Here is a 57,671-nt window from a genome sequence, read left to right on the forward strand (position 1 = left end):
CTTTGATGGCCATAGGATTCTGAATCCCTGCGTCTTGTAACAGTAAGGCAGAAGCACCTACATGTGGGGCAGCAGAACTGGTTCCTCCCATAAGGCGATAACCATCTTTGTAGTTCATTGCATTGGAATAGATAAAGCCATACACTTTGGGATCAGGTGCACAAGTCATAGTATCGTGGCCAGGTGCAGTTAAATCCGGTTTACGTCTACCAAAAGGTGTAGGGCCTCGGCTGCTGGTGTTCTTAATATGATGTTTACTTCTATCTGCAGTTTTTACAACTGTTTCATTTTCAGAAACAAGCGTATTCATGTTTGCAACAGTGATACCATTATAATTATCGCCAGGGACAGTTAGGGTGGAGGCAAAGGTAAATTGATGTGCGGGTTCTATATAACCTGCATTCCCAGCTGATTTTACCCAGAGAATTTTTTGAGTATTCACCACATAGTCTATAACTTTTGCAAGCCCGCTCCATTCAGGACAAGCAGGACAATTTAAATCCAATCTACCATTTCCCATACTGTAATTAATAATCGTAGGTTTAAGTTCAGAACGGTGCAACATCCAATCCAAAGTTTCCATAGTTCGCATGATACTTGAAGGATCTGCTGTTTCCTCTCCTGCTAATCCAGAAATAATTGTAGAAGCACCATAAGCCATGCCTTTGTATTTTTCATGATTGCTGGCATAAATACAGGCTACACCGGTTGCATGGGGCTCTTTTACGCCGTTAATGAGATTAGAATAGCCAGACCCTGGCTCTTGATGAACTATTAATCGTTTATTGGATAAAGAGGGGTGCAAAGGATCTACACCGGTATCAATTATGCCGATAATTCCTTTTTGACCGGTATAGCCATGATTCCACCAATTATTTACATTAGGGTAAAAAGATGATGGTGCAAGTTTCAAAACCTGAGCGGTGACATCCAACTCTGATTGAGCAGCAAAATGCGAAGAAATTTGTGCAGCGGCATCAAAATCTGCAATTTGATAAAGCAAATTACGGCGTCTGGGAACTTGGATTGCTACTGCGGGCATGAAACCTAAATCTTGAACGGTCACATTCTGAATTTTTTTTATTTCTTCAATAAATGATTCTTTTTCTGAAATATTATGCAAAAAGACCAGAATCGATAAAGGGGTATTATCAGAGGCTCTAGAGTGCCTTAAAGTATGGAGAACATCAGCATCAATAATAGCTCTGGCCGAAAGAATAGGGCTTACCGTGAGTAAAATTATCGCAAGATAAAATCTTTTGAGTTTACGCCACATAGAGTGCCTCACTTATGGAGTCAATTATAATGAACAATATTCATCTGCATAATGGTAAAATATTGTTTGTCAGGATAATTTTAAAGCAAGGAATCAAAAGAAGAAAGCTGTTCGTGTAAAAAAATTGCTGTTAATACAATAATGTAGACATCTTTGCGAGCGGAATCTTTGAAGAACACTCCAAATGAGACTTCAGTTTCTTAAAAAAGATTCATGATCTATACTCCCCTATTTGTCTAGCCGTTTTTCGAACAAGAAGTTTGCTTTAAAATTAAAAGACGAGTGAGTAAGAAGCCAATAATAATTCCTGCAAAATTTATCCAATAAAGCGGCCAGGAAAAAATTCCAAGGCCCACTACGTTCGGTCCTGGACAAATTCCGGTAATTCCCCAGCCCACACCAAAGGCTGTCGCACCAAGAATGAGCTGCCAATCAGTTTTATCTTTTGTGGGTAACTCATAACAAGGGTTTAGTAAGGGCTTAGTCAACCACTTACGCAATTGGAACAAAAGAAAGGTAACCAATAAGGCCATAAAAAAAGTAATATACAAATTAATTTTAAATGTATCAGCCCCAATTTTTAGACCCGCAATAATAATATCTGGACTATACATGCCTGTTAAAATTAAACCTAAACCAAATATTAACCCAGCAATTAATGAGATCAGAGATTTCATATTTTATATCCTTAGTGTGTTAGCCAAGAAGTAATTATTGCCACAGGGAAAAAGATACTCACGGCAATTATTGAACGTTTACGTAAGAGTGATATTCCGCATAAGCCATGTCCACTGGTACACCCATTACCAAGATAGGTGCCTCCGCCAGTCAATATTCCGCCAAAAATCAATAGTCCATAATTCGTTTTAAAAACAGCAGCAGGATTGGGGACTGTCTGAAAAAAATTAAAAAGAACTCCACTTAAAAATAATCCCACAATAAATAAAATATTGTCGATATTTGGACGATAAGTTGTAAAATCCCATGACCGGAAAAGGATACCACTACAACCAAGAATTTTACCTCGAATCAACAGCATTATTCCGGCAGCACTTCCAAGAAGAATTCCTCCCAGAACAACGTGTATTTCAATTATCATTATGACGGTCTCCTATATAAGATAATTTTCTGATAACACACATAAAATATTTTATCGACTTTAGTATAACTATTATTGTGGCTGGAAATAAATGCAATACAATAAAGTATGTGCAGCACAAGCATCGTATTCAAAAACGTTATGATTTCTGCTGTCCTGCAAAATTAGAGGCAATCCTCAACATATTGAACTTCGTCGTGATTGCCACTATAGATTAAGGTAATTACTTCACCATTCGATTCAAATCGAATGCCGCGATTATTGTGCTTTTCAAAAAGGGTTAGATAATGACCCTTTGGATCATAATGATGCGCTTCTATCGTTAATTTACCTTTATATAGTGCTTGAACCCGAGATTCAGTATCACCGATTTTCGCTCCCATCGATGTTTGATAATTAGGGGAGTTAATATTGATACGCACAATTTTATTACCTGAAACCATAAAAGATACATTATCAATACCCTTTAATGTCACAAGAAAGCAACTTTCATTTTCAGCTTGATGGGGATCAGGTGTCGCAGAATTAAATTTTTTCCCAGTGACATGTTCAACCTGCTTTAAGGTCATATCCATTTTAATAGGACCAAAACCATTGGGCGAGAGGCTCCATTTTGTATGGTCTAGTGCAACCGCATTATTCAATGAAGTCATCAGAATGAAGAATAAAAACAGTATGATTCGTTTCATAAGTGTTTTGTCCTACAATGATTCATCCATATTATAGGCTAATTTTCAACTTCCCCTTGACCGAAAACTCTAAAACAATCAAGCGATAATTTACACATTAAAAGAATTAAATTGACACAATGGAGTTTCATTTGATATGTTATCGTCAGTAGAAAATTTTAATCAAAAAAATATCACTATGAATCATCGCAATACGGACAAAAGCCCTAACTTTTCTGCAGAGTTCACTGCAAAGTTATCGCTATGCTATGATTTTATACCTACAGCAATCGCTTCAGCAGACATTATTATTATTTTGCCCTCTTTACCCTAGAGCGGTCAGTTATTTTTTATTCCCGAACCTCTCTAGGGGGAACATCGGGTGTTTGGAATAACTGAATATTAAAGCTGGAGGGTATCGTGACTCAAACTAATTCTTTTAACCTAAAAAACAATTGCTTGCCCTTTGTTATGTGGTTTTTTCCACTATCGTTTTTTGCACTTCAATTTATATTACGTTTATGGCCAGGATTGATGATGCAAGAAATAATGACTCGGTTTTCAATCGATGCAGCCAGTTTTGGCCTCTTAGCTGCATTTTATTATTATGGATATGCTGGAATGCAAATTCCTATGGCATTATTGCTCGAAAAATTTGGCGCCAAAAAAGTAGTTTTTATCTTTGCTCTGCTCTGTGGTTTAAGCGCCCTGCTCTTTACCTCGACTCATAACTTTTACTTGGCCTTATTAAGCAGATTTTTAATCGGTGCCAGTTCAGCTGTCGGTTTTTTAGGGGTATCCAAAGTGATTTCTGAATGGTTTAGTAGTACACGATATTCTCAAATGGTTGGATTTTCTTTTAGTGTTGGGCTTTTAGGGGCAGTCTATGGCGGCAAACCATTGACTCAATTGCTGTCAACCTACGGCAGTCAACGGATAGGATTAGTACTGGCGTTGTGCTCCATAAGTGTAGGTATATTCGCTTACTTGGTATTGCATACTCCCATGAGTTTTAAAGCAAAAGCTAATGAGTTTAAACTATCTCATTTATCTGTTTTGTTCACTTCAAGAGTATTATGGATTCTTGCCCTGGCTAATTTGTTAATGGTCGGCGCACTTGAAGGGTTTGCCGATGTTTGGGGCGTATCTTTTTTAACTACTGCCTATGGTTTTGCTAAATCTGATGCAGCTCTACTCGCCTCATTGATTTTTGTAGGGATGCTGTTTGGAGGACCATTACTTGCGCTTCTTACTAAAAAAATAGGAAATTATACAGCTATAGGCGTTTGTGGAATTGGATTAACCTTAGCTTTTCTAGTCATTCTCTCAGGAAATGTAAGTAATTGGTGGCTGCTTAGCACCCTATTCTTCACTATTGGGCTTATGTGTTGCTATCAGGTAATTGTATTTGCAGCAGGCTCCACTCTTGTTTCCAACGAGCATTTAGGAATAACCATAGCCTTTTTAAATTGTATCAATATGCTTGGCGGATCATTTTTTCATACTGTAATAGGTAAAATCATGGATTATTACTGGGAAGGAAGTCTCACTGCAAATGGGCTAAAACAGTACAGCCTTTCCTCCTACCACCACGCGTTGATGGTGATACCGGCCTGTGCCCTTTTAGGAACGATACTCATTTATTTGCTTCACAAACATATTAAGAGTCAGGTAAATCTAAAGTCGTCTAAACCTACTGTGGTTTCTGCATCTTCTTTTTGAAAATATTTTGGCCGGCTAAATGGGGCTTGTTTTCATTTCGCTAGTTTGAGCCGAAGCTTTGGCCAATATTGTAGAAATGAAACACGTCCTGAAGAGCGAGAATAAATGGGTGTTAATTAGGTCTATTGTAATGAGACCCTAATTGATTTGAGTTGCATAATAAAATCTTCTTCGATTTTATAATGAAGGCAATTGTTTTTTATTTTTTCAATATAACCCAATTCTTCCAATCTATTTAGAGCAGGGAGAATATCAGTAGACAATTCATAGCGAAACCGAGGCACAAATGAATTCAATATTGCCTCTTTTTCAACCACAAGAAACTCTCTTATGTTCTTATTATTAGGGTGAGTTACATCATTTTTAATGAGATTCATAAAATGAGAATAATCATTAAAAAGTTTATCCAAATCCAATATTTTTTTATTCTTTATATTTTTAGTATTTTTTCTATCATTCATGAATTTTTGTACGTACCATCCACCTAGAGCGGTAGTAAGACAACCCGTTAAAAAGCCAAATAAAAATGAGGTATCCATAGACAATTTAATTAAAATTTTGATGGTGCAAAAGCATAATCATCGATGTGAGCATAATTTGGCTAATTATATACCAAAAAATTATTAAAAGTAACAACGCTTTTTTTTTAAGATCTCAAATATCTAAAGCTTTGCACAAACACTCAACTTGATTTTTCAAATGGGCATGAATAAAATAAACCTAACTTGTTCCATTTGACACTCGTCTGCATGCATCATGACCACCATGCTAGAACTATTGCTTCACATAATTCATCAAAAGAGGATAATATGCTAAAAAAGCTCTTCATTTTTTCCATTATGGTACTAGTTGGCATGTTGACTGCCTGTGGTCCTATTTATAATACCGAATACAGTTTTATTCCGCCAAAATCAGATATCGCAAAAATGTGCACAGCTCAATGTATTCAAGGTAAAAATGATTGCGAACAAAGTTGTCGCGTGGACAATGATAATTGCCGTATGAGGGCACAACAAAATGCAATGTTTGAATACAAGCAATATAAAGAAGACCGAAAAAAAATGGGGTTACCCATTAATAAATCAGTGAATGATTTTGATCGAAGCAGCAGCTGTAGTAACTCATGTCGATGTGAATCCACCTATAGAGCATGTTATTCTGCTTGTGGCGGTGAAGTCCAAGAACATAAAGTATGCGTCGCTTTCTGTGATAAGCAGCAATAAAAAATAAGAAACTCCCAGGCTTTAGGATATCAGAAAGCAACCAGTAATTTTAAATTCGACAAAATTGCTGGTTTGCTTTCTGCTTAAACACGCTATAAATAGCTGGATATTCGAGATTAATACGAATAGCATTAAATGAATCATTGCTTGGTAGTCAAAAATGTTTGAAAAGCTACACCTACCGCACCAAATAATTATTGAACACCTAAAAACTGATTATCACATTGATACGCTTACCCTCACCTATCTCCCAGTCGGTGCGGATATAAATGCTTCAGTATACAAAGCAGACACCAAAAATCAGTCTTATTTTGTCAAGCTTAAAAAAGGTTTCCATCATGAGGTAGCGATTGATATTTTGGAGCTTTTACACGAGAACGGAATTCAGCCAATTATTAAACCCATCAACACAGCTGCAAATCAACCTATTTTGTATACCGATGGATTCAGCCTCATTGTTTATCCCTTTATTCACGGACAAAACGGTTTTAATCAGGCATTAACCAAAGAGCAATGGATCACACTTGGGAAAACTTTAAAGCAAATTCATGAAATCGAGGTACCGTCAGCCATTCAAGACCAACTTCGTCACGAGTTATATGAATTGAAATGGAGAGACTGTGTGCGAGCACTTTGGGATCATATTGATAAATCATCTGCTTTAGATGAATACGCGCTCAAACTAATCACCTTCATGAAAAAGAACCGTGAGGTGATTGTTAACTTAGTAGAGCGCGCAGAATGCCTCGCCCAAAAGATGCAAAACAATTCGCCTCAATTGGTATTATGTCATTCTGATATCCACGCAGGCAATCTATTAATAAGTCCTCACCACTCTATCTACATTGTAGATTGGGATGAGCCGATAATGGCGCCAAAAGAACGCGATTTGATGTTTATAGGCGGCGGGATTGCCAATGTTTGGAATGAACCTTATCAAGAAACTCTTTTCTACAAAGGCTATGGCAAAACTGAGATTGATAAGGCACTTTTAGCCTATTATCGATGTGAGCGAATTGTACAGGATATTGCTATTTATGCTGAAGAGATTCTATCTGTCTCTCCGGAGCGTGGAAATAAAGCTCAAGCTTATGAACTCTTCATCAGTATGTTTGTAATAAATGGAGTAGTAGATATTGCCTTAAACACCGCAGAAATATGACCTCAACAGTGAGCATATTTATTTTACAATTTAAAAAACCTTTGCCACACTTTATATAGCGTCATCCCCTAAGTTCCAGACAAGACGCAGGTAATAAGAGTACCTCAAATACATGAACGAGCTTGCAACGATATATAGAGCTTAGGGTGGCGCTACATGACCTATTCTTGTGAGAGCAAAATAATAATGAAGAAAATCATCCTTTATTTTTTAGCGTTCATTGGCACAATCGCTCTATTATTTCTTATCTCCGAATGGTTTGGAAGAAGTGGCCAAACAATGTATGCGGGAAGTCCCCTGCCAATGCAAGCGGCAGTTGGAAAACCTGATTACACCGTTGGTACGATGGCAATGCAAGTTAACAATCAGTCTAATGCAAGCCAGCCTTCACAAAATGTAATGCGCGGTATGATTATTCGTAATGCGGATATTTCCTTACAAGTTGATAACATTAATTCAGCAATGGAAAAAATCGCCCAATTAGCAGAAAACTCGGGGGGATATGTTGTCAGCTCTAATTTAATGCAAGATAACAACGTCGCAGGTAATACCACTGCAAATATCAGCATAAGAGTACCAGCCCAAGGTTTAAATAATGCATTAAGTGCATTGAAATCATTAGCAACACAAGTCACCCAAGAATCCATAACGGGCGAAGACATCACGCAACAATTTGTCGATTTACAAAGTCAGCTTAGCAACTTACAAACCGCTAAAGAGCAACTATCCAAGATTATGGCCAAAGCAAAAGAAACATCAGATGTCCTTAGTGTGTTCAAACAATTAAGTGATGTACAAGGACAAATTGATGTAATCCAAGGGCAGATTAAATATTACAAAGAATCGGTGGCTTACTCGTTAATCAATATTAACTTGAATATGAATCCAATAATTCAAACAGAGCAACAAAAGCAATGGAAAATAACAGAAGCATTTATTGACTCCTATCATGCCTTGGTGGATCAATTACGTAGTGTTACTTATGGCTTGATTGAATTTTTTGTGTATTTCTTACCGTTAATTTTGTTATGGATTTGTATCTGCCTTATTGTTTTTTGGATAGGAAAAAAAGTTTGGAATAATTTAAACAAAAAGTAAGCCTATTCATATAACATGTTGTTTCATATAAAAAAATAAAAATACCTGCATTAACTCACCATAGGTCAATGGACAAATTGTCCTACAAAAAGATCAAGAGAACAAAATACAGACTATTATTTTTTAATACAGTAGATAAAACTAAAAGAAGGATTGCTCTGTGTTCTATTATTTAAAATCAAAACAATTTATTGCTTTTTTAATAGCAGGAGTTATCGCAGTAACCGTAAATTTTTGTAGCAGAATTCTCTATAGCTATTCATTCAGTTTTTCCACATCTATTATTTTAGCCTATCTTACTGGAATGGTTGTATCGTTTTTTCTTGTCAAATTCTTTGTATTTAAGACAAGCCAGCAAACACTGAGCCGATCCATTATTTTTTTTATTCTGATTAATTTAATTGGAATGTTGCAAACTTTACTTGTTAGTTTATTGTTTGCCCATTATTTTTTGCCCGCTATGGATATTAAATCTTTAGAAATTGCGCACGCAATTGGACTCACCTCTCCTGCGTTTACAACTTATCTGGGGCATAAGTTTTTAACTTTCAGGGAAAAAATTTAGACCTTTCAGAACTAGAGGCCAACTTTTTTGATTAGCTTTGGTGTATTGAACCATTATTCAAAAAATACAGACAACTCTAATTTGCTTCGATCGTTGAACATTAAACCCGAAGATAGGTTCACCATAAGTACCTATACGATCAATTCAATCAAATATTTATGAGTATTCTGGTTAATTTGCAAAATTCTCTGGATAACTAGTGAACTATTGGTGCATTTTGACATTTATTTTTAAGTTATTAAAAACAAAAAAATAATACATCAAACTACGGGACTTGGGCTGAGACCTGATTTAATAGCCACATCTTTAAAAAAGCTCATACGCTTATGTAGCATACTTTTTGCCCTGTACACTAGATAAAGTGTATATCGAGGAGCTGTTTGTGGATGATGCAATTGAACGATCGAGTTATCTTCTAAATAGGGTAATAAGTAAGATTTTGGCAAACATGCTACTCCATAACCATTTCTTACCGACCGAATCAATCCCATTACATCAACAAATGTAAGAGCGGGTTCAATGGAATTAGGAGATATATCCAGTGCAAGCTCGGCATACCTTTTAATAAAAGGCATAGCATCCTCATAAACAAGCCATCTCATGGATTTAAGGCTTTTGTTAAAAGCGGTTTCACTCGTTTTATCTAAGTACTTCTCCCAGCGCTCGGTTCCTATAAACACAAGCTCATCATCAAATAGTTTAATAAACTCAAGATTAGGGTTGTCATATTTGACCGAGGTAATACCAAAATCAATGGTATTATTTTGTAGATCATCAATAATCGTTGCATCTTTAGGAATATAATTAACTTTTAATTTAATTCCATGCTCAAGGCATACGCCGATTGAGTTTATTAATAGATTTTCAGCGAATTCATTGATACAGCTTATATGTATCTCTCCACTCATTGAATTTGTATATTTTGAAAAATTATCTATCACCCCTCTGATTTTATCGAAAGGTTCTGAAACCAAAGTAAAAAGTTTTTTAGCAGCGTGAGTAGGTATAATACATTTGGCACTTCGCTCGAAGAGCGCTTCCCCCAGATAAACTTCTAAGTTCTTAATATGAAGCGAGACTGCAGCTTGTGTTATATTAAGCTTCTTGGCTGCTTTAGAAAAGGAGCCCAACTCATAGGCAAAAATAAAGGATTCCAGATTGTTATAAAAGTTCATTTTCTTACTGCCTTCCAATTTCGCTTTTAAGAGTAGACCTTAAAATAAAGTAACGATACACATGTATTATATCAGCGCAAAATTAACACATTATTAACAAAGTTAGTGTAATTTGCACAAACCCATTCATTGAATCTCTTCCTGTTACATGCAATTCATTTCATGACCTATACTTATTGAATAGTAACACTGAACCTTTGTGAGACTGAAAATGGAAAACTCATGGAAAGATCAGTTGGATCAAGAACTAATAAAGCAATTAGGTCGTAAAAAAGGAAAAAAATTTGCCGAGAAATACCTCCCATCATTATCAATGAGTTATTGCGAACAACATACTGTTGAGGAAGCAGTAACAGATCTCTTGCAAATTGATAAACTATCCCAGCAAGACCCATTAACGATTGTTTTTTTTGAATCATCACGTGGTGACTATCCGTTACATATTAAATTATATCGTTATGGCAGACCGATTCCTCTCTCAGATATCCTGCCTATGATTGAAAATATGGGGTTAAGGACTTACACGGAAAGACCGTATAAAATTGCCATTGCACCCGATCAGTTTGTTTGGATCAGTGATTTTAATGTTACCTACGCCCATACCAACCTGCTTACCCTCGAGCAGGTAAAAAACATTTTTAATGAAGCCCTGATCAAAATAAGTGTTGGAGTTTGTGAAAATGATGGCTTTAATAAACTGGTTTTAGGAGCTGGACTATCATGGCGGGAGATTGTTATTATTCGCACTTACGCCAAATACATGCAACAAATTGGATTCCGCTTTAGTCAGCAGTATATTGAAAAAACTATTGCCACATATGCTGCAATTACCAAAAAATTAATTCAACTTTTTTATTTGAAATTTGGTCTGAAACAAAATATCGCAAATAAAAATAAAAAGTCCGAACTGCAAAAAGAAATTCGGACAGATATTGATGCCATTACGAGTCTAGATGAAGACTACATTATCCGTTTTTTCTGGTCTTTAATCAAAGCGACACTTCGTACCAACTATTTTCAGTTAGGTCCTGATGGCCAGCCTAAAGACTATTTATCATTTAAACTCAACTCAGCCAAAGTACCCGATTTACCCCCCGGACAACCGATGTACGAAATTTTTGTTTATTCAACACGATTTGAAGGAATACATTTACGCAGTGCTAAAGTAGCGCGCGGGGGTCTTCGCTGGTCTGACCGTCCAGAGGATTTTCGTACTGAAGTTCTCGGTTTGATGAAAGCTCAAAAAGTAAAAAATTCAGTGATCGTGCCCTCTGGAGCTAAAGGAGGTTTTATTTTAAAAAAAGCAATCAATATGCTCGATCGCGAACAGATTAAACAAGAGGTCGTTCACTGTTATCAATCATTTATAAGAGGATTACTTGATCTAACCGATAATCTTGTCGATGACCAAGTTGTTTCCCCAAAAAATACAGTGTGTTATGACGAGGCAGATCCTTATCTTGTTGTAGCAGCAGACAAAGGAACAGCAACTTTTTCTGATATTGCAAATGGTATTGCTAAAGAATATAACTTCTGGCTTGGTGATGCTTTTGCTTCCGGCGGATCTGCAGGTTATGATCATAAAAAAATGGGAATTACTGCGCGTGGTGCATGGGAATCAGTGAAACGACATTTCCGCGAATTGGATATTAACATCGAGGAGCAGGACTTTACGGTTGTTGGAATTGGTGACATGAGCGGCGATGTGTTTGGTAACGGCTTAACCTATACTAGTCATTCTCTTTTGCTTGCAGCATTTGATCATCGCCATATATTTCTTGATCCCAACCCTAACGGCCCAAAAACCTTTGCAGAACGTCAACGCTTATTTAATTTACCTACTTCATCATGGGAAGACTTCAATCCTCGTTTAATTTCCAAAGGTGGAGGAATTTACTCACGTGCAAGCAAAGCAATTACCATCACCCCTGAAGTGAAAAAAGCACTTTCGATTAACGCTGATTCATTGACCCCCAATGAACTGATCCGGGAAATTTTAAAAGCACCTGTTGATTTGTTATTTAATGGCGGTATTGGCACTTATGTTAAAGCGTCAACTCAATCCCATGCTGATGTTGGTGACAAAACGAATGAATTTTGTCGGATTGATGGTAATGAATTACGTTGCAAAATTGTGGGTGAAGGCGGCAACCTCGGTTTTACCCAACTTGGAAGAGTAGAGTTTGCCCTGCAAGGCGGCTTGATTAATACTGATTCAATTGATAACTCAGCAGGGGTAAATTGCTCCGACCATGAAGTAAACATTAAAATTCTACTCAATAAGGAAATGCTCCAGGGAAAAATTACCGAGAAAAAGCGCAATCAGTTACTCACGAAAATGACGGAACAAGTTGCCGATCTCGTTCTGCAAGATAATTACAATCAAGCATTAGTTATGAGTTTCTCTGCCACAAATGCCTTAGCATATAGTGGATTATATCAGGCGTACATTAAAGAACTAGAAACAGTAGTACACCTAGACAGGAGTGTTGAGTTTCTTCCTGATGAGAAACATCTTTTGGATCGTAAAGCTGCAGGTCAAGGCCTGACTCGGCCCGAACTGTCCATTATTATGGCCTATACAAAAATTTATATTACGGGTGAATTACTAAAATCTGATTTACCTGATGATCCCTATTTTGCGACCATACTTGAGACAGGATTTCCTTCAATGCTGTTAAAATCTTATGCCAAAGCCATGCAAACACACCGTTTGCGACGTGAGATTATCGCAACGCAACTTAGCAATCAAATTGTTAATAGTATGGGCATTACGTTCATGTATCGTTTGCATGTTGAGACTGGGCAAACAATAGCAGATATTTCTCGTGCTTATATTATTGCTGCGAAAGCTTATCGGATAGACGACTTACACCAATTAATTGATTCGCTAAATTACAAGGTTAAGGTACAAACCCAATATGAGTTGCTTCACCACGTCAGACACCTAATGAATTTGGCAACTCGATGGTTTTTACACCATAAACGTCTTGCAGGAGAGATCGCGAATAATATTGCCCATTATAGTCAATCTATAGCAAAACTTGAAAAATCAATACCTGATTTAATGGCAGGTGTCACTAAAGAATATCTTGATAAAATTGTTATTCAGTTCGTAGATATTGGTTTACCTGAAGAAGCTGCGAAAAAAATCGCCTCCACTCGTGCTATGTATACTGTATTAAATGTAGTAGAAGTTGCAACACAAAATAAATTTGACTTGAGCAGAACAGCCGAAGTTTATTTTAAGGTAGGCAGTAGATTTAGTCTGGTCTGGTTCCGCGATCAAATTGGTAATGATTCTCGAGAAGGCCATTGGAATAGTCTTGCACGATTATCTTTACGTGATGAGCTCGATAACCTGCAACGTCGTCTGACCATCGTCATTCTAATGAATAATCAAAAAGCGCTTAACTCAGATGAGCTCATTGCCTTCTGGTTCGCAAAAAACCCTTTTATCCATCAACGATGGGAAAAATTGCTGGAAATGCTGCTTGGTAGTCCAAGTATTGATTACACAATTTTCTTTATTGCACTGCGCGAATTATCAACCCTAATTACTGTAGAGTAATAGAAATATCTCATACCAAATCATAACCGAGCCCACATAGGAGCTCGGTAATTCCTTTGACAGCAACCCAAATTCATTTACAAAACATCATTTTTAAATCCAAACATTGCTGATTGTTTTTTTATATCTGTTGATGATACTGTGATTGTGAAAGGCAATTGATGAAATTAATGGAGCGCTTAAATTATGGATCAGGAATATCGAAAGCATGCCAAATCAAAAATTACAAATGCTAAAAATTTAGAACGTGTACATGCGGAAAAAATAATAATAATCGATGAGTACATGCAAGGAATCAATTCATTTTTACGAATCGTCAATAAGACATCTGCTGACTTTCATGATCTCACTGATGCCTATTATGATTTGGCGACTTTTTATTTTAATAAAAAGGAATACGTAAAAGCAGGTCAATGTTATCTGGAAGCTACAAAACAACTCCTGAAAACTGAATTAAATGATGCAAGTTATAGAAAATTAACCGAACTGTATATTGATTTAGCCGATGCGTGTTATGAATCGTTTAATCAACCTGCAGGAGATGATGCAATGTCAAATGCCATAAAAGCTTTTGGTCTGATTAAAAACAAAACCAGTACGGAGCAGAAAATAGGCGATCCGGTTGCTAATTTTAAGAAATTTCATGCGCATTATGAACGAACACTTTCAACAGACTCATATATCGAATCATCCAAATTTGCAAACCATGAGCTTTTACTCGGTGAAGGACAAATTACAAGACAACAAGAACAAACTTTTTTCGCACAATTTGAAGCCATATCAATTAGCGAAATTCAACAAATTGATCGCAGTATAGAGAGCATGCTAAGCCAGCTGTCTCTCTCTGCTGAAAAGCCTTTATTTAACCCGGTGATAATCAATGTAACACCGAGTGATGGTGTTTGTCGGAATATGGCAATGCAGCTTTTAGCACTGGCTAAATCCCATATTCAAAACAGATTAATACCGGAAACCGTTGCAACTTACAGACAAGCCATTCAAACACTGCAAATGATCAAAGCGCCACAACAAAGCGACCATCAAATAATCCAGCATTTGGAAGAACAGATAAAGTATTTGCAAAAAAAGGAAATTGTCCTTGAAACACAATCTTCTTTTACACCACCTACTATGCCTCTGCAAAGTCAAAGATCTTTTTCGGTCACTCAATCAGGGAGCGGTTTTTTTGCTCAAGCGCTGGAGGACACAAAAGAAGAGTTTCCTATGGATTTTGAGGAAGATGTAGAAATGCATGATGAAACCAATAAAAACGGAATGAACATGCATCCTTAACTCTGTCTTGTTCACACCGATACTCATCGAACTAATTAAGCCTGTAACAGGCTTAATTTATCTCTCTGCACATAATACATAAAGTCAAGGAGTGACAAGCGCCCCTCCTTTGTTGATCATTCTTACGCGATTTACGTAGGTTATTTAAGTGTTCTTTAAATCCTTGTTGGTACCATGAACATAGTCCAACAATCGACGGAGAGAACGATGAAAATTACTTCATTTGTAAATCAACTTAAAGCTAAGAATTTTGATTTTGTAACAAAAATAGGAACTCATAATACCAAAGATGCCTACCTAGATTATCAAATAAAAAAATATCATGAACGATTTAATTTTAAATTACTTCCCGTTCTCCAGCAGTTTTCCATGGATAATATTTCAAAAACCGAAACAATTATTGCACTTTATAATTTTATCAAACATAACCGTGGTGAATTAATTGATATTTATAAATACGCAAGCCGCCAAGCATCACTTGCAACTTCTAATTCGACTAAAGAGCACTTCCAAACTATAAGAGATGACGCATTTATGCTCTTAAGGCAAGGTAGAAAATTCAAAGAATGGGCAGAGAGCATTATTGTTAAAGAAAGTTTTGACAATAAACCGCATCTTTTATCAAGGGACATTTCTATTCAAGAAAAATCAAAAGCTCGCCCATATGTCATCGCAGAAGACTACAATTTTGATGTAAACCGAGATGTAGATGCTTTATTACATCAAAAGGGATTAGCATTACCAGAAAGGTTGCAAAAAGAACACTTAGATCCCCAACATCGCCCATGGGGAACGTTGTACCCAACTGTCCGAAGCGCATTGGAGCCTATTCACGATGAGTGGGAAAAACAACAACCAAAACGCGAAGATTTGACCGTAGAAGTTGAGTTTAATGAGGCCAAGAAATCTCAGGCAAATATTAATAATTATTATTTTTCTTATGAAGAATCACTCTCCCATATGCTCACAGCGAATATCAAAAATGAACTTTGCCTTGGCGGAACAATACAACCTCTTTCAACCGGTAAAAAGAGATATATTTTCGTTATGGATACGGAGGGTAATTTATTTGTACACGAAGACAATCAATCTAAAGATGGAAAACGCATAGGCCATCCTGCATTCACTCGCGGGAAAGCTGTTGCCTGTGCCGGAGAAATTTCTGTTCAAAATGGTAAGATAACGGAAATTTCCAATGCAAGCGGCCATTATAGACCAGGAGGATATAGCCTGCACCGAGTAGTAGAGGCCTTGCATGGGCGCAATGTTCTGGCTAAAGATTGTCTTATTGAAGATATCCAAGGCGAGTTTTTCATGGAAAAACAAGAACTAGATACCTATGATGATACGATGCGCACGATTAAAAAGAGAATGCTCACTTGGGAACAATATTCTGCTTGTTATGCAGAAAAGGTAAAGGACTTTCCGCCTATTCAGACAATGGATTTATCCGAGAAACCCAACCCTCTTCCTTTCATCCAAGGATTAAAAGCAATACATCAGTATTTGCATGATATGGGGAAGGAAACATCTTTATTAAGTAAAACCCAAGGTAAAGATTATTATCAACGTCGTGATTCTTTAAAAAAAGTATTGGATGCGTTATCCAGCGGGGATTATAAGAGTATTTTTGATTGCATTGATACCGAATGCATTAAGTTTCAAAATTCATCTACACGAGATAAATATGTTATTTTATTGATTGATCTTAAAGCACACTTAGTAAACTCCAAAAAGCATTCTGTTGACGTTTTGGACAATCCATATGTTGTTCGTAAAATCGAAAGTTATTGCACGATGTATCAACAACTCGCCAAATGCGCCTCCGCTTCTCGCGCTTATTCAGAGAAACATTCATTTTTCTCAAGCAATAGTGAGCTTCATGCAAACCGAGAAGATGCAAAAAATGGCTATAAATTTCAAAGGCAAGAAATTGATAAGGAATTTAGAAAGGAATTCCCAAAAGCAGATGAAATGCATGAAATTGAGTCCACTAACAGTTATCATTTCTAAAGTTTCTATAGAGCCCCGGTATGCTGTCCTGGGCTCTACTTTCTATTCTCAAAAGAGCAAAAACCATCATGAATCATAATGAGAAAAATTAATCAGATTTTTCTGCGTTCAAAGCTTCTGCTTCAAGTACTAAAGCTCTTACTAATTCATTTGCACTTGTATTTCTGCATAATTGTGCGGATTGCCCCGCCCACATTGACATAAAATCAATATTGCTTTGTTCTTTGGCCTTTTTTCGCATCACACTTGTTAAAGCATTTTGAATAGGGTAATCAAGAACATTGACTTTTCTTGCTTCCATACGCTCAATAAATTGATTGCGTATTCCTCGGGCTAATTTCCCTGAAAAAACACGTGTAAGCACTGTATTATCTTGTTGCTGTGTGAGTAAAGCATGTTTATAGGCATCAGGAATTCCAGATTCAAAACAACTGAGAAATGCAGTTCCCATTTGTATACCTGCAGCACCTAAAACCGTTGCAGCAACGATTCCTCTTCCATCCATAATTCCCCCCGCCGCAATGATAGGAATTTTGATTTGATCCACGAATTGAGGTATCAGGCTAAACAAACCAATTAATCCGTCTTCCGCTTTACCAATAAAAGTCCCCCTATGCCCCCCTGCTTCACTTCCTTGAGCAACAATCGCATCAATACCGCTTTCTTCAAGTGCATGTGCCTCAGCTAAGGTTGTTGCTGTGCCGATTAAAATGGTGTGATTTTTTTTAAGTTCTGATATCCCTACGGAATCCAACAAACCAAATGCATAACTAAAAACAGGAATTTTTTCTTCAAGAATAACCTTCATTTGCTCCTCAAAAGACTGTGCATAAGGTTTTGCAACTGGTTGAATCTCTATATTTAATTCATGGCAAGACGCTTTAATATCCGCACAGGAATGTTGAATTTGCGCTGCTGTGGCATAATGCTCCTCTGGAATAAACAGATTAACTGCAAAAGGTTTATCCGTTAATTTACGAATCATTTTTAGAGCTTGTCTTATCTCAGCAGGAGTCATATATCCAGCACCTAATGAACCTAAGCCACCTGCGTTACTTACAGCTGCAACTAACTCAGGAGTAGTAGGACCACCTGCCATAGGGGCCTGTATAATTGGAAATTTTAAACCAATTTTTTCAGTCAATCGTGTCTGCCACATGGTTTTCATCCTTTTTATGTTTCATTAATCATAAACTTGATGTTTAATGAATACTATAAGCAGTTAGCACAATTGCTCTGATCGTTCATTGCTTTTATTTATTGCAGAAACTTAAAATGGTATTGAAAATAAATTTGTAAAATAGATTATTGATCTGAAAGATCAATAAGATAATCAACTGTCACTGGAAAATGTTCTGCGATTTTTTTAGAATGTTATTTTTGCATTGCATGAAGATGAATCTATCTCTTGATAATGTTTAATAAAACGTCTGGTGCATCAAGTTAGGAGGACGCTATGAAAGCACAAGCTATATCATCTTTTGGTGATTCTTCAGTTTTTGAAACAATTGAACTTCCCAAACCAAAAATTAAACCAGGCTATGTGCTCATTCGCGTTATTGCAACGAGTGTTAATCCTGTTGACTGTAAAGTTCGCTCAGGTAAATACGGTCAGATTTCACCTCAATTCCCAGCAGTCTTGCATGGTGACGTAGCGGGCATCGTTGAAGAAGTGGGTGAAGGAGTTATTGAGTTTACAGCCGGTGATGAGGTGTATGGATGTGCGGGAGGCTTCCTCAATGAAAGTGGGGCTTTAGCTGAATTTATGATTGCTGATGCCAAGTTAATTGCAAAAAAGCCAAGGAAACTGAGTATGGTTGAGGCCGCGGCATTACCGCTGGTGTCAATCACCGCCTGGGAAGCGTTGTTTGAAAAGATTAAAATTAAATCTGGACAAAAAGTACTAATTCATGCAGGAACAGGTGGAGTTGGGCATATTGCAATTCAGCTCGCAAAATGGGTTGGGGCAGAAGTATACACTACTGTATCTTCTTCAGATAAAGCAGAGATAGCAAGATCGCTCGGAGCCAAAGAAGCAATCAATTACCGAATTGATTCAGTCCAAGATTATGTGAGCCGCTTTACCAATGGCGCGGGATTTGATGTGGTGTTTGATACAATTGGCGGAGAAAATCTCGATAAATCAATGGCTGCAGTTGCCATGTATGGAAACGTAATCAGCATTCAAGCAGCATCCCAGCATGATCTTTCACCTTTACATAGCAAATCAGCCAGTCTCCATGCTGTTTTTATGTTATTGCCATTATTACATAATGTACAACGCGAACGACATGGCAAAATTTTAAAAGAAATCGCAAGCGTGGTAGAAGATGGCCATTTAAATCCGCTCATTGACCCTCATCTTTTTTACTTCGAGAATATCGATAAAGCCCATGCGTTACTTGAGTCGGGAAAAGCCGTAGGAAAAATTGTAGTTCAAGCCTATTAATTAGTGGCTTCCAGCCTGGGTGCGCACAGATGGATCCAGGCTTAACTCACACTATCCAGGTAACTCCGTGCTGCAGCCTCTATTTATTGCATTTCCTAGAGACTATTAGATTGAGCGATTTTTTTAATGGGTTTAAGTGATTGCTTATTGAGATCACAGTAAAGCATAGTACCCCCTATAACCGCGGCAGGCAGGGTCAATATATTTAAGATGGGTATAAAGCTAACCAAATTTATAGAAAAACCTAATCCAAGTGAATACATTTTGCTGCTGGCAACTTTTTTACGTGTTTCTTTGAAACTAATAAGATTATTATCCATAGCAAAATCTTGATATTGCATACTGAGTATCCATGCATTAAAAAGAAACCATAAAAAAGGATAAATGGGCTGTAGAAAGGGTACAAAAAATAAAACACCTATTCCTAAAAAACGAGGTAAAAAATAGCTAAGAAACTCAATTTGACGTTTTATGCTACGAAACACGATTTTATGAAATGGTAAAGATGGAATGGCACTTCCAAAAAACATATTTTGTGTTTTTTCAGCTAAAAGCCCATTTAGAGGCGCTGCGATTAAATTAAAAAACACCGTAAAAAGTGATAAAAACATTAAGAAAAAACTCAGGATGAAAATGATAAAAAAGATACTGCTGAGAAAGCTTAACCAAGAGGGAAGTTTATCAATATAGTAATAAGCATAAGGCAACAAATAATGATAGATCAGGTAAAACAAACCCGCAAACATTATCAAATTAATTGCTAGAGGTAACAAAACAAAACGTTTCAATCCTTGAGTAAAAAGATGATGAATTCCACGTACCATATAACTCATACCATGAAAAAAATCCCTCATTTTCCTCCCCAATCTTGAAACATTCTCGTAATTAATCATAATGAATACAATCATATAACTAATGACACATTCGAACATCATTTTTTATATAATTTTCTTTTTAAAATTTTGAATAAAATAATGACATAGTAACTTATTAATATATAATTAATTTTTTTTAGTTAAGGATAAGGTACGATCAATGTTTGGAAATAAACCACAATCAAAACAAGTTCCCAAGTTAATCACTCTGACAGCAGAAGTAATCAAGAAAACAAACCCCCATCTTTTTTTTACCTTATATGGGAATAAAGAGTTACCTCCCCAGATAGAAAATGAGTATGTTAATCCTCCTGTACAAGAACTAGTTAAGCAACATGAACATATCTATTTGGCCAATGTCAAAGAACGTAAAGATGAAATTAAATACCGTTCCGCCAGAATTGAAACGGACTATTGTTTTAAAAAATGTGCCGGCCTTATGATGCTGGCTTTAGGTAGCGGCGTCCATCTTGGTATCTATTATATACTACGTTCAAGTGGCGTACCTTATTCAACAACAATAACCTTCCTCGCAACCTTGCCTGCCACTGTCTGCGTTACAGCGTGTTTTAGTCCCTGTGCTGCTATTTTGTTAGCAAAAGGGATCGCGCGCTGTATCACTCCTGGAGTCCCTGAAGAGACTGTCGATTTAACTGAAATAGTAACTAATATGGAGGAACAACGAATGACAATCCCTTAAAATCACGGAAACAAAGTTACCTGGCGCAACAATGAAAACAAGCGATGACTAATGCATTCCAAGGATCTGCCATACTGCACTTCTGTAATGAATTTTATAAGCTCTTTGTAACAACTTTGTTACAATTACAGTCCTCCTTGTTATATCCCTGTTACATTTGTTATTTAGACTTAGCTCAGATAACAATCTAAGAGGGGAATACAAGATGATTAAAAAACTATTGCTGTGCGGGATATTAAGCGCAGTTACTTTATTTTCCACTACACCAGCCTTCGCTTTTTATCATTCACATCATCATGATGATTATCCACGATTCAAGTTCCATCGCCACCATCATCATTCAAGATGGAAAAACGTTTATCGATGGACACCACCACCAAGTGTTATAGTGGAAAGCAACACGCCATACCCACAGTACCATCAACACTACTGATTTTAAAAAGGCTACCACATATATAGTTCCTCCTGCTTCCGTGCTTTCAGTCGATCGTGCATGAAAGCCGAAGCTGGATTCCTCGCCTAAAGAGGGGATGTAGGTTTTTTTGATTTGATATCACTTAATAAGTAATAAGATTTTGCATGTTCTTTCGATTCAGCCTCAAACAATGATGATACAATTGTTCTTCGATCAGAAACCCGTTATTTAATTTATGTATTTAGAGCGCGTCATGAAATTTCTCATGCAAATAGGTATTATTGTCTTACTGACATTCATTATTGTTTATTCTTTTCTTGCTCTTTATATTATAAAAAATGCGGAAAACGATGAAAAAAAACACGTAGATGTTATTTTGGTCCTTGGAGCAAAGGCTTATCACAATAACTCATACAATCTATGTCTTAAAGCCCGTGTAAAACATGCTGTTGATTTATATAAAGCGAACTATGCCCCTAAACTTCTTTTTACTGGTGGTACTGACATCGAAGATGGGGCAAATGAAGCACAGACCATGAAAAAAATTGCGCTCTCTTTAGGTGTTCCTGCCAAAGACATCCTGCTTGAATCAGCCTCAACTTCTACTTATGAAAATTTTCTTTTTTCCAAAAAGATATTTCAAACAAATAAATTTAAATCCATTATGATAGTGACCGAACCTTTTCATGCACCCAGAGCCAATCTAGTTGCGCAAAAATTAGGAATTAACGTGATCAGCTCACCCGCAGTAAAAAGCAGGTGTTGGACAAAGAACAAATATCTTTCCCGTTATTTTCTCAAAGAACCCCTTGCCATTCTCTACTATAAAATGAGAAATAGATTATGAATCCTCTTCCCCTTAACTGATGAATAGTGCAATTGCCTCACTTTATCAAAATAACACGATAAAGGGGTTACACTTGGTAGCCCCTTTATTATGCGTTATGAAAGGACTGAATTACTTACTTCGAGTACAGGTCTCTGAGCCAACTTGATTGTCTGTTTGGACAACCCAATTGGATTGTAATGAGCCATCTGGCTTGATTTCAATCATTTGAATACCAATGGTATCCGGCTTTCTTGGATCCCAAAATGAGGTCGCAACAACATTAGTCATATTTGGATGCATAACTCCAGTACCGTAAAGAACCGGATCCCCATTACTATTTTCCCATTGTAAGGTATAAGTATCCCCTGATTTTGATACTGTAAGAGGATAAGAGGCTGTATTATTTGAGGCATCAACACGTTGGCATTGATAATCACCTAAAAAAGATGAGGTACCTGCTTTGTTTGTAGAGATACTGGTATTGGTTGATGCCGCATCAGTATTTGTTGTCGACGCCTTGGAATCGCTTGGATTGGTATTGCTCGTACTGGTGTCTGCATAGGTCGTTAAAGTAGGCAAAGATAATGCAGCAACTAAATAAACACTTTGAATCACAGTTTTCATAATAAAATTCCTTTTCTCATAATCATCTTATGTGAATAACGCTCTATTATTGTTGCGCTGCTTTAGTACACGTCTCAGTACCACCCTTATCCTTATTGCTTTCTGCAAAAACACCATCCAAAGAACCATCAGGTTTGATTGTGAACAATTGAATCGTGGTTACGGATGGAGATTTAGGTTGCCAAAAGATATAGCCAATCGCATTACCGACATTTTTATTAAATATGCCTTTACCAACATAATATGGAAATACACTTCCTGTAGGAATTCCTGAAATTTTATAAACATCTCCATTTTTTTTGAACACTACAGTTTCGGTTCCGTCATTAGGAGTTGTAAAGGGATCGTGATATGAACATTTATAGGACCCAGAAATATCAGGGATATCTGCAGAGTGGATACTGGGTGAAACTGCCAAAATACCTAACACTGTTGCTAGTGAAAGCTTATTAATGACACGCATAAGAACTCCTTTTCTAAATAACTTAAAAAATGATTTTAAGGTACAGAAGCTAATAATAAATATATGTTACACGCTATGGAAAAGCAAATTTCAAATGGAAAAATTTTTATATAAAACAGCCATCTTAATGCAACAAAGTCCCTGATGAGTCTGTTTTACTGATTTATTTCGTCACATCTTTTCCTATTAAAAATTTGTTATTTCAAGAAGCACTCTTCCATTACAAGGTTAAATCATTACCTTTTTCGATTTCACTATGAGCAAACTCTTTTTTAATGAATTCAATGCGTCTTGACAAGGAACCTGTTTGATTAGGGAGTTTATCTTGAAGTTTATTTAATCTGTCTACTAAACCATCTATGTCGCTAATTGTTCCGTTATCGATCTCTTTGATGATTTGGTTGACATCTTCAGTATGATGTCTATTCCAGTGAAAACGGGCATAGCGCCATGGAGTACTGTAATCACGGAGTAAATCTGCTGCCTGCAGAAGTCGAACATCTTCACCACTTTTCACAGATTGGTAAATCTTTTTATAAGAGTCTCTTCCTTCGTGTTTTTTAACTAAATCAATAATCTCTTTATCATGAGTCTTATTTGCTTTTCCTCTAAGCCGCTCTGCTTTAATCAAATCTACAGTACAATGGGGAGACTCCAGGAGTGTTTTCAACACCGCTACATTGCCAGCTTCAATGGCGACATCCAAAGCGGTCTTTCCCTTATCATCCTTTATCCTTAAGAAATCAGTATCAATTTTCTTGGATTGAACAATGAACTTTATAACTCCTGGACTGGGCTTTTTAACCGCGTCATGTAAAGCCGTGTGAGTTTCGGTGAATCTGAAAACATCTTTAGGACAGTCACGATGCTCCATAATTGTTTTTAGAACGTCAGGCTTGTTGTGAGCAATCGCCTGCTGAAGAATGAAACGAAAGGTATCTTCAGGGCGTTTTGGGTGTTCAATAATTTCTTTTAGAGCTGGAATACTGTTATGAACAACCGCATGCGTAAGAAGAGAATGAAGGATAGGTGCAGTACATTGGGGATGATTAATAATTTGTTTTAGGGCTTCGGGATGCGGAGACGTTATCACCAGTTTAATAGGAGTGTCACCAAGAGACGTTTCTTTCTCAAGGTATTCTATTTTGAAACGAGGATGGTTTAAAATCCACTCAACTTTAGGAGTTACTTTAACTTTAATTTCTTCTATTGCATCATGCAGAATAGTTCTTTTCCCTGGTGTAGTAGCCCACTCTAAAACCGATTGATCACAAGCTTTGCTATCTAGCAATGCTTTAAAATACCTCGCATCATGAAAGTAAAGTGCCTTAAATAAAATATTATCAACAGAATTGGCAACTTCTTGCTTTAGGTCTTCAGGTGTACATTGTTGAAGTAATACAGTGAACTCATCGTATTTATCTTTCCACATTAACTCTAAAAGACGTTTGGACCTCATTATTAACACCCTAATTATTTGAATTAATTTTCAATAAGTAATTATTAAATTATACAATATTCATAAAATCTTATCAAATAGTCATTTTTTACTGATAGAAAGTGATTTTTTGTACAAGACCTCTTCTAAGCCGTATGGTGAGATTGAGGCATCACATACACGTGGTGCGTGGAATAAAACCTATCGGTCTAATTTGAGCTTATATCGAAACAACATAATCCTCTGAATATTTTTCTGGACTTTCTTCAAGAAAATCAACCAATTTTTTCAAACGTCCTTGATTTATGGCTAAGGTTTCAAAAAAACCAAACTTGCTCGGTTGGCCAAGAATGGCCGATTTTCTTTTTTCAGCGGCATGGCATTTTGTCTCTCCAGAAAGCGATAAAATAGAATACCTATCGCCGCGAGGATCCTCTTCACGATGTTTTATGTATTGGTTGAAAGCAAATAAAGAAACTGCTGAATGAACCAGTTTCGCCTCATCATTTGTTAGGACTCGCTTTTGTCTTCTCACTGCAGCAATAAAACTCAAAGCACCAGAAAATGATTGATCTTTGCGAGTAGAAAAATCCTGCTCTAATAAATGTAGTGTACTATTTATTAAATCATCTCCGGCTTTTAAATCCCCTGTATTATTTTGAGCAAACCTTGCTTGCTGAATAAAAGGGTAAACCCAACGGCTTCGATTCGTTGCGCTTAGAAAATCTGAGCGCTTGGTCGGCATCCAAGCAGATACATTTCGTAAAGCATCAATAAGCGCAATTGAGCGAGTATCGATATAGTCATCATAAGTATTAAAAAATTCGATGCAATCTGCTGTATTTTTAGCTAAATAGCTGAAAATTGCGCACTCAGAACGCCGCTCTTCGTCTGTAGTAACATCTCTAAAATAAATCAGGGAGGGCATTAACGCTAATTGCTCTATAGTGCAATATCTATAAATTAAATAAAAAGACGCTCTTAGCAAAAAAATGATGTCCTTTATTTTTGCAAGTTCTTGCGGCCTTCGTGCAGCGATTTCTGCATGCAATTTTACAAAAGGATAACCCTCATCGTTGGGCTGCATATATTTAAGCATTCGACCAGCACGAATAAATAAAGGCATAAGGTCCGTTATTTGCAAGCGATTTCCTGCTAAAAGATTAAACTGATGTTTAAGAACTTCATATAAAATAGGATGATGAAAATCAGCAGCTAATAAACCCTCTTTAACTAAAAGCTGTTGTAGCGAAATCCAAGGAGTGACATAAGGCCCCCCTTTCCATTGATCATGCGGTACATTGCATGCAATCCAATGCCAAAATTGATTAATAAGTTTTTCAACAGGAGGCATCATTCCAGGATACAACTCACTCTCAACCTCGAGTGAATCAAGTATCTCAACTAATTTTGAGATGAAGTCCATGATTTCTCTCGGTTTTTTTAATGGATCACGCTTGTTTTTAAATAGATCATCAACGTGTCTTTTTAACTCATAGACTTTCATCCTGCTCACTCCATGTCGTACTCAGTGATTATTAGAAACCTTAACTTGAGGTCAGAAAACAATTGCAAATAAACTGAAGAAAATCGAAAAAAAACAAATATTAACCAACAATCAATGCAAATTATTAACATTTTTTCTAAATATATAACAAAATACTTATTTTAAATCTAGAGCAACTTACCAAAACAATTCAGCTTATTTCTATAAAATTGTTTTGGCAATCACACTGTAAACTCAATTTCATAACTGACAAAATGATTCGTATCGGTAATTTCTAAAAGTGTATTTCCTCAATTATTATGGCAATATAACCAGCTTTTAACATGCCCTAGAATTTTATTGCTGCAAAAAGGATGCTTACCCAAATGTTTGATTTTACTGGAAGTTATACTGATCAATATCAACTGGCCATGGCGCAGGTTTATTTTTTGAAAGGACACCAAAATAATACTGCTGTGTTTGATTATTTTTTCAGAAAACTTCCTTTTGGTTCAGGATATGCCGTTTTTTCTGGCTTAGCAGACTTATTGGAACTACTGGAAAACTATCATTTCAATGAACGTGATCTTCATTTTTTACAAAGTAAGGGAATGCATCCTGACTTTCTCGATTATCTGAAAAACTTTCGCTTTAATGGAACTGTTTATGCTTCATCTGAAGGAGATTTAGTGTTCCCCACTTGCCCCGTAGTCACTGTTGAAGCCAATATGATTGAAGCACAGCTCATTGAAACAATTCTTCTGAACTTACTTAATTTTCAAACGCTGATTGCAACAAAAGCGAGTCGTATTCGCCACGTTGCAGGCGATTGCAAATTAGTTGATTTTGGTTTGCGCAGGGCTCAAGGTCCTGGAGGCTATTATGCCAGCCGTGCGGCAATTATTGGAGGATTTGATGCAACAAGCAATGTATGTGCAGGGCGTGATTATGATATCCCTATCTCCGGAACTATGGCGCATTCATTTATCCAAAGTTACGATAGTGAATTAGTTGCATTTCGTGATTTTGCTGAAATCTGGCCTGACAATTGTACTCTTTTAGTTGATACGTACAGCACTCTGGAAAGTGGCCTACCCAACGCAATTCAGGTAGGTAAAGAAATGGAACAACGCGGCCATCGATTGCAAGCCATTCGCTTAGACAGTGGTGATTTGGAAGATTTGGCAAAAAAAACCCGCCAAATGCTGGATGAGGCAGACTTGCATTATGTAAAAATTGTCGCCTCCAATCAATTAGATGAAACAAGGATAAAAACCCTTCGTGACCAGAAAACCCCCATTGATATTTTTGGCGTAGGGACAAATTTAGTTATTGGCGCTCCAGATGCCGCTTTGGATGGAGTATATAAACTGGCTTTTGCGAATGAAAAGCCTCGGCTTAAACTTTCTGAATCAACAACAAAAATCACCTTGCCTTATAAAAAACAGGTTTTCAGGTTATTACATGAAAATACTTTTTTAGGTTTTGATGTCATTGGCTTAATGGATGAGACGACTTTGGATGGAGTTTATGCTCCCTTTGATAGCGAAAAATTATTGTCTCTTGATCTTGATCAGCAAGAACCTTTATTGCAAAAAGTCATGGAAAATGGCAAACGATTAATGCCATCAAAAACCTTGGAGCAAATTGCAGAATACAGCAGAAAGCGTTTGAGTCAGTTACCTGAAGAGTACAAACAATTGGAAAAACCAAACGTCTATCAGGTAGGATTAAGCAAACAGCTTAAAATAAAACGGAACGAGCTCATTAAAAAATATAGAAAATAACATTACGAATGAAAGCCTTAATTATTCTGGATGTACAAAATGATTTTATGCCAGGCGGTTCCCTAGCTGTGCCGCAAGGGGATTCTATTGTACCGGTAATTAATCAGCTACTTCCAAAGTTCGATTTGATTGTTGCTACTCAGGATTGGCATCCGCAAAATCATAAAAGTTTTGCTTCCAATCATCCTGGAAAAAAGCCTTTTGAAAAAATTATGTTGCACGGAGTTAAGCAAATACTATGGCCGGATCATTGTGTCCAAGGAACCTTTGGTGCAGAATTTTACCCCACCCTTGAAACAAGACCTGTAGCTGCTATCTTTCGAAAAGCCATGAATCCTGAAGTCGACAGTTACAGTGGTTTTTACGATAATGGTCACAAAAGAAACATTGGCTTAAGTGGTTATCTCCAAGAGAAAGGTGCCGCAGAGCTCTATTTTTGCGGTTTATGTGCCGATATTTGTGTCTACTTCACGATAAAAGATGCGCTGCAGGAAGATTTCACCTGCCATTTAATCGAAGATGCTACCAGACCTCTAAATGAAGATGATTTTAAAAAAATCAAACCTGAATTGTTACATAAGGGTGTTAAATTCTTACAAAGTCATGAAATTTAATCATGAAATATGCAGTGTAGGCTGATTGCCTACTGCCAAGATACTGTTGTGGTCACTCTCAAATGTTAATTATGCCTAAAAGGCTGTCATTACTGCGTAGCAAGGTTATTACAAGTCGACTGAGATGCTTCAACTACAGGTGTGAAGCAACCTGCCCTCCAACGAGCTGTATCTTCGACTTTATTGCAGCAGAAACTCTATCACCTGGTAATACAATTCCTATTAAGTTCAAAGGATCCACTGATGAAATAGTTTGTGACACCTCGTCAAGCTCCTCATTTCGCATCGCTCGTAAAGAATCCACAGCATGAGACAAAGCAAATTGTTCGCCTAAAAATCCATCCACAAAACGACCGCCACGCACTTCACCACGTAATTCAAGCCGTCGTAAGAAAATCAATAAATCGCGCCAACGTGGAATATTTTTTTCACGCGCAAGCAAGTCACGGAATACGATACCATAGCGTTTCAGCAGCATCCAGCATGCCGCTTCTACCCTTTTTTCATGATCAGCTTGCGCATGTACATGCAACAAAGACCAACGGCCTGTACTGAGTGGAAACAATGGTCTGCGTCGATGTCGGCTGTGGTGTTTACGTTTTGTACTCATCAGGGTACGAACATTATCAAAACTATCTGCAGTGACCATCCCAGCTGCAACCAACTCCCATAAACCATTTTCCACTTCAACTTTTAGATTTCCTGTGCCACGAACAATGTCTGCATAAAATGAAGCGCCGTATTTTTGTAAAAATTGATAAATATTGCGTGCAGGATGGCTTAAACTATTTACTTCTTCGATATTATCCACCAGGGCATGCGGAGCAATCCAATCGGATTCTTCTCTGACAAAAAATGTAATCGGTGCATTTCGAGTTGGTGATAGGCGTCTTGATTTTTTCGCATCCTCTTCACTTACAACCACAGAGGGATGGGGTGATACGCGTCCCCAACCTACAAGACCGCTCATACAAAGCTTATCGAGCATTGACAGATCATAATCATGTACGCGAGCGGGGAAAATATCAGATTCCCATGCATTTGCAGCAAGCTCAAAACCTTGCAGTTGTTTGATTATCTCCAACAGCCCGTTCTCGCCACGCATCTGATTTCCTTTTGCTACATGCTGCCACTTGAGCAGCCAAGCCATAAATTGTGCACGAGTCACAGGTTTGATTTGTTTGCGCAACGATTCTGTAGTGTAACGATGAATACGTGCTAATAAACGACGCTCACACCACTCGATTTCACCAATATATTCTGTCCGAAAATTTCCGCGCAATAGATAGCCACTGGCCTCCAATTTTAATAAAGCATGTTCCACATCCAGCGAAGGAAGTTGCAAAAATTCAGTAAGTATCTTTTGGGTCACTGGACCCGTATGCAAAAGCCAGCCACGTAAAGTGTTTAGAATACTCTCATCTTGTGAGCTTGGCTCTTCCCCAATATCAAGCATCTCATTGACGAATATTGCTTGCGGAAAAATACTGTGAAAAGCCTTTTTTTTCTCTGCAGCTACATAATAACTCTTGTCTGCAACCGTAGCTAATGCCGCTCGTCCTTCTTGCTGTAATTCAATAAAATAGTGTTTCCAGACAGGCAAAGTAGATTGATACTCTGATAGTTGAATCGTTGCTGGAAAAACAATCACGGTTTGCAAGACATCATGTAGCTCATCTGCAGAACGAAGATCTGGCCAGGCTTGTTCTTGAACTTGGATTACTGCTTTGGGATCCAGTTTCCCCACTTCTTCCAACATAGCCTCAGGGAGTACACGCCGCATTTCAACTGCTCGTGAGCGCCGCTCTTCTAAGGGAGCATCATCCAAAAATGCATAAGGGTTGGCATTTAAAATTTCATGAGAAAATACGGAAGGGACTGGGGTATCCACTGCAAGACACGTAATGTGCTTGGACTCGATAGCCATAATCACCTCAGCGAATCCATCGATGTCTAAAGCTTCGGTGAGAATATCTTTCATTGTCTCTTCGATGAGTGGATGCTCGGGCAACATGACATCACGCCCACCCAAATTATCCTGGCACGCTGCTGCATCAGGAAAAACAGCTGCCAATAAATCCTCTGCAAGCATACGTTGAATATTTGGAGGAGTTTTTTTGCCGCCACGAAAACGTAATAATGACAAAGAGCGTGCTGCCACTGCGCGAAATCGCACTCCTAATAAAGGGGATTGCAAAACAGCTTGGATCACAACCTCTTTTAAGGTTTTTGTATGCAAAAAATGGAACACATCAGATAAAGGAAAACTATGTTGTTCTGCCAACGCAATATTTAACCCGTTATCAGTAGCTGCAGCTTGTAATTCAAAATTAAATGATCGGCAAAATTTCTTGCGTAGAGCTAATCCCCAAGCCTTATTAATACGGGCCCCAAAAGGCGCATGGATTATTAACTGCATGCCACCACTTTCATCAAAGAACCGTTCGGCGATCACTGTTTTTTGTGTAGGAACCGCCCCCAGAATTTGCCGACCCAACCGGACATACTCCAGTAACTGCTCTGCAGCAGAATGATCTAAGCCACAATGACTCATCAACCAGTCAATAGCTGCCTTAATTTTGGGGGAATATTTTATATTAACAATTTGTAGACTTTTTTCTGGCAACAATTCACTTATTTTTTCGCGCATCTGCGAAACCTGTAGAGATAACTCAATGCTTCGCGCAGGCGCTTCTCCTAACCAAAAAGGTACGCTAGGTGGGGCACCATGTGCGTCTTCCACAAGCACACGCCCATTTTCAATACGTAGTATTTTCCAAGAATTTGTCCCTAATAAAAAAATATCGCCGCGATTACTTTCAACTGCAAAATCCTCATCCAAAGTACCAACCATAATGTTGTCAGGCATGGCAATAACGGTAAACAACCCATTGTCTGGGATGGCTCCTCCACTCGTAATCGCCGCAAGACGACTGCCACGTCGTGCTTTTATGACATGATTAACCTGATCTCTATGAATATATGCTCCATAACGTCCTCGCGAACCAGCTATTCCTTCTGATAACATCGTAATAACTTCGTCAAACTTTTCCTGTGTTAAATGCTGATATGGATAAGCATTTTTAACATAGTGAAAGAGTGCATTTTCCTCCCAATCCTGAGTAGCACATGCAGCCACAATTTGTTGCGCCAAAATATCCAGTGGTTCTTTGGGAATAATTAACTGATCCAAATCTCCTTCACGTATTGCATAAACCAATGAAGCGCACTCTAACAACTCATCACGCGTGGTCGCAAAAATGCGTCCCGTGGAAATTGCCGCATGCCAGTGTCCTGCTCGACCAATGCGCTGCAATGCCGTAGCAATGGCACGTGGTGATCCGATTTGGCAAACCAGATCAATACTTCCTATATCGATTCCTAACTCTAAAGAGGCTGTAGCAACTAATACTTGCAAATCGCCCTTTTTTAATTTTGTTTCTGCTTCAAGCCTTAACTTTCGCGATAAACTTCCATGATGAGCTAAGACCTTATGTTCACCTAAACGTTGTTCCAAATGATGAGCTACCCGTTCCGCCAATTTTCGCGTGTTAACAAACACCAAAGTAGAACGATTTTCCCGTGCGTAAGCGGCAATTTTTTCATAAATTTCATCCCACAGTTCATTGGAGGCAACAGCTGCTAGCTCGCTATCTGGCACTACAACCTGCAAATCAAGTTGGCGTGCATGTCCTATGTTGACCAATTTTACTTTGGTTTTTTTTGCACCGGTTAAAAAATGCGCCACTTTTTCCAAGGGTTTTTGGGTTGCTGATAATCCGATGCGAATAAATGGTTTTAAAGTGAGAGCCTCCAAACGCTCGAGAGATAAAGCTAAATGCGCTCCTCGTTTGTTGCTTGCTAAAGCATGAATTTCATCAACGATCACTGTATGGATACTTGCTAAATTGATGCGGCTTTTCTCAGCGGTTAATAAAATATAAAAGGATTCTGGTGTGGTGATTAAAATATGCGGTGGCAGTTTAAGCATTTTTTGACGCTCGCCGGTGGGTGTATCTCCAGTTCTCACTGCCACCCGAATTTCTGGCAAATGCATACCCCGCTCCCTAGCTAATTCAGTAATCTCCTCCAGCGGCATAAGTAAATTTTTTTGAACATCATTACTGAGTGCTTTGAGCGGTGAAATATACAAAACCTCAGTCATATCCTGTAAATTTCCGGATAAAGCTTTACGAACCAATCCATCCAAGCATGCTAAAAATGCAGCCAGAGTTTTTCCTGAACCCGTTGGTGAAGAAATAAGAGTATCATTGCCTGCTAAAATAAATGGCCATCCTTGCTCTTGGGGTTCAGTGGGTTGACCCACTTTCTGGATAAACCAATCCTGTACGAGCAGATGAGCCCAACTCAGGCTTTGATAATTTGGTGGATTCATAAATTAATGATAAATGATCGAATTCAATACATAGTATAGGTGATATTACTTGGCTATAGACCACATCACATCGTTCTTTTTATCGTATTACTATTTATTGTTCAGCATCTATAAGAATTTGCTCAATTTCTCTATTTTTAAATACAGCATATCGATGCAAACCTATAGCGATTACTCCTGGCGCTAACTCTCTCATGGCCTTCATTGCTTCTTGCTTTTGCTGTTCTGTACCGTCTTGCTTTTCAAAAATCTCAACATTTGCTAAAAAAGCAGCAATTGTACCTTTTCTTACTATTTTGCCATTGATGGATGTGCTATCAACCCCATCAGGCAATACATCCTCAGGACGAATTGAATTATGATGTAGCATAACTTTTCTCCTTTTATCATCACCTCAAGTTCATGTTACTAGACATTTCGGGTTCATCAGATTTTGGTTGTTCTACTGCCATATTTTGCCTCAACTCCTGCATTAGTTTGGTTTGTTTGACAGCCCATAATGAAGATGAAGTATAAATTTTATTGTACTTGGAAATAATTTCCATAACTTTTTCTTTTGTTTGTTGTACCAGAGTAGAATCTCCCATAGCTTCATTTACTTGCTGCGTCGACTTTATTCCTACATCTAATGTTTCTTCAGCTCTTTGAAAATTGATGCCTTTATGCATATATTTTTCTAACAACACCACTCCGGCCTCTGTTGATTAAATAAATAATATGTCGTACTTTAGCATTATTTGCTCATTAATTAAAACCATCTTATTGTTTATACTCGGAACAGGAAAAAATAAGTTGCAGTCTAAGCAAGATTTTCACAAAATTCTCGTATACCTCTGTATAGAGGCCAGACTTTACATCGTTCATTACTTCAAGGTAAAAAATGATTATTATTGTTTGTGGAACTTCGTCTTCAGGAAAATCAACTCTTTGCCAAGAATTGCAAAACCAGCTTGATAACGGATGGATAAATTTTAGTACAGATGGGTATTTGGGAATGCTGGGTGATCAATTTGGAGGCTTGCATCCGAATAACCCCCAAGTATGCGTCCCTAATGATATTTGCTATGCGCAAAAATATACTGATGGAACCTATGAAATCATACCTGGAGTATTGTGCTCAAAACTTTACTTAACCATACCAAGTGTTCTGAAACTCATCGCAGATCAAGGGTTCAATATTATTGTTGACTCCTTTATTACAACCATGGATGAATTTAAAAGTTATAAAGAAACATTAGAAAAATATGGTGTCTTATTTGTTTATCTTTATGCTTCTGAAACCTCAATTAATCAAAGAGAGGAAGCCCGAGGCGATCGATTGAAGGGATCAGCTCTTCATTGGTTAAAACGATTTGATTTTCAAGATCATTGTGATTTGCGTATTAATACCGAAGAAATGAATATCCAACAAATTTGCACTGAAATTCTTCGACTCAAAATGTAGCCAGGATACAGTATCTGAATCTTCTGCACATCGCTGAAAAAACCAGTCCAACCCTATTCCGACATCCTCTTCCCACAACTTGTTTTCGGGAGTGGAACCTAGGCAGAGATGATCAAGAGTTAAAAACAGCATAGTCAAAACCTGGAGTTTCTGAACAAGGAATAACATCTTTAAACCCTGGCTCCGCTAATGAAAAGTATGGTTACCCCCCATCCTAAAGAGATTTTCAAAATAGAATGCACTCAATAAAAAATTTTACTCTTCATGAAGGGCGACATCATGTCCATGGGAACACCCCCCTCTCTATATCCGGTCATTTTCCTTTTTTAAATGAAAATTAGAAAAGTATTCAATATTGAAAGCCTATGGTGCACCTCTCTTTAGAAATGGAATGTACTCTATTTTTAAATGCATATCTTGATCAATCAATGATAATATTACTTAAAGAATAATAACATTCAAAAGGAATTGCCTCATGCGCCAAGATGACTCATTCTACTCAAGCAACTTTTTTTTGGGGTTAACCCTATGAGCCAAACTCTTCTCTTTACATCAGGATTAATCATTATTTGGATAGTTGGTTACCTCATGATTGTTGGGAGCTATGTGCTAATTCCTTTTGTGATTGCGGTTTTTATTTGGCATCTTCTCAACACGATAAGTAACATCATTCAACGTACACCCAGAGTAGGTGTCTATCTGCCCAATTGGCTGAGTATGATTTTCGCCTTTGTAATAGTCGCTGTGTGTATTTTTATTTTTATTACTATCATTACGGATAATGTCAATAATGTCATTGCTGCATCCAGCCGCTACCAAGAAAATTTATTAAAAATCTTCAACAATATTGATCAAAAATTTAACATAAAAATATTGGCAAGCATGAATAGCATGGTCAAAAGCCTTAATCTCCAAACGATTTTTGTTAGGGCTTATGGAGTGTTTACGACACTTATGGGCTCTACGTTACTCATTTTCTTGTATGTTGTATTTTTATTTGTCGAGCAACATTTTTTTCTAAAAAAAATTGATGCTTTATTCCCCACTTTAGAAGGTCGTTTACTAATGAACAACATCATTAGTCATATCGTGAATAACACACAGACTTATCTGGGCCTAAAATCGATTTTAAGTATCCTTACTGCTATTCCGAGCTGGATAATCATGAAATGGGTAGGATTGGATTTTGCCGAATTTTGGGCGCTTCTTATTTTTTTCCTCAATTTTATTCCCAATATAGGCGCGATTATTGCCATTGCTTTTCCAACCGCTTTGGCTGCACTACAATTTACCGGTTGGATTCCTTTTATTGAAATTATTCTAGGCCTGGGGTCAATTCAATTTATCGTAGGGAATTTGATTGAACCGCGCTTCTTGAGTAACTCATTAAACTTAAGTCCATTAGTTATCTTAATTGCATTAGCCGTTTGGGGGGCAATATGGGGAATATTAGGGATGTTCCTCTCAGTGCCAATCACGGTGATGATGATGATTATCTTTGCTCATTTTGAAAAAACCAGACCTATAGCAATCCTTTTATCTCAGGACGGGGATGTCTTCAAAACTTATGAGCTGTTACCCATAGAAAATCTACCTGAACAAGATTGGGTTCAATATTAACCCCCAGGAGTTGTCTATACTTTTTAAATATCTTCACCTCTAAGGACTTTATAAAATGGATTTTATTAAAAAGACCATTGAATTGGCTAAAGAAAATGTAAAACAAGGAGGAAGACCTTTTGCCTGTTTAATCGTAGAAAACGGTAAAATCATTGCTGAGGGAACTAATCTGGTAGCTCAAACCAATGACCCTACTGCCCATGCAGAAATTGTGGCTATAAGAAAAGCTACTGCGAAACTGCAAACGGAACATCTTCTTAATTGTGAGTTCTATATTTTAGCTCACCCTTGCCCCATGTGTTTAGCTGCGATGTATTACTGCAGCCCACTCAAGGTAACATTTATTACTTTACGGGATGAATATAAAAAATATTATATTGACGATCGTAAATATTTCACATTGGATAATTTTTATGATGAATTTGCTAAACCCTGGCAGGAAAGAAATTTGCCAATGACGTACCACACTACCCCTGAGGCAATCGAAATATATAAGCTTTGGCAAGAACTCAACCACAAGAATCATAGTTAAGATCAAAAAATAACTGGGTAAAACGAAACCTGGAGTTAGTCATTAACGCTGGTTTCGTTTCGCTTTATGATGATTATTTTGTTTCCCAAAATGCAACATGAGCCCCTGTAGGATCTTTAATAATCGCAAAGAGCCCCATATCACCAGCATGAGTCACTTCTTTTATTTCTTGAGCTCCATTTTGTTTGGCTTTTGCTAGAGTATCTGCAACATCATTCACTAAAATATAGGCCATCCAATGGGGTGGAATTTCATTTTGTTGATTTGTAGGGATTTGCCATATACCTGCAAATTCCTTATCGTTGGCTTGAATCAGTGTGTATGTCATTTCACCAGATTGTATTTCTTTAAATTGCCAACCTAATACTTTACTGTAAAATTCTTTAGCTTTTTTCACATCCGCAGTGGCCAATTCGTTCCAACAGAATTGATTCATAGAACTTTGTGACATGATAACCTCCTTATTTATTTTGGGTTTTTGAATAATAGCCCATAATTCCAAGAGATGTTAGCAAAATGTGTAAGTATTAAAAACTCATTAATAATGAAGCAACTGGAATAATTCAGTTCCAATTTTTGCCCGTCTTAGACAGAACTTAAACGATTTTTCTATTGAACAAACACAAAATCCTGATGAAGTTAAATCATAACCTATCTGAAAACAGCATCGAAATGATGAATAATAAATTGAATCAATATAAAAAATATAATTATGAACAAAGGAACAACCAAAGATAGACTCCCTCTATTAATTGGCTTTACCCCGGTGTTTATATTGACATTCATACTGTCTGTATTCGTTGAATCATAAAAAGTGTCTTTATCCACAACAATGGCTTGTGGTGGTAATTGAGCGGATGCGGTTTTGATGCGATTGTGTTTTTTTACAGCAGTACCTATAGCCAAGAATTCAATTAAACCATTACCCAATTGATACACATAGGTTTTAACCCCTACTACATCATCTGCACCTATCAACTGGGCTTCTTCATTGATAATTGCTAACGCGTTCTCACGCGCATGATAAATCATACGTGTCAGTTCGTTAATTTCACCACGAACAAATGCTTTAATTGCTGAAGTAAATCCTCCGACTAATCCTAAAGAGTAAACAGAGGTGCCTAATAATAATTTCACAGGAGCATATCCTAAACGAGCCATATTCCACATTTCAATATTTGTCATATCACTGGTAACTACATCATGATTTGCGTCTGTTATTAATTGAGGATTATGAGAAGCAGTTCCTATCATGAGCATTTCATTAACACCGCCAAAAGGCAAAACAGTTGTCTTAATTCCAAGTACTGCATTTGCTTTGTATCGTCGCGCATGAGCAATGATGCGATTTAATGCCAAATGTCTTGTTTTATTGAAAATATCTGAGTATTCCTTAATTTCGCCGCGCCCCAAAGTTTTTAAACTACCGATTAGCCCTCGGCCTAACCCCATAGAATATGCGACATTACCAAAAGAAAAACAAATTGGTTTATAACCCGCATCAAGCTGGGCATATAATTCCTGGCCATCCGCTGAAGTTGAAAACTGTTCATTATCCGCCCCACTGTCAGCATAACTTACTGAACCTATTGATAAAAATTCAACATTTGCCCCATGGAGAATCAATTGACTGGTAACCCCCGTAATCCCTGTTGCATTTTTGCTCACAGCCTCTTCCAGCAAGCGCTTATATGCGGTTTCTCTACCTTCTTCTATGAGCGAAGTAATCTGTGTTAACTTCGCTTTAAAACCCGAACCGACACTACCTATAATTCCCAAGGAATGGACACTATTTCCTACAACAATAGACCCAGGAGAATAATTTTTAAGTTGTAAACAAAATATTTCATTTCCAGATAATCCTGTGGTCATGGTCATAACTTTATTCCTTAAAAATTATAATGTTATACATAGTGTAGTTAGTATTTACAGATCTTCTTTGAGGAAAACGAATAGTTAAGGAGTTATCTTCGCATGGGAAATCTACCAAGCACTTCTCTCGATTGATGAATTATCCTGCAAAAAAGGAGTAAAGAGTTCTAGAACCCATGGATATAAAAAGATTCTAGTCCTTTTGGCATAGGATGCTCCTCTTTATGATCTTCCAGATAACTCTGCTTTCCTATCTCTTTGATAAGGTGATTAATTAGGACTCAGTAGACGATAAATATCCAGAGGATCTTCATCCTGATTGTGCAATTGTTTTTGATACGCATTATTGAATTGATAAGCCATATAAACAAGCGTTAAACCCAAAGCAATTGGCCACGACGCTACGGCTGCAGTAATAATAAATGCTATTCCACCCACATTGAATGCCAAACTTTTCCAGAATTCGCAGTAGTCTTTATTACACTCTTCATTGATTTTTCTTAAGAGTTGGTGATGATGCTCATCATCCAGAACGTTACCATTTGCCAACTCACGCCGTACGGCAATAGAGGATTTTTGATATTTCTTATATTCTTCCGAAGTGTTATACAATGCATTCCCTAGCATACTAAACAATGCAAGTCCGGCTAAAGCAAGTGGTCCGGTGCATAATAGACTAATTGCAAAACAGGTGGCAATTATATTTGCCCCCAAAACGTTAATTGCAAAATAAGCACTTTGAGCCTCCCATTCATCGTTCAATATATCAATCTGGCGCTGGATAATTGCGTGCTCGTAAACTGTTGCTTTTTTTAATTGCTCTTGCAACTCATGCATACGCTCATGATATTGACGCGCTTCAAAAATCCATTGAGCTAAAAGCAAAAATGTATCAAACGTCAAAAAAGCAAGCGTGATGAGGGGAACGGCCGTATCAGCAATGTGAAAAAAATTATTATATGTGGTCAATAAACCCACTACTGCCCAAACCAAATCATTGGCCATCGCAAAGCCACGCTTTTCCATTTCTTGTTTCAGCACTTTCCTTGTTGATAATTCGTCGCTTATTGCCGACTCGACAATATGTTTGATCATCAATATTAAATTGATGAAAAAACGAAGTGCATAGAGCGAAATACCCAGATCAGTAATAGCTTCTCGTGATTTGTTTAAAAAATTAATACCTTCTTTAAAACTGTATTGATTGCCAAGAACTTTATTAATCTCTTGAATCAACTCAGAAATAGAACTCTTTTGTAGATAAGTAATTGCATAATTTGCTAAACCACGACTATAGGAAAATTGAGACCGTTTGGTATTTATAGTGCCAATATATTGGCGCAGCTTGGAAATGCTGGTAAACGAAGACAGGTACCCCTGAGCATTCGTCCGTATTTCCTCTTGCATAAACTCAGAGAAGACCTCAATTGAATTTTGTTTTTCTTGTAAGCACCCTACTTTATAAAATTCTTCTATTTTTTTTCGACATTCTCTTAATTTTTCCAAATCAGAAGTTACATAATCCAGCTCATAATAAGAAATCAGAAAATCGCACAAAAAGCCCAGATAAAGCACTGCAGGGCCATCTTCCGTCCAATTTGATTTATTGGATATAATTAGTTGGTATAAAGACGAGAACTCGTATTTTAATTGGTCTAGATGAAACTCTTCTTCTTTAAAAGAAAAATCGGTTTTTTTAAATGAACTATTAAAAAAGGCATGTTTTATGAGACTAATTTTTGATTTTCCCATACAAAACTCATTGAGATGAATTGGGAGAAATTGTTCAATTGTACTATGGATTATCAATAACATATTAAAACAATAGTGTTAATTTTCTGCAAAAAAATAGTTAAAAATAGAAAAAATGTTTAAAAGCAAAAATCAACCGAAGAGGTTAAGAACATAAATACCCTCTTTTTTTTCTAAAAACTAATTGATACACTCATTGCCTCAAATATCCATAAATCCGAGATATAAAGTTGATTTTTGATGCAAATAATCCCTCTGATTCCATTGAAAAAAATTCATTAGGAAAAGAGAAGGTAGTAATTATCATTCCGACGCATAATGAAGCGCCAGTCATTCAAACAACAGTAGAGCAAGTTTTTACAGCGGTAGAACTCATTGAGCAATACGATATACATATTTTAATTTTTGATAGTGCTTCTACCGATGATACCCAACAAATTGTTACCTCATTGCAGAACAATTATCCGAAATTGCACTTACAAAATGAATCCACCAAATCTGGACTTGGTTCAGCATATTTGCAAGCCATGAATTTTGCGCTAGTTTCTTTGAATGCAGACATTATCTTTGAATTTGATGCCGATCTTTCCCATCAACCGAAATATATTCGTCCAATGTTGGACATGTTGCAAACCTGTGATTGTGTGTTGGGAAGCCGTTATGTGAATGGAGGGAGTATTCCGAAAAACTGGGAATTGCATCGCAAATTATTCTCTATTTTGGGTAATTATGTTGCCAGAGCGGTGCTGACACCCAAATACAAGGATTTTACCAGCGGTTTTCGCGCTACTCGGCGGCAACAGCTTATAAAAATTCTACCACATCGATTCCTTACGAATCACTATGCATATAAAATGCAGTTGCTTTGGCTTTTGCATAAAAATAAAGCAAAAATTCGTGAGTATCCTATTGATTTTATCGATCGAAACACTGGGTACAGTAAATTACCTAAAAACAGCATTGGCGATTCTTTACGCGTCGTTTTTACTTTGCGTTATCATGAGGCCAGGCGCTATTTAAAAATGTGTCTCGTTGGCTCCTTGGGTATTTTTGTACAGTTTATTACTTATAATGTATTGCGTGGATATTTTCAGTTTTCTCCTTTCGAGGCCTCACAAATTGCAGTATGTACAGCAATCATTAATAATTTCATTTTGAATAACAAGCTTACTTTTAACGTGAAGCATAAATTGCACTGGTCTTTAAAAATAAAGCGCCTTATCCTTTTTACCATTTATTCAGTGTTTATAATAAATTTGCAAAGTTATTGGTTGCGAGTTGGAGTTCTTTGCTTTGGCAGTGGGGCATTGCGCGAAAATATAATCATGGGTTTTGGCATAGGGTTAATCTCTCTTTTAAATTACTATGCTTATTCTCGGCATATCTGGGCAGAAAAACTTGTCCCTAGTAATTGAAGATGAGCTTGTTCATGATAAAAAATCTGAAGAACATCATTTCACCTTTAGGCATTCTGCTGGGAAATGCGGGTATGTCAGGCGCAAATAACAAGATCATTTCGTGCGACTTTTTTAACTCACGAAATGTCTACCTGTTTTTAACCGTCTATTTTACCATCCTATTATTGATAGCACCGATTAACGTATTATCTCTTGATACTTACTATTATTGGGACTGGAGCCGCCATTTGGCGCTATCCTATTATGATGGCTCACCCATGATTGCCTATTTTATTAGAATTGCAACTTCGTTATTTGGAAATAACCTGTTTGCGTTGAGTTGTGTAGGTATCACCGTAAGTGCACTTAGCAGTTGGCTTATTTATAAGAGTGCCCGATTTTTTTTATCCCAGAAAGCAAGTTTTATCGCCATGCTATCATGGCTGTTTTCTCCGCTTGTCACTTTGGATATTTTAAGACAAACCACCTATGACACGCCCCTTGCTTTATTTTGGGCATCAACCTTGTATTTTACTGTAAAATTTATCCAAACAAATAGAGTAAGAGATCTCTATTTCATCGGGGTCAGTGCCGGATTAATGATGTTATCCAAATATTCCGGAATCGTTTTAATACTTTCCCTGCTTATTTTTTTAATTTTCACTTACCGCTCAGTTTTTAAAACAAAACATTTTTATTTCGCTACACTTCTCGCCATTATTATTTTTAGTCCTGTGATTCTATGGAATTATCAAAATAATTGGCAATCATTTATTTATCAATTAACCACTCATAAACTCCGGCATGAGATAAACCCCTTTTATCATACGATAAAAACGTTCTTTACCCAATTTGTGCCCTCACTCAATATGATGCTTCTCCCTCCTTTTTTAGTTCGAAACCATAAAATGGATAAGAAAAGTGCATTAATTGTGACCTTATGCCGAATCGTTTGTATTACTTTTCTTTGTTTTTACTTATATACATCCAGCAAAGCCGAGATCCGAGAGTTCTGGCTCACACCGTATCTAATGAGCAGTGCCATTTTATTGGGATATTGGGCTACTTCAGACCATAATCGTAAATTCGCCATATTATTAATCATGTTTTATGCCGTAATTAGCCTTTTCGTTTTAATTGATAACACGTCCAAATTTAATGTGATCAAATCAAAGAAACTTGTTGTTTACCATTTAATCCAAAAATTAAACTTTACCTACCCTCAATTACCCGACACGATTTTTACATCAGGTTGGTTTGCAGCACGTATGCTCTTCTTCCTCGAAAATAAACCGACCATTTATACCTTAGGTTGTGATACCGCTCAAAATCAATATGCTCTATGGAGCGCTGACATCAATAAAAAAATTGCGGATAAAATATTAAAAGAAGCATTGTATATCGACCGATACGACAGGCAGAGTTGCTTGGAAAAATATTTTGATCGCTGTCAAAAAATACCTACGCAAACGTACCTTTTTAGGCATAAGGAATATGCGCTTAATGTTTATAAATGCCAGAACTTTTAAAAACTCATTGCAAAATCGATTACTTGAAGTTGATCAACAGTAATCTGTTTTTCAAGTTGTGAATAGAGATGGATAAAATCATGCATTTGAGATTACTACATAATAGAGTTTACAGTTGACTAATCTTCTTTTAATGTATCTATCGAAATATGTTACCATCCATGTTATTAGAATTTGATAAAGGACTATCGATGCTTAAATTACTCTGTCTTTTTATTGCATTGTTTTCTTCGGTTTGTTTTGCTGATGAAAAAGAAATTGCAATTACAATGGATGATTTGCCCCTTGTTGCTTCAAGAATGAATACCCCAGGAAATAGAGAACGATCAACAGAACGTTTTACGCAAATTGTGCAAACTTTTCAAAAATACAAAGTCCCAGCTACAGGCTTTGTGATAGCAGGGGCAATAGAAAAAGGTCAATGGGACTTCCTTGAGCAATTTCGTCAAGCAGGCTTTATGTTAGGCAATCACACTTATTCACATTATAATCTTAATCAAATGAGTGCCGAAAAATACCTTGCTGATTTGGAGCGCGCCGATAAAATTCTTACTCCCATCATGACCCAACCAAAATATTTTCGGTATCCCTATCTTGCAGAAGGCACTAAAGCCAAAAAGCAACAAGTATATGATTACCTCAAGGAGCATAATTACACCATTGCACCAGTAACCATTGATAGTAAAGATTTTGACTTTAATGCAATGCTTTATAAAGTTCCATATCGGTCTCGAGTAGATTACATTCAAAAATTAAAACCTCGCTATTTGGCTTATATATGGAAACAAACCTTAAGAGCTGAAAAACGCTCTAAAGGGAAAAATGCCAAACAAATATTATTAATTCATGCAAATCTTCTAAATAGTTACGTATTAGGTGATGTTTTGGAAATGTATCAAAAAAATGGATATAAATTTATCAGTCTGACTGAGGCCCTGAAAAACCCAGCTCCTATCATCAACTTCTCTCCTTCTCTGAAAAAAGATACTTTGGGTGAAGAATTAGAGAACCAACTTCTCAATATCCCCAAGTCAAAAGAAAATTATGTGACACCTTAAAACACCAATTGTTTTTTTAGTCGGGGGATAGCAAAGTAGAACCTGGGGCTAGAATGTTATGAGGCATGATTTTTTAAACAGGAGGTTGTAATGTTAATACTCGCTATTGTTTTATTTCTTGCTGCAGTGGTTTGTGGTTTTTTTCTTTTGACCGCAATTTTGCAAGATAGGCCGGTTAATCAAAAAGCAAAGGCTTTTCATGGCATTTTTGCAGGATTAGGGCTACTTATTATGATTGTATACATGCTTACATTTATGTCAGGCCAACCATCCCTTTTTATTGCAAGCTTAGTTATCTTGATTGGTGCCGCAGTAGGAGGGTTAACATTGGTTACGCTTGCCAGGAAAGTGAAAAAGGTCCCTAAATTAGCAGTACTGGTTCATCCAATCATTGCCATTGCCGGATTAATTGCCTTGATAATCTATGTCATGCCCTAAATTATTCGGGTTCAAACTTATTTATTAACAGGCGTTCACGAAGAGATAGAACCAGTGCTTTTGGTGCTTTCTCTGGTGAGCCCGAATTAAATGGCGGTTCAGGATCATATTCCAAGCCAAGTTGTAAGCTTTGCGCTACGTTTATATCAGCAAGTTTTGCAGCAAGATATAATGCCATATCAATACCTGCTGAAACACCAGCTGCTGTAATGATTTTTCCATCCTCAACAAACCGCTTGTGTGTAGGTATTGCTCCCCAGTTTTTTAAGCGATTCATTACAGCCCAATGAGTGGTCGCATTAATTCCTGATAAAATCCCTGCTGCACCTAAGATTAAGCTTCCAGTACAGACCGAGGTAGTCCATAAGGTATGTTCATGAGTTGCTTTAACCCATGCAAGTATTTCAGGAAATTCACGCAATGCGGTTGCATTACCAGCCCCTGGAACCAATAAAACATCGGTATGTGAAATATCGGTTATTGCATGCTCAGCAATCAGAGTAAGTCCGGAACATGTACGTACCGGTCCTGAGTTTAGGCCAACCCTTTGCACCACAACTTCTGGTAAACGACTTAGTACCTCATAAGGGCCAATTGCATCCAGAACAGTCATTCCTTCATAAAATAAAAAAGTAATGTGCAGTGGTTTATGCATCTCTATTTATCCCTTCTTAACAAATTGAGATTTTAATTTCATGGCGCCAACTCCATCAATTTTACAATCGATATCATGATCACCATCAACCAAACGAATGTTTTTTACTTTAGTACCAATTTTTACTACTTGTGATGACCCTTTTATCTTGAGATCTTTAATTACTGTCACTGTATCCCCATCCTGGAGAATCTGACCATGCGCATCTTTGATAATTCGTTGCTCATCATGTCCGTGTTCTTCTGCTCCATCTTTTGCCCATTCATAGGAGCATTCTGGACAAATGAATTGATTACCATCTTCATAAGTATATTCTGAATTACATTGAGGACATTGGGGCATCTGGGGCATTATTATTCCAATTCAAAAAAATTAACAATTTAGACCGGATAGTATACCAAAAACGCTTGATTAGTCTCCAACAACAGTAATAACCAGATGACGTTTTTGTGATTGATAGCGATGCTCGTAAAGATAAATTCCTTGCCATGTCCCCAACGTTAATTTTCCACTTTGAATTGGAATGGTTAAGCTTGTTTGAGTTAACACAGTACGAACATGTGCAGGCATATCATCCTTACCTTCACTCACATGTTTAAAAAGAGGATCACCATCAGGAACTAACCGCACCATGAAATTTTCCAAATCCATACGAACCTGAGGATCATAATTTTCACAAAGCATCAAAGAAGCACTGGTATGTTTGAGAAATAAATGGCATAAGCCCTGTTGGATTGTGACTTTCGCCAGAATATTTTTTATTGCATCAGTTATATCCTGAGTGCCGCGACCTGTGGTATTAAAGGAAATGGGAAACTGTTCAATTTTCATAAAATTCAATTCATTAAGTGTTCGTTGCTTTTAGGGTCCATTACATTCCTACTATCGCAAAATTTTACGCTTCGATTCAAAACAAATCATCAGGTGCTACCTCACTATTGATAACCCTAATTAGTTTATGTCTTGATTTATCCCCGCGCTGTAATTCAACTTTTTTTATTGGTACCTGAAATATCTGCGCAATATACTTCAACAATACTTTGTTGGCACGACCTTCAATTGGCGGTGCATTTAAGCGAATTTTAAGTTCACCCTCATAAATCCCGACAATCTCTGTTTTTTTGGCACCTGGCTGAACATATAAGTGAAGGGTTAAACCTTCAGCTTCGTGTTTATACCACACGGTATTATTCCTGGAATTTTTTTATAAATAATTTCTAGTAAAAACTGTCATGGTTCATCCTTTATCAATTAACTTTTTTAAAAATCTGTAAATCCTCATCATTAAACCCATGATATAGATCATTTTTTGTTTTTACTCTTACCAGAGCCAAAATGTGAGATAAAGTGATAAAAAATTGTTTTTTCCCCATTCCATATTATAAGTCTCAGGGTTATGTTGATAAAGAATTCAACAATCCTTAACTTGCTAGTACCTCCTTCCCCCATCTCATTTATGAACAGCATCTAATCCTTTTATTCTGTTCCGCAACCTCCAAACCCAATGTAGCAGTCAATGCAGTTTGGTAACCCAAAGGATGAATAAAGGCTCTCGATTACTGCTTTGCCATTTCTTAAACCAGAGGTTAAAGCCTTCATCAATGTTACAATAGATTATACAAATTAAATGATTTATTGATAGCTTACAAGATAGAATGAAAAATTCTTAAGATCTGTTTCCATCTGGGCTCAATCTAGAAAATGGAAACAGACGCCAGGATTTGATTGCCCAGGTTACAATCCCCGATTCAATCACATTAATTTAACTTGAAAAACCAATGGTACTCACAACCTTATCCATACTTTCTAAAGTGCTCGTATAATTCTTATCGAGCAACTTCATATCCTCTTCCAATTTATGACGATTAAGTTCATCCATTTGTTCTTTTGTTTTTTGCATTTCATGGGTATGGGAGAAAAATGAGTCAACATGAGTCGCAATACTCACCCCATTTTTTCCAATTTGAGATTGAAACCATGATTTCGTGTTAGGAGCAGGATTCTCTTTAGTGATTAAACGCACAGGAAGCGTTCCATCGCTCAACGCTTCAGAAAGATTATCTCCTGCTTTTTCTAATCGTTCGAGTAAGGTGGGATCATCGGTTGCAATTGCATATCGTATGGTTGCATCCCGAATGATAGTAAGCATTTTCGTGTAATTTTCTAGCTTACCTTTTGCTGCCCTTTCCAAATTTTTTTTGGCTATTGTATAAGCTAATTTATCACCATCCAAAACTATGCGTTTATCTTCAGCAAAAATTTCCAATATATCTGGGCGTCCTGTAGAAAGAATTGCTCCAACAGTTGTTTGGGTAGCCTCTGGGCTTTTATTTTCAAAACTAAGATCGGGATGTTTTGCAATAAATTGAATTAGATCCAAGGGGGGAACTAGAGCAAGAACAACCCTCATAAGAAGTGTCCTGCCATTGTTATTTACTGCGTTCACCAACTCTGGATGGTGGGTAATCAGTGTTTTAACTTTTTCATATTCTTTTTTACTTACAGCCTCCCATAATGCATCTTCATAAATTGACGGCATTTTTTTCTCTCCCTATCATAAAAAATTGGTTTAATTATACCAAAAAATGGGAGCATGCTGTCATATAATATTCCAATGATTAGGAAAAATGGATTACATTCCCACACTTTTTTGATGTTTATTTTGGGAATGAAGCATTGAGGCAAGGCTATCTTTTACATGGTTTAAGGGATCATAATCAATTCCTAAATCACATGCATCACAAATTTTTTGAATATGAGTTGGGCTCGCTTTATCAAATCCCATTGATTTTGCATCTTTAATAAGAGTTTCGATTTTTCCTATTTTTTCTGCAATTTTAGGCTCGACCTCTTCATTCAAGTCACTAAGAACACTGGATAACTCTTTTAGTGCCGATTCATAATTGCGTTGTTTTTCCGAATCAAATTCAATAAGTTCAGTCCCATCACTTACAGCGCTCACAAAAAAACCATATCGTTCGACCTGTGCTGATTTTTTAGAGGATACGGACTCATGCTGCTCTGTGCTTTTTAGCTTGATAACAGGTTTATCTAATTCTGCTTCATTGTTTTGTTTTTCAGGTAAATGTATCGGTTCAATCCTTTCACCTTCTGGTTGAAGCTGTTTTGCCTCTGCAAGCTCATCAGTTGGCATACTTGATTTTCCCTTGATGACTAGCTCTTTAGGCTCAGGAACATTGGATTTAGAAGATTCAGAACCCCTATCAACCGTTTCTTGTAAAGAATTATGTGAAGTGGGAATCATGGTATCAATACTATCTTGTGGAGCAACAAACATTTGTTTCAAAAAGTATACATTGAGGTCAAAACACTTTTTTGCTTCATCCGATAGTATTGGTTTAATAATACTCGCTATCGTTTCCAAGTCTTTATTGCATGCGCTTAATAAAATTTGGGTTGATTCATAACGCTCAACTGTTCTTAATTTTACTTTATACTCGTGTAATCGAAGCAACGAAGCATCCAATTTGCTTATTTGTTTTTCATCCAGATCATCGGCAGGGCACTTCTTTAATTCATCAATAATTAAGCTCAAACCACTATCGATGTCATCCAAAGCATGAGCACGTGCATTTTCATATTGAGTAGATAGCGTCTCCTTCTCTCTCTGCCACTCAGCTTTAATTGCTTGGCTTTCTTTTTCAAAGTTTTTGACAATTTCATGATGTTCCTCATAAATCATTTGCAATTGTGGTGATTCGTGACGAACCTCTTCAAAAAAAGCATCGAAAGCCTCTTGAGCTTCTTTAAGTTTTCCTTGTTTCACTTGGTACTGTTGCTCCATGAGCTCCAACTCTGACGAGACTCCATCCAATGGATCCACCTGAGCATACTCTAATTCCATTTCATTTTTCATTGTAATTAAAGTGTTATACAGTGTAATTGCCTTTTGCTTTGTTTCTTCACAAATATATTCATCTTGAGAAATTAAATTTAATGCCTTTTGCATCAAGACAATATGTTCTTCATAAGATGTATCAATGAGTTTAATTTGCTTTACATGATGGATGTGAGTAATTCGCTCCATTTCCTCTTCATAATATTGATACAAACTCATATTCGTTATACCGTAAAGCGACTTTTCCCATTCTGATGTAGGTAGATGTGGTGGTTTAGGTGCCTCAGATTGGAGTGTTGATGATTGTTTTTTTGGGGGGATAAATAAAAATTTTTGTATATTTGCTGCGGCAGCTTGTGCGCACTCTTTTTCAATTTCTTCAAGTAATGCAATTTCTTTTGTCAATAAATGCTTATCTTTGAAAAGTTCGCGAATGATATCAAAACGCCCACTAACCGTCAGAAAAAAGAGCAAATTATGTTCGCACACATGCACGAATTCTTTAAAAATTTGTTCGTTTTGATGAATTACGTCATTTTTATTTTGAATCGCATTAAGCCTTCTGAGCCATCCTAAATAAGAAACCAAAAGCGGATAAGTTGCCTCGGATAACTCACGCTGTTTCAGGATTAAATCACTTGGATTGCCCATTACCCGTTTTAAATGTTCATCTGGTGATATATGAAGTATTCCCATCATTCACTACCTGATTTATGTTTATATTTTATCAAAGTATAGTATTTTTTATATTTACTGCGATTATTGTGTCTAATTTGCAAATTATTTGACAATGAGTGATGGTGATGGCTAAAAGAAGTAAAAGTGAACTTGACAGTTTAATGTCGTACGTTTTTAGGAAGGTAATTCATTACGCAATAGCTCAAACATTTAGCATTGATAATTTCAAGATCTCGAAAATAGGTGATCTCTGCTAAATAAAAATCAAAAGTTTCCTGAATTGCTTCAAAATATCCTTTAATTACCACTGAGTAGCGCATTTTAGCTGTATAGTGTAGCTCGAGTAATTTAGAATATAAGAAAGTTATTTCATATGCACATTGTGTATGTGCCGTTAAAGCAACATCAAAACAATTTGCTTCAAGTAATTTATTTTTTAGCTTATTTATGTTGCCGATCATATTGGAAAGGTAAAAGTTAATTTTTTCCATTTCTGCTTTATAAACCCCACCCAGTACATCAGGTACAGAATGGAGCATTTCACGTAAGAAATTCAAATCCGCAATGTAATTTCCTAATACGTTAGTTTTCTTCATTTCAATAAATCGTGCTTGCCATTCTATCAAGTGCATCACAGTACGTTTATATGCGATCAGTTCTTTTTCTTTAGAATTATCCAGGGTAGGAAGTTTTTTACTGACTTTTAAGTGCTCTATCCGTCCAATCACCATAAAACATGCATTTTTAATATCTTCAAAAGTTAATGATTCAAATTTATTGGTTTCAATTTTTTCACCAATCGCATCAATAACCTTTACTACTTCAGGAGATAACATTGCCGTTCCAGATTTCAATATCACCTTGATCTGATTATAGTTCAATATTTAAACAATAAAGGAGCTCGCCTTTTGAATTTGTGATATTGAGTAAACCTCTTTCCAAACTCGCTGCATTAGAGTTTGGAAGGAAAGCGAGCACATGGAGCTTTTTTTGTAACTTATGTAGCTCTTTTTACCAGCGCTACAAATTTATTACATAAAAAGTTCCATAGTTTTGTTTGTTTGATCCGATAGATCAGCTTGTGGATGCCTGATTTCTGACCGTATCGCGGGTTTCAGTGCTACTTGGGGAATAGGTTGCGCTTGTTTCATTTTAATGACGGATAGCTGTTTCTCAAATTCCAAAAGTTCAGATGGGTTAGTAATTCGCATAACATAAATCCCACCTTTTTTCTGTTCCTCATCAATTTTCTCATTGAGAAATGCAACTTGTTGTTTCAAAGACTCTACTTGTTCTGCTATCTGTTGCCGCAAGTTACCAAGCTCGGAGGCTAGTACACCTTGCTTCTTTTCAATATCTGGACGAAATGCATGGATCAAATTGCCTTCGGGTCTTCTTAATAATTCATTAAAATCCAAACGCCAATCTTCCATATCTTCTGGAGTAAAGACATAGCTTGCCACATAAGAAGAAATACTCCCCCAGACAGTTTTAGGTTTCATGCCTTCAACCATCCGCCCATGCAAATCCATAAATCCGATTTTTAAAATGATATCCTGAATTTTATCGATTTCTTCTGGTTGCAAATCAGGAAACTTAAATGTTTTGATTAACTCTCTATCGAGAAAACTATTGCGGACTTTTTCAGAAAAGGAGCTTAAATCTTTAGGTATTTGCTCGGCCACATATTCTTTTAAAACCAGAACTTCATTAACCTGGTCCTGAAATTTCTTAGGAAATAGCTCTATGTTCGGTTTAATTTTTGCTCCAAATTGAAGCAGGGGTAATTGCTCTTTTATCAATCGGTCAAAAGCTAAAAGTTGCTCATTCACTTTGACTAGTCTCGCTTCCAAAATTTTTCGCTCTTCGGTTAGCTCGTGAGCACGAGAATTATATTGGGTAAAATTATGGAGTAAAGGATGCGAACCAGTACCTTTGATCACTAAATCAAAATAATCACTAAAACCATTATGTCCTTCTTTTAGCCTAACCTCTTTCACAGCAAACCCGTTTAATCCATTAAGTTTTTCTTTAAGATTATCCGCCTTACGTGTCAAAAACTTACTCGTATTAAGTAACTCCTTATGATCCTGGCTAAATTTTTCACAAAGATTGCGAACCTCTCCTCGCAGACGAATTGCAAACTCTTGTAGCTTAGAACTTGTTCTCGTCAAATCTCCTACTTTATCTGCGAGAAAATAATACATTTCATAAAAACCATAGATCGTGTTATTTTCTGCTTGCATTGCGTTTAATGTGCTCTTAATCGCATTCCATTGACCATTTTTTTGTAATAGAGGTTCTTCCTCCTCAATAACTTGAATCGCAAAATCCAGTTTTCCTTTCATCACTTCATACAGAGACGCCTCTTTACAATCATGTATAAAATCAGCATCCAATTCATTTTCATTGGAACTCATCGCCGCTAATCCATCAAGAGTAGCTAGAGTTCCTTTAATTAAAGTACGTATGTTATGGAAGCCAAAAGAAAATATCCATAAACCTTCCAGTTGCACTTCATGTTTTATCAATACAGTATACAAGTTCTTAATCGCACTTTGCCTTTCAGGTAACGTTTTAGCACCTTTTAAAATGTAGGTGGCATTCAATATGGCGTCCGCAGCATCAGTAACAGCAGAACATTCGAGTAAATATCCTAAGCCGCGATGTTCTTTCATTGCCCAAGATAGGCTGCTTTCCAAATCGACAACAATTTCTGCCGCCACTTGATCCAAATAAATTGTTTTTAATTCCCGCAACTCCTCTGTTTCTTCAAGATCGGCTTGTTGATACACCCTTAACAATTCTTGAATTATTGGCTGCATGGCATATTTTTCAGCAAATCGATCTTCAGGCAAATAATTCGCATAATCAATTAAAAGATCAATGAGAATATCTAAATTCGTTGCTCGCTCAATTTGTCTAACCAATAATGATTGCGTGGTTTTATTTAAATAAGCATTATTTTTTATAATACGGCAAATATCTGCAGCAAATAGTTTTACCTGGCTTTTAACAAAGGCACCACAATAAGCCTCTACATTGCCATCAGTAAAGCGCAGCATCGCTCCGTTTACTTCCAATCCAGATTCAACATAACGACGCGTCTTTTTCTTCTGAGCAAGCATTTCTTTTTTGCTTTCATATTCTGCCAATCGATGAAGCTGCAATTGTTCACTTAATGACACTCCATCCAGATAATGAAACCTCAGCGCATTGACTGAATCTTCTACAAGGAAAGGCTTAGCCTTTTCTTTAAGAAAGTCACATTGCTGCTCCCAAATCACATTGACCGCAACTTCATAGGCAGCCACTGCGTCATCCAGTGTTCTCGTAAGTAATTCTTTATTAACATTACGACGCACATAAGGATTGGAATATTTTTTCTGGGGATCAGAATGCGCAAGACATTCGGCCCATTGTTCACTCAAAACAAGAATCAAGTCATCTCTTTGGACCAATAACTCAGCATCCAATGTTTTCCATTCAGATTTTGGATAAACAAGATGTAAAAATTCTTTCCATTCCTTGAATTGCTGTAGAACTACCTGTTGTATATTAGAAGCTGTTTGAATGTAATGACGCTCAACCGCAATATCCTCATTTCGTTGCCTTTTTACCTGCGCTAATTCAACAAGCATTTCCTCACGGCCCTCATCGGACTGATAGAAACAAGATTGTGATAAAAATGATCCATACTCTTCATAAATTACAATATGCCTACCTGGTTTATCATTTCCGGCAATATGATTCATAATTTGCTGCGTATCATGAGGAGTATTCAATTCAGTCTGAATCGTCAAAAACCCTTTAGTATGCTTTGTATCAAAAGAAGATTTTTGTCCGAGTCTTGAAGTAACAATAGTTATTGTATTTTCTTTGCCGCACTGATTTTTTATCCAGTTTTCTTGTAACTTGCCAGCATCTTTAAATGCAGCAATATTTTTTTTAGTAAATAGCTCTTTCAGTTTTCCTTCAAGGAATTCTACCTCATGAGCGTCTTTAGCAAGGATAACAATAGGTTGTCCATTTTTTGCTTGCTTGATGGCTTCAATAAGAGCTTGTAAATGAGCTTCTTTATTAACAGTTTCCTTTGCAACTAATTCTTTAGGCTTATTTTTTTGATGAGCAGGTATTTGACACGTAACAGTCATGTCAAACTTGCTGCATTGTTCAACTAATCCATCTCGTCTTTCTAAGTCTCTGGAAATACTAATAATACGCCCTTGCTTTTTATAGTCATCAATGAACTCTTTAGTTGAAACAGAATCAACAAAACGCATCTCTGGTCCAATAACGAACTCCCAATCGGGATGTTCTATTTGTAATCGGGCATGCAAAAATTGATGTTCCATAAAGGTGAAACCGATTTGGCGCGTTTTTTGACTTAGGGGAATAGCAACATGCTGTACTGTTTCAGAAGGTGGAATAACAAAATCTTCACCTTCAACGAAACGTTGAGCTGTTACTGCTGAATTAATCCATAAATTAAGTTTATCCTTTGGTAAAGTATTTAACTGTGCTCTATGCAAGCCCGTAGGAGCATACCGGTACAAAAATTCTTTTAGCTTATCTACATCCTGGTCCGTGCTCCAACCGTTATTCAAATCTAAAATATTGAATTGTTCCTGATCAATAAATTCATTAACTAAAAAATAAATCCATGTGTAAGGATTATTCTCACTACCCTCATCGTCTTTAGCCCTAATAGCAAGATTAAATAAAATTCTTTCATCTAATTCTGAAAAATCAGATCCATAAAGGATTAAGTTACTTGATGCAGCACGACTATCCTTGTAAGCGGTTAAGTTTTCATTTTCAGCTTTGGCCCGAGAACGATATAACGCTAGGTCACCTATAGTGGAATAGTTTATCCCGCCAACTTTATAGGTTCCTTTGGGAGCACCTATCTCAATGCTACTTGAAGCAATACCCAGATAAGCAAAAAAATCTTTGGCATGATTTTTATAACTTTGAGCCATGACCTCACGAGCGGGTGCACACACATCAACTGTCCCCCCATCAGCCTCAACCCATTGCATTACTGCAAATAATGCAGCTGCAATACTATTACTTTCTTCACCATCAATTTCCATCAGCATATTGCTTTGCTGATTTTTTAATGACATTAAAACCGCAATAAGCTGTGTGGTATCAACAAATTTTCCCGTAGTCCGGTAATATTGTTCACGTAATACAGCAAGTAGCCTTAATTGGATTTTTAGCTTCTCATGAGCATCAAGATCCGGTTCTCTTAGTCCAGCAATCAATGTATCTGATAGTTCACGCAACTCGGTGCGACTTATTTTAGTTAAATTTTTATAGACTTTAATGTGTTTCGCCGTTGAGTCATCGTCCACAACCAGAGTTAAAGGCTTCGCTCTTCCTATCGCATTAATATAGGTAACTTGTTGGGCTAGATCATACTGCTCCTGGCTACTTAAAGAAGTTCCTGAAAAAATATTTTTAATGTCCGCGATGACTCGTTTCACTTGCGAGGTCTCAAATTGCTCATCAAGAACTTGTTCCGAGTCTTTTAGAACCACATCAGATGCATTTTTTTTAGGAACGCGCCCTGCTTTTGGATCTTTATCAAATTCATCAACATAAGTTCTGAGATCCTGAACATACCCATTTAATATTTTGATAAATGGTTCTATCTCTGGGTAAGGCGGATAATCAAATAATAGTACGATTTCCTGTAAATATTGTTGATTTAATTCAAGCCCTGCCAGCACGTCTAACAGGCGATGAATGTTTTTATCGGTTACATGCTCTTGCAGTATAAGCAATATTTTTGCCCAATTATTTAACTCGGAATCATCTGTTGCTTCCAACTTATTGACTACGTTGTAAAAGCGGGTCAACTCAGTCTTGTTGCCTTTAGTGCAAGTTTTTAATAATAAAGTAAGCAATGGGACCAATGATGGTACTGTCGTTTTGGCCTGGGTAATTGATGTGATTTTATCAATGACATTTTGAAGTATTTGCTCATCAACATCTGGACCTGCTATTTCTATTACGTGAATCAGCGTATCGAACAAAACTTCGGAATGCTTTTCATCTACATCAGTTAAGGACTTCAATCCTATCATTTCTTTTAATGGAAATACGGATTTCTGGCTTAAATTATGAGCGAATGAACAACGCAATAAGTTGTCATATGCCTCTTTCCCAAGATCTTCTCGGTATTTTGTTAAATAAGCAACCTCGCTCAAAGCATTACGTAACTGCTCCGCTGTATATTTTGGTGATTCTTTTAATATTTTGTATAAAATAGCTAAGGACGATGCAACTGAAACCGTTTTTCCTTGACTCAAAGTATCCAGTAAATCCTTCATCTGAACCGCAGTTAAAAAAGATTTTTCAGGCACTATGGACTTAATTCCATCAGTTAATAATGCAATACAACGGTGAAACTCAATGTTGTTTTGGTTTTTAATGCGAGTTAAGGAATTAATTAAACCATTCACGATATCTAATTGCTGCCCCAATTCCTGCAGTGACTCGTCGATGGGTCGGTCGATATTTAATTCTTTAATTTGCTCCAATAGAAAGTTATCAAAATCCTGATTTGTTTGTAATGGCTTTAACGCGGCAATTAAACTCGATAGATAATTGGCTTCTATTCTAGGTTTCAAAACAGACAAGTAGGATTTTTTTGTAAAAAATTCAGCCCCCAATGCTTGATTCATTTGTATTCTTTCTTGAGGAAATCCTGATAACGTCCAAGCAAACCACCTACTACCCAATAAATTCTTAGCTTCCTGCTCCGCTTCAGCCAATGACTCGAAGATCATTGTTGGGCTAGGGGGCTCTCGATCCAAATAGTGTAATACACAATAATGGGAATCCATCCAGGATTCCAAATATCCTTGTAATTTTTCCGGTAAATTCGCAAGCTTACTCTCGAGTTGCCATTCCTTATAACTTTGTCTCAGTATGCTAAAAAGATTAATTGCTGTTTCGTTAACTGGCTCTTCCCCTATTTTTAGATCTGCTAATTCAGTACGGACAATTGCAAGAATCCCTGCTTTTTGATTTTCAAAGACTGGCAGTACACTCAACTCCGCTTCTGCCTCTGTCACTGAATCAACAGTTTTTTTCAGTTGTTCCAGGGAAGGTAATCGATAAGAAGCTTCAATATTTATATCAGCGAGAATAGATAATAACTGTCGCCTACGTTCGGCCTGCATGTCATGTACAGCCTGTGCAAGAGTTTTTATTTTTATCTCGAATTCGCTATCGTCTTGATCATGTCCTGTAGCTTCTGATATTTCATCGCTACATAATGAAAGAAGTACCACAAACTGAGAAAGTGATTCGGGTTGATCGTGAAACAGATCCGGCAGAAATTGATTCAGTTTAGAAGGAGCAACCAAATGCTTTAGCAAAACTGGCAAAGCAAATTTTTGAATAGGAACAGTAGATGTCTGCTCTATGGCACAACGTCTTCGATAATTATCGATAACTATTGATGCCGCATTATTGTATTCACCCATGAATTTTAAAGCAAACGAACTCATCTCCAGAAAGTCTTGCCTTGCTACGTCTGCGACTTTTGCCATTTGCATAGGGAATAAGAAATCAATAACCTGATTCAACTCATCAGCAGTGGGCATTGATTCCCAATGGCAACGCTCCAGTGAGCCCAAAAAAGCGAGAAGTACTGTCGATAATTGACTGTTTAAGTGTTCGTCAAATTCCTCAGTAATTGTAATGAATTGATTGAGCAAACGCTTAACCTGGGCAAAAGGATTTTCGGTTTTAGTGCAAGCCCGTTGTCCCGTAGTTACTAAAGCAATCATACTAAGTAATAATATTTTATTCTGCTTATTCAGCTTTTGATTGCTACTAATGTCCTGTTCAATATTTTCATATTCATTGAGACTAAAT

At 37.0% G+C, this 57,671-nt stretch carries 47 protein-coding genes (2 of these 47 cut by a window edge); 21 read left to right on the forward strand and 26 right to left on the reverse strand.

The features are described 5' to 3' along the window. From Lpar_RS17265 to Lpar_RS17280, 4 genes are all read right to left on the reverse strand, one after another. Window positions 1-1,276, reverse strand: partial view of a S8 family serine peptidase gene (locus tag Lpar_RS17265; RefSeq protein WP_058518999.1) — the 5' portion only. Its footprint begins 518 nt before the window's first position; the window shows 1,276 of its 1,794 coding nt (coding positions 1-1,276); its start codon is at window positions 1,274-1,276; the stop codon falls past the left edge of the window. Between the two features lie 236 nt (window positions 1,277-1,512). Continuing rightward, a complete protein-coding gene (locus Lpar_RS17270) occupies window positions 1,513-1,953 on the reverse strand; it encodes a DUF6691 family protein (RefSeq protein ID WP_058519000.1) in 441 nt (146 codons plus the stop codon). Between the two features lie 11 nt (window positions 1,954-1,964). Next, window positions 1,965-2,375: a YeeE/YedE family protein gene (locus Lpar_RS17275; protein ID WP_058519001.1), complete on the reverse strand. Its 411-nt coding sequence runs from the start codon at window positions 2,373-2,375 to the stop codon at window positions 1,965-1,967. A gap of 164 nt (window positions 2,376-2,539) precedes the next feature. Then, window positions 2,540-3,064, reverse strand: a complete 525-nt coding sequence (locus tag Lpar_RS17280) for a hypothetical protein (protein WP_058519002.1) — start codon at window positions 3,062-3,064, stop codon at window positions 2,540-2,542. A 136-nt stretch (window positions 3,065-3,200) separates the two neighbouring features. Between Lpar_RS17280 and Lpar_RS18975 the strand changes: the two genes are divergently transcribed. Both Lpar_RS18975 and Lpar_RS17285 read left to right on the forward strand, forming a co-directional pair. After that, on the forward strand, window positions 3,201-3,377 hold the full coding sequence (locus Lpar_RS18975) for a hypothetical protein (RefSeq protein WP_156416218.1): 177 nt from the start codon (window positions 3,201-3,203) through the stop codon (window positions 3,375-3,377). 86 nt (window positions 3,378-3,463) lie between these two features. Further along, window positions 3,464-4,765 (forward strand): MFS transporter, encoded by a 1,302-nt coding sequence (locus tag Lpar_RS17285; RefSeq protein WP_058519003.1) that lies wholly within the window; start codon window positions 3,464-3,466, stop codon window positions 4,763-4,765. A gap of 122 nt (window positions 4,766-4,887) precedes the next feature. Here Lpar_RS17285 and Lpar_RS17290 read toward each other — a convergent pair whose 3' ends face one another. Further along, entirely contained in the window at window positions 4,888-5,304 is a 417-nt protein-coding gene (locus Lpar_RS17290) for a hypothetical protein (RefSeq protein WP_058519004.1), read from the reverse strand. Window positions 5,305-5,574: 270 nt separating this feature from the next. Here Lpar_RS17290 and Lpar_RS17295 point away from each other — a divergent pair, with 270 nt between their 5' ends. The 4 genes from Lpar_RS17295 (at window position 5,575) to Lpar_RS17310 (ending at window position 8,813) form a co-directional block, all read left to right on the forward strand. Continuing rightward, the gene (locus tag Lpar_RS17295; RefSeq protein WP_058519005.1) at window positions 5,575-5,988 is read left to right on the forward strand and encodes a hypothetical protein; all 414 of its coding nucleotides are present in this window, start codon (window positions 5,575-5,577) and stop codon (window positions 5,986-5,988) included. A 160-nt stretch (window positions 5,989-6,148) separates the two neighbouring features. Beyond that, window positions 6,149-7,150: a phosphotransferase gene (locus Lpar_RS17300; protein ID WP_058519006.1), complete on the forward strand. Its 1,002-nt coding sequence runs from the start codon at window positions 6,149-6,151 to the stop codon at window positions 7,148-7,150. A 186-nt stretch (window positions 7,151-7,336) separates the two neighbouring features. Continuing rightward, the gene (locus Lpar_RS17305; protein ID WP_058519318.1) at window positions 7,337-8,248 is read left to right on the forward strand and encodes a DUF4349 domain-containing protein; all 912 of its coding nucleotides are present in this window, start codon (window positions 7,337-7,339) and stop codon (window positions 8,246-8,248) included. Between the two features lie 160 nt (window positions 8,249-8,408). Continuing rightward, window positions 8,409-8,813: a GtrA family protein gene (locus tag Lpar_RS17310; protein ID WP_058519007.1), complete on the forward strand. Its 405-nt coding sequence runs from the start codon at window positions 8,409-8,411 to the stop codon at window positions 8,811-8,813. 260 nt (window positions 8,814-9,073) lie between these two features. On the opposite strand, the gene Lpar_RS17315 is transcribed toward Lpar_RS17310, so the two are convergent. Beyond that, window positions 9,074-9,988, reverse strand: coding sequence for a LysR family transcriptional regulator (locus Lpar_RS17315; protein ID WP_058519008.1), 915 nt, complete (start codon window positions 9,986-9,988; stop codon window positions 9,074-9,076). 211 nt (window positions 9,989-10,199) lie between these two features. Here Lpar_RS17315 and Lpar_RS17320 point away from each other — a divergent pair, with 211 nt between their 5' ends. The 3 genes from Lpar_RS17320 (at window position 10,200) to Lpar_RS17330 (ending at window position 16,865) form a co-directional block, all read left to right on the forward strand. Further along, the gene (locus Lpar_RS17320) at window positions 10,200-13,559 is read left to right on the forward strand and encodes an NAD-glutamate dehydrogenase (RefSeq protein WP_058519009.1); all 3,360 of its coding nucleotides are present in this window, start codon (window positions 10,200-10,202) and stop codon (window positions 13,557-13,559) included. A gap of 186 nt (window positions 13,560-13,745) precedes the next feature. Further along, entirely contained in the window at window positions 13,746-14,852 is a 1,107-nt protein-coding gene (locus tag Lpar_RS17325) for a hypothetical protein (protein ID WP_065236085.1), read from the forward strand. Between the two features lie 207 nt (window positions 14,853-15,059). Next, window positions 15,060-16,865, forward strand: coding sequence for a hypothetical protein (locus Lpar_RS17330; RefSeq protein WP_058519010.1), 1,806 nt, complete (start codon window positions 15,060-15,062; stop codon window positions 16,863-16,865). Between the two features lie 88 nt (window positions 16,866-16,953). Here the strand turns inward: Lpar_RS17330 and Lpar_RS17335 are convergent, their stop codons facing one another. Then, on the reverse strand, window positions 16,954-18,024 hold the full coding sequence (locus tag Lpar_RS17335; RefSeq protein ID WP_058519011.1) for an NAD(P)H-dependent flavin oxidoreductase: 1,071 nt from the start codon (window positions 18,022-18,024) through the stop codon (window positions 16,954-16,956). A gap of 297 nt (window positions 18,025-18,321) precedes the next feature. On the opposite strand from Lpar_RS17335, the gene Lpar_RS17340 reads away from it, so the two are divergent. Further along, window positions 18,322-19,314 carry a zinc-dependent alcohol dehydrogenase family protein gene (locus Lpar_RS17340; RefSeq protein WP_058519012.1) on the forward strand — a complete coding sequence of 331 codons (993 nt, stop codon included), beginning with the start codon at window positions 18,322-18,324 and terminating at the stop codon, window positions 19,312-19,314. Between the two features lie 95 nt (window positions 19,315-19,409). Here Lpar_RS17340 and cysZ read toward each other — a convergent pair whose 3' ends face one another. Continuing rightward, a complete protein-coding gene (gene cysZ / locus Lpar_RS17345; protein WP_058519013.1) occupies window positions 19,410-20,168 on the reverse strand; it encodes a sulfate transporter CysZ in 759 nt (252 codons plus the stop codon). A 181-nt stretch (window positions 20,169-20,349) separates the two neighbouring features. Between cysZ and Lpar_RS17350 the strand changes: the two genes are divergently transcribed. Together Lpar_RS17350 and Lpar_RS17355 are read left to right on the forward strand one after the other, a co-directional pair. After that, complete coding sequence (locus Lpar_RS17350) at window positions 20,350-20,889, forward strand: hypothetical protein (protein ID WP_058519014.1); 540 nt, start codon at window positions 20,350-20,352, stop codon at window positions 20,887-20,889. A 668-nt stretch (window positions 20,890-21,557) separates the two neighbouring features. Then, window positions 21,558-22,151 (forward strand): YdcF family protein, encoded by a 594-nt coding sequence (locus Lpar_RS17355; protein ID WP_058519015.1) that lies wholly within the window; start codon window positions 21,558-21,560, stop codon window positions 22,149-22,151. Between the two features lie 111 nt (window positions 22,152-22,262). Here the strand turns inward: Lpar_RS17355 and Lpar_RS17360 are convergent, their stop codons facing one another. The 4 genes from Lpar_RS17360 to Lpar_RS17375 all read right to left on the reverse strand — a co-directional run bounded on the left by Lpar_RS17360 (window position 22,263) and on the right by Lpar_RS17375 (window position 26,165). Beyond that, entirely contained in the window at window positions 22,263-22,757 is a 495-nt protein-coding gene (locus tag Lpar_RS17360) for a hypothetical protein (RefSeq protein WP_058519016.1), read from the reverse strand. Between the two features lie 46 nt (window positions 22,758-22,803). Beyond that, the gene (locus Lpar_RS17365) at window positions 22,804-23,220 is read right to left on the reverse strand and encodes a hypothetical protein (RefSeq protein ID WP_058519017.1); all 417 of its coding nucleotides are present in this window, start codon (window positions 23,218-23,220) and stop codon (window positions 22,804-22,806) included. A 220-nt stretch (window positions 23,221-23,440) separates the two neighbouring features. Next, window positions 23,441-24,679 (reverse strand): DUF5617 domain-containing protein, encoded by a 1,239-nt coding sequence (locus tag Lpar_RS17370; protein WP_058519018.1) that lies wholly within the window; start codon window positions 24,677-24,679, stop codon window positions 23,441-23,443. A 199-nt stretch (window positions 24,680-24,878) separates the two neighbouring features. Beyond that, window positions 24,879-26,165 carry a hypothetical protein gene (locus Lpar_RS17375; protein WP_058519019.1) on the reverse strand — a complete coding sequence of 429 codons (1,287 nt, stop codon included), beginning with the start codon at window positions 26,163-26,165 and terminating at the stop codon, window positions 24,879-24,881. A gap of 365 nt (window positions 26,166-26,530) precedes the next feature. Here Lpar_RS17375 and Lpar_RS17380 point away from each other — a divergent pair, with 365 nt between their 5' ends. Together Lpar_RS17380 and pncA are read left to right on the forward strand one after the other, a co-directional pair. Continuing rightward, a complete protein-coding gene (locus Lpar_RS17380; protein WP_058519020.1) occupies window positions 26,531-27,931 on the forward strand; it encodes a nicotinate phosphoribosyltransferase in 1,401 nt (466 codons plus the stop codon). 8 nt (window positions 27,932-27,939) lie between these two features. After that, window positions 27,940-28,545 carry a bifunctional nicotinamidase/pyrazinamidase gene (gene pncA, locus Lpar_RS17385; protein WP_058519021.1) on the forward strand — a complete coding sequence of 202 codons (606 nt, stop codon included), beginning with the start codon at window positions 27,940-27,942 and terminating at the stop codon, window positions 28,543-28,545. A gap of 133 nt (window positions 28,546-28,678) precedes the next feature. Here the strand turns inward: pncA and Lpar_RS17390 are convergent, their stop codons facing one another. The 3 genes from Lpar_RS17390 to Lpar_RS17400 all read right to left on the reverse strand — a co-directional run bounded on the left by Lpar_RS17390 (window position 28,679) and on the right by Lpar_RS17400 (window position 33,624). Beyond that, window positions 28,679-32,941, reverse strand: a complete 4,263-nt coding sequence (locus Lpar_RS17390) for a DEAD/DEAH box helicase (protein ID WP_058519022.1) — start codon at window positions 32,939-32,941, stop codon at window positions 28,679-28,681. Window positions 32,942-33,035: 94 nt separating this feature from the next. Then, on the reverse strand, window positions 33,036-33,311 hold the full coding sequence (locus Lpar_RS17395) for a hypothetical protein (protein WP_058519023.1): 276 nt from the start codon (window positions 33,309-33,311) through the stop codon (window positions 33,036-33,038). A 19-nt stretch (window positions 33,312-33,330) separates the two neighbouring features. Continuing rightward, window positions 33,331-33,624: a hypothetical protein gene (locus tag Lpar_RS17400; RefSeq protein WP_069683474.1), complete on the reverse strand. Its 294-nt coding sequence runs from the start codon at window positions 33,622-33,624 to the stop codon at window positions 33,331-33,333. Between the two features lie 197 nt (window positions 33,625-33,821). Between Lpar_RS17400 and Lpar_RS17405 the strand changes: the two genes are divergently transcribed. From Lpar_RS17405 to Lpar_RS17415, 3 genes are all read left to right on the forward strand, one after another. After that, a complete protein-coding gene (locus Lpar_RS17405; protein ID WP_058519025.1) occupies window positions 33,822-34,385 on the forward strand; it encodes a phosphotransferase-like protein in 564 nt (187 codons plus the stop codon). Window positions 34,386-34,913: 528 nt separating this feature from the next. After that, window positions 34,914-36,005, forward strand: a complete 1,092-nt coding sequence (locus Lpar_RS17410) for an AI-2E family transporter (protein ID WP_058519026.1) — start codon at window positions 34,914-34,916, stop codon at window positions 36,003-36,005. A 55-nt stretch (window positions 36,006-36,060) separates the two neighbouring features. Further along, window positions 36,061-36,537 carry a nucleoside deaminase gene (locus tag Lpar_RS17415; RefSeq protein ID WP_058519027.1) on the forward strand — a complete coding sequence of 159 codons (477 nt, stop codon included), beginning with the start codon at window positions 36,061-36,063 and terminating at the stop codon, window positions 36,535-36,537. A 73-nt stretch (window positions 36,538-36,610) separates the two neighbouring features. On the opposite strand, the gene Lpar_RS17420 is transcribed toward Lpar_RS17415, so the two are convergent. The 3 genes from Lpar_RS17420 to Lpar_RS17430 form a co-directional block, all read right to left on the reverse strand. After that, window positions 36,611-36,988 (reverse strand): VOC family protein, encoded by a 378-nt coding sequence (locus Lpar_RS17420; protein WP_058519028.1) that lies wholly within the window; start codon window positions 36,986-36,988, stop codon window positions 36,611-36,613. 200 nt (window positions 36,989-37,188) lie between these two features. Then, complete coding sequence (locus tag Lpar_RS17425; RefSeq protein WP_058519029.1) at window positions 37,189-38,415, reverse strand: heavy metal-binding domain-containing protein; 1,227 nt, start codon at window positions 38,413-38,415, stop codon at window positions 37,189-37,191. 264 nt (window positions 38,416-38,679) lie between these two features. Beyond that, window positions 38,680-40,161: a hypothetical protein gene (locus tag Lpar_RS17430; protein ID WP_058519030.1), complete on the reverse strand. Its 1,482-nt coding sequence runs from the start codon at window positions 40,159-40,161 to the stop codon at window positions 38,680-38,682. Window positions 40,162-40,391: 230 nt separating this feature from the next. Here Lpar_RS17430 and Lpar_RS17435 point away from each other — a divergent pair, with 230 nt between their 5' ends. From Lpar_RS17435 to Lpar_RS17450, 4 genes are all read left to right on the forward strand, one after another. Beyond that, window positions 40,392-41,576, forward strand: a complete 1,185-nt coding sequence (locus tag Lpar_RS17435; protein WP_058519031.1) for a glycosyltransferase family 2 protein — start codon at window positions 40,392-40,394, stop codon at window positions 41,574-41,576. Between the two features lie 14 nt (window positions 41,577-41,590). Beyond that, window positions 41,591-43,087 carry a glycosyltransferase family 39 protein gene (locus Lpar_RS17440; protein WP_058519032.1) on the forward strand — a complete coding sequence of 499 codons (1,497 nt, stop codon included), beginning with the start codon at window positions 41,591-41,593 and terminating at the stop codon, window positions 43,085-43,087. Window positions 43,088-43,278: 191 nt separating this feature from the next. Continuing rightward, window positions 43,279-44,145, forward strand: a complete 867-nt coding sequence (locus Lpar_RS17445; protein WP_058519033.1) for a polysaccharide deacetylase family protein — start codon at window positions 43,279-43,281, stop codon at window positions 44,143-44,145. Between the two features lie 90 nt (window positions 44,146-44,235). Further along, window positions 44,236-44,583: a hypothetical protein gene (locus Lpar_RS17450; protein WP_058519034.1), complete on the forward strand. Its 348-nt coding sequence runs from the start codon at window positions 44,236-44,238 to the stop codon at window positions 44,581-44,583. A gap of 1 nt (window position 44,584) precedes the next feature. Here Lpar_RS17450 and Lpar_RS17455 read toward each other — a convergent pair whose 3' ends face one another. From Lpar_RS17455 to Lpar_RS17490, 8 genes are all read right to left on the reverse strand, one after another. After that, entirely contained in the window at window positions 44,585-45,238 is a 654-nt protein-coding gene (locus Lpar_RS17455) for a DJ-1/PfpI family protein (protein ID WP_058519035.1), read from the reverse strand. A gap of 6 nt (window positions 45,239-45,244) precedes the next feature. Next, entirely contained in the window at window positions 45,245-45,589 is a 345-nt protein-coding gene (locus Lpar_RS17460) for a zinc ribbon domain-containing protein YjdM (protein ID WP_058519036.1), read from the reverse strand. Window positions 45,590-45,649: 60 nt separating this feature from the next. Then, complete coding sequence (locus Lpar_RS17465) at window positions 45,650-46,069, reverse strand: secondary thiamine-phosphate synthase enzyme YjbQ (protein ID WP_058519037.1); 420 nt, start codon at window positions 46,067-46,069, stop codon at window positions 45,650-45,652. A 76-nt stretch (window positions 46,070-46,145) separates the two neighbouring features. Further along, a complete protein-coding gene (locus Lpar_RS17470; protein ID WP_058519038.1) occupies window positions 46,146-46,421 on the reverse strand; it encodes a DUF167 domain-containing protein in 276 nt (91 codons plus the stop codon). A 579-nt stretch (window positions 46,422-47,000) separates the two neighbouring features. Further along, complete coding sequence (locus Lpar_RS17475; RefSeq protein WP_058519039.1) at window positions 47,001-47,777, reverse strand: hypothetical protein; 777 nt, start codon at window positions 47,775-47,777, stop codon at window positions 47,001-47,003. Between the two features lie 93 nt (window positions 47,778-47,870). Then, on the reverse strand, window positions 47,871-49,796 hold the full coding sequence (locus tag Lpar_RS17480) for a hypothetical protein (RefSeq protein ID WP_237759439.1): 1,926 nt from the start codon (window positions 49,794-49,796) through the stop codon (window positions 47,871-47,873). 137 nt (window positions 49,797-49,933) lie between these two features. Further along, window positions 49,934-50,611 (reverse strand): hypothetical protein, encoded by a 678-nt coding sequence (locus tag Lpar_RS17485; protein WP_058519041.1) that lies wholly within the window; start codon window positions 50,609-50,611, stop codon window positions 49,934-49,936. 195 nt (window positions 50,612-50,806) lie between these two features. After that, on the reverse strand, window positions 50,807-57,671 hold the 3' portion of the coding sequence (locus Lpar_RS17490) for a hypothetical protein (RefSeq protein WP_058519042.1). Its footprint extends 1,436 nt past the window's final position; the window shows 6,865 of its 8,301 coding nt (coding positions 1,437-8,301); the start codon falls outside the window, past its right edge — the gene reads right to left on this strand; the stop codon is at window positions 50,807-50,809.

Source organism: Legionella parisiensis (assembly GCF_001467945.1).
Classification (GTDB): domain Bacteria; phylum Pseudomonadota; class Gammaproteobacteria; order Legionellales; family Legionellaceae; genus Legionella; species Legionella parisiensis.

What these genes read in the sequence shown, in the direction of transcription:
- Lpar_RS17270 (WP_058519000.1), bottom strand. Translation starts at nt 1,953, where the DNA reads ATGAAATCTCTGATCTCATTAATTGCTGGGTTAATATTTGGTTTAGGT.
- Lpar_RS17275 (WP_058519001.1), bottom strand. Translation starts at nt 2,375, where the DNA reads ATGATAATTGAAATACACGTTGTTCTGGGAGGAATTCTTCTTGGAAGT.
- Lpar_RS17280 (WP_058519002.1), bottom strand. Translation starts at nt 3,064, where the DNA reads ATGAAACGAATCATACTGTTTTTATTCTTCATTCTGATGACTTCATTG.
- Lpar_RS18975 (WP_156416218.1), top strand. Translation starts at nt 3,201, where the DNA reads ATGTTATCGTCAGTAGAAAATTTTAATCAAAAAAATATCACTATGAAT.
- Lpar_RS17290 (WP_058519004.1), bottom strand. Translation starts at nt 5,304, where the DNA reads ATGGATACCTCATTTTTATTTGGCTTTTTAACGGGTTGTCTTACTACC.
- Lpar_RS17295 (WP_058519005.1), top strand. Translation starts at nt 5,575, where the DNA reads ATGCTAAAAAAGCTCTTCATTTTTTCCATTATGGTACTAGTTGGCATG.
- Lpar_RS17300 (WP_058519006.1), top strand. Translation starts at nt 6,149, where the DNA reads ATGTTTGAAAAGCTACACCTACCGCACCAAATAATTATTGAACACCTA.
- Lpar_RS17305 (WP_058519318.1), top strand. Translation starts at nt 7,337, where the DNA reads ATGAAGAAAATCATCCTTTATTTTTTAGCGTTCATTGGCACAATCGCT.
- Lpar_RS17315 (WP_058519008.1), bottom strand. Translation starts at nt 9,988, where the DNA reads ATGAACTTTTATAACAATCTGGAATCCTTTATTTTTGCCTATGAGTTG.
- Lpar_RS17320 (WP_058519009.1), top strand. Translation starts at nt 10,200, where the DNA reads ATGGAAAACTCATGGAAAGATCAGTTGGATCAAGAACTAATAAAGCAA.
- Lpar_RS17325 (WP_065236085.1), top strand. Translation starts at nt 13,746, where the DNA reads ATGGATCAGGAATATCGAAAGCATGCCAAATCAAAAATTACAAATGCT.
- Lpar_RS17330 (WP_058519010.1), top strand. Translation starts at nt 15,060, where the DNA reads ATGAAAATTACTTCATTTGTAAATCAACTTAAAGCTAAGAATTTTGAT.
- Lpar_RS17335 (WP_058519011.1), bottom strand. Translation starts at nt 18,024, where the DNA reads ATGTGGCAGACACGATTGACTGAAAAAATTGGTTTAAAATTTCCAATT.
- Lpar_RS17340 (WP_058519012.1), top strand. Translation starts at nt 18,322, where the DNA reads ATGAAAGCACAAGCTATATCATCTTTTGGTGATTCTTCAGTTTTTGAA.
- cysZ (WP_058519013.1), bottom strand. Translation starts at nt 20,168, where the DNA reads ATGAGGGATTTTTTTCATGGTATGAGTTATATGGTACGTGGAATTCAT.
- Lpar_RS17350 (WP_058519014.1), top strand. Translation starts at nt 20,350, where the DNA reads ATGTTTGGAAATAAACCACAATCAAAACAAGTTCCCAAGTTAATCACT.
- Lpar_RS17355 (WP_058519015.1), top strand. Translation starts at nt 21,558, where the DNA reads ATGAAATTTCTCATGCAAATAGGTATTATTGTCTTACTGACATTCATT.
- Lpar_RS17360 (WP_058519016.1), bottom strand. Translation starts at nt 22,757, where the DNA reads ATGAAAACTGTGATTCAAAGTGTTTATTTAGTTGCTGCATTATCTTTG.
- Lpar_RS17365 (WP_058519017.1), bottom strand. Translation starts at nt 23,220, where the DNA reads ATGCGTGTCATTAATAAGCTTTCACTAGCAACAGTGTTAGGTATTTTG.
- Lpar_RS17370 (WP_058519018.1), bottom strand. Translation starts at nt 24,679, where the DNA reads ATGAGGTCCAAACGTCTTTTAGAGTTAATGTGGAAAGATAAATACGAT.
- Lpar_RS17375 (WP_058519019.1), bottom strand. Translation starts at nt 26,165, where the DNA reads ATGAAAGTCTATGAGTTAAAAAGACACGTTGATGATCTATTTAAAAAC.
- Lpar_RS17380 (WP_058519020.1), top strand. Translation starts at nt 26,531, where the DNA reads ATGTTTGATTTTACTGGAAGTTATACTGATCAATATCAACTGGCCATG.
- pncA (WP_058519021.1), top strand. Translation starts at nt 27,940, where the DNA reads ATGAAAGCCTTAATTATTCTGGATGTACAAAATGATTTTATGCCAGGC.
- Lpar_RS17390 (WP_058519022.1), bottom strand. Translation starts at nt 32,941, where the DNA reads ATGAATCCACCAAATTATCAAAGCCTGAGTTGGGCTCATCTGCTCGTA.
- Lpar_RS17395 (WP_058519023.1), bottom strand. Translation starts at nt 33,311, where the DNA reads ATGCTACATCATAATTCAATTCGTCCTGAGGATGTATTGCCTGATGGG.
- Lpar_RS17405 (WP_058519025.1), top strand. Translation starts at nt 33,822, where the DNA reads ATGATTATTATTGTTTGTGGAACTTCGTCTTCAGGAAAATCAACTCTT.
- Lpar_RS17410 (WP_058519026.1), top strand. Translation starts at nt 34,914, where the DNA reads ATGAGCCAAACTCTTCTCTTTACATCAGGATTAATCATTATTTGGATA.
- Lpar_RS17415 (WP_058519027.1), top strand. Translation starts at nt 36,061, where the DNA reads ATGGATTTTATTAAAAAGACCATTGAATTGGCTAAAGAAAATGTAAAA.
- Lpar_RS17420 (WP_058519028.1), bottom strand. Translation starts at nt 36,988, where the DNA reads ATGTCACAAAGTTCTATGAATCAATTCTGTTGGAACGAATTGGCCACT.
- Lpar_RS17425 (WP_058519029.1), bottom strand. Translation starts at nt 38,415, where the DNA reads ATGACCATGACCACAGGATTATCTGGAAATGAAATATTTTGTTTACAA.
- Lpar_RS17430 (WP_058519030.1), bottom strand. Translation starts at nt 40,161, where the DNA reads ATGGGAAAATCAAAAATTAGTCTCATAAAACATGCCTTTTTTAATAGT.
- Lpar_RS17440 (WP_058519032.1), top strand. Translation starts at nt 41,591, where the DNA reads ATGATAAAAAATCTGAAGAACATCATTTCACCTTTAGGCATTCTGCTG.
- Lpar_RS17445 (WP_058519033.1), top strand. Translation starts at nt 43,279, where the DNA reads ATGCTTAAATTACTCTGTCTTTTTATTGCATTGTTTTCTTCGGTTTGT.
- Lpar_RS17450 (WP_058519034.1), top strand. Translation starts at nt 44,236, where the DNA reads ATGTTAATACTCGCTATTGTTTTATTTCTTGCTGCAGTGGTTTGTGGT.
- Lpar_RS17455 (WP_058519035.1), bottom strand. Translation starts at nt 45,238, where the DNA reads ATGCATAAACCACTGCACATTACTTTTTTATTTTATGAAGGAATGACT.
- Lpar_RS17460 (WP_058519036.1), bottom strand. Translation starts at nt 45,589, where the DNA reads ATGCCCCAGATGCCCCAATGTCCTCAATGTAATTCAGAATATACTTAT.
- Lpar_RS17465 (WP_058519037.1), bottom strand. Translation starts at nt 46,069, where the DNA reads ATGAAAATTGAACAGTTTCCCATTTCCTTTAATACCACAGGTCGCGGC.
- Lpar_RS17475 (WP_058519039.1), bottom strand. Translation starts at nt 47,777, where the DNA reads ATGCCGTCAATTTATGAAGATGCATTATGGGAGGCTGTAAGTAAAAAA.
- Lpar_RS17480 (WP_237759439.1), bottom strand. Translation starts at nt 49,796, where the DNA reads ATGATGGGAATACTTCATATATCACCAGATGAACATTTAAAACGGGTA.
- Lpar_RS17485 (WP_058519041.1), bottom strand. Translation starts at nt 50,611, where the DNA reads ATGTTATCTCCTGAAGTAGTAAAGGTTATTGATGCGATTGGTGAAAAA.